Annotated in this window: 65 protein-coding genes and 3 tRNA genes (1 of these 68 cut by a window edge); 7 read left to right on the top strand and 61 right to left on the bottom strand. The window is 68.1% G+C overall.

Annotation, left to right across the window (positions count from 1 at the left end; genetic code table 11):
- The 4 genes in view from AC0680_RS14065 to AC0680_RS14050 are tightly spaced (at most 25 nt apart) and all read right to left on the bottom strand, a layout consistent with a single transcriptional unit that may run on beyond the window.
- On the bottom strand, positions 1-483 hold the start of the coding sequence (locus tag AC0680_RS14065) for an NAD(P)H-hydrate dehydratase (protein WP_478627977.1). Its footprint begins 942 nt before the window's first position; the window shows 483 of its 1,425 coding nt (coding positions 1-483); the start codon lies at positions 481-483; the stop codon falls past the left edge of the window.
- Between the two features lie 10 nt (positions 484-493).
- Positions 494-862 (bottom strand): holo-ACP synthase, encoded by a 369-nt coding sequence (locus tag AC0680_RS14060; protein WP_478627974.1) that lies wholly within the window; start codon positions 860-862, stop codon positions 494-496.
- Positions 859-2,706, bottom strand: coding sequence for a glutamine--fructose-6-phosphate transaminase (isomerizing) (gene glmS / locus AC0680_RS14055; RefSeq protein WP_478627973.1), 1,848 nt, complete (start codon positions 2,704-2,706; stop codon positions 859-861). Before glmS ends, AC0680_RS14060 begins: the two co-directional genes overlap by 4 nt.
- Positions 2,707-2,731: 25 nt before the next feature.
- Positions 2,732-3,010, bottom strand: coding sequence for a hypothetical protein (locus AC0680_RS14050; RefSeq protein WP_478627971.1), 279 nt, complete (start codon positions 3,008-3,010; stop codon positions 2,732-2,734).
- 195 nt (positions 3,011-3,205) lie between these two features.
- On the opposite strand from AC0680_RS14050, the gene coaA reads away from it, so the two are divergent.
- Both coaA and AC0680_RS14040 read left to right on the top strand, forming a co-directional pair.
- Entirely contained in the window at positions 3,206-4,195 is a 990-nt protein-coding gene (coaA, locus tag AC0680_RS14045) for a type I pantothenate kinase (protein WP_478627969.1), read from the top strand.
- 14 nt (positions 4,196-4,209) lie between these two features.
- Entirely contained in the window at positions 4,210-5,148 is a 939-nt protein-coding gene (locus AC0680_RS14040; RefSeq protein ID WP_478627968.1) for a DUF389 domain-containing protein, read from the top strand.
- Between the two features lie 57 nt (positions 5,149-5,205).
- On the opposite strand, the gene glmM is transcribed toward AC0680_RS14040, so the two are convergent.
- The 4 genes from glmM to AC0680_RS14020 all read right to left on the bottom strand — a co-directional run bounded on the left by glmM (position 5,206) and on the right by AC0680_RS14020 (position 9,615).
- The gene (gene glmM / locus AC0680_RS14035) at positions 5,206-6,564 is read right to left on the bottom strand and encodes a phosphoglucosamine mutase (RefSeq protein WP_478627966.1); all 1,359 of its coding nucleotides are present in this window, start codon (positions 6,562-6,564) and stop codon (positions 5,206-5,208) included.
- A gap of 158 nt (positions 6,565-6,722) precedes the next feature.
- Positions 6,723-7,226: a 30S ribosomal protein S9 gene (gene rpsI, locus AC0680_RS14030; protein WP_033269690.1), complete on the bottom strand. Its 504-nt coding sequence runs from the start codon at positions 7,224-7,226 to the stop codon at positions 6,723-6,725.
- A gap of 42 nt (positions 7,227-7,268) precedes the next feature.
- On the bottom strand, positions 7,269-7,712 hold the full coding sequence (gene rplM, locus AC0680_RS14025; RefSeq protein ID WP_042155907.1) for a 50S ribosomal protein L13: 444 nt from the start codon (positions 7,710-7,712) through the stop codon (positions 7,269-7,271).
- Positions 7,713-7,986: 274 nt separating this feature from the next.
- Positions 7,987-9,615 carry an ABC-F family ATP-binding cassette domain-containing protein gene (locus AC0680_RS14020; protein ID WP_478627962.1) on the bottom strand — a complete coding sequence of 543 codons (1,629 nt, stop codon included), beginning with the start codon at positions 9,613-9,615 and terminating at the stop codon, positions 7,987-7,989.
- 56 nt (positions 9,616-9,671) lie between these two features.
- On the opposite strand from AC0680_RS14020, the gene AC0680_RS14015 reads away from it, so the two are divergent.
- Positions 9,672-10,541: a hypothetical protein gene (locus AC0680_RS14015; protein ID WP_478627960.1), complete on the top strand. Its 870-nt coding sequence runs from the start codon at positions 9,672-9,674 to the stop codon at positions 10,539-10,541.
- A gap of 45 nt (positions 10,542-10,586) precedes the next feature.
- Here the strand turns inward: AC0680_RS14015 and truA are convergent, their stop codons facing one another.
- The 47 genes from truA to AC0680_RS13780 all read right to left on the bottom strand — a co-directional run bounded on the left by truA (position 10,587) and on the right by AC0680_RS13780 (position 47,688).
- The gene (gene truA, locus AC0680_RS14010; RefSeq protein WP_478627958.1) at positions 10,587-11,453 is read right to left on the bottom strand and encodes a tRNA pseudouridine(38-40) synthase TruA; all 867 of its coding nucleotides are present in this window, start codon (positions 11,451-11,453) and stop codon (positions 10,587-10,589) included.
- 82 nt (positions 11,454-11,535) lie between these two features.
- Positions 11,536-12,012, bottom strand: coding sequence for a 50S ribosomal protein L17 (rplQ, locus tag AC0680_RS14005; protein WP_478627956.1), 477 nt, complete (start codon positions 12,010-12,012; stop codon positions 11,536-11,538).
- A 127-nt stretch (positions 12,013-12,139) separates the two neighbouring features.
- Entirely contained in the window at positions 12,140-13,162 is a 1,023-nt protein-coding gene (locus AC0680_RS14000) for a DNA-directed RNA polymerase subunit alpha (protein WP_003956430.1), read from the bottom strand.
- Between the two features lie 132 nt (positions 13,163-13,294).
- Positions 13,295-13,921 (bottom strand): 30S ribosomal protein S4, encoded by a 627-nt coding sequence (gene rpsD / locus AC0680_RS13995; protein WP_478627954.1) that lies wholly within the window; start codon positions 13,919-13,921, stop codon positions 13,295-13,297.
- Between the two features lie 26 nt (positions 13,922-13,947).
- Positions 13,948-14,352, bottom strand: a complete 405-nt coding sequence (gene rpsK / locus AC0680_RS13990; protein WP_004571845.1) for a 30S ribosomal protein S11 — start codon at positions 14,350-14,352, stop codon at positions 13,948-13,950.
- A gap of 64 nt (positions 14,353-14,416) precedes the next feature.
- Positions 14,417-14,797 carry a 30S ribosomal protein S13 gene (gene rpsM / locus AC0680_RS13985; protein ID WP_018090888.1) on the bottom strand — a complete coding sequence of 127 codons (381 nt, stop codon included), beginning with the start codon at positions 14,795-14,797 and terminating at the stop codon, positions 14,417-14,419.
- Positions 14,798-14,995: 198 nt separating this feature from the next.
- The gene (rpmJ, locus tag AC0680_RS13980; protein ID WP_003956441.1) at positions 14,996-15,109 is read right to left on the bottom strand and encodes a 50S ribosomal protein L36; all 114 of its coding nucleotides are present in this window, start codon (positions 15,107-15,109) and stop codon (positions 14,996-14,998) included.
- A gap of 60 nt (positions 15,110-15,169) precedes the next feature.
- Positions 15,170-15,391 (bottom strand): translation initiation factor IF-1, encoded by a 222-nt coding sequence (gene infA / locus AC0680_RS13975; protein ID WP_003956442.1) that lies wholly within the window; start codon positions 15,389-15,391, stop codon positions 15,170-15,172.
- 197 nt (positions 15,392-15,588) lie between these two features.
- Positions 15,589-16,425, bottom strand: a complete 837-nt coding sequence (map, locus tag AC0680_RS13970; protein ID WP_478627952.1) for a type I methionyl aminopeptidase — start codon at positions 16,423-16,425, stop codon at positions 15,589-15,591.
- Positions 16,426-16,589: 164 nt separating this feature from the next.
- Positions 16,590-17,246 (bottom strand): adenylate kinase, encoded by a 657-nt coding sequence (locus tag AC0680_RS13965; RefSeq protein ID WP_478627949.1) that lies wholly within the window; start codon positions 17,244-17,246, stop codon positions 16,590-16,592.
- The gene (gene secY / locus AC0680_RS13960; protein WP_384429916.1) at positions 17,246-18,559 is read right to left on the bottom strand and encodes a preprotein translocase subunit SecY; all 1,314 of its coding nucleotides are present in this window, start codon (positions 18,557-18,559) and stop codon (positions 17,246-17,248) included. The genes AC0680_RS13965 and secY overlap by 1 nt, the downstream gene beginning before the upstream one ends.
- Before the next feature lie 227 nt (positions 18,560-18,786).
- Positions 18,787-19,242 (bottom strand): 50S ribosomal protein L15, encoded by a 456-nt coding sequence (gene rplO, locus AC0680_RS13955; RefSeq protein ID WP_393487431.1) that lies wholly within the window; start codon positions 19,240-19,242, stop codon positions 18,787-18,789.
- Position 19,243: 1 nt separating this feature from the next.
- A complete protein-coding gene (gene rpmD / locus AC0680_RS13950) occupies positions 19,244-19,426 on the bottom strand; it encodes a 50S ribosomal protein L30 (protein ID WP_384429910.1) in 183 nt (60 codons plus the stop codon).
- Entirely contained in the window at positions 19,426-20,028 is a 603-nt protein-coding gene (rpsE, locus tag AC0680_RS13945) for a 30S ribosomal protein S5 (RefSeq protein ID WP_042155878.1), read from the bottom strand. Before rpsE ends, rpmD begins: the two co-directional genes overlap by 1 nt.
- Before the next feature lie 46 nt (positions 20,029-20,074).
- The gene (rplR, locus tag AC0680_RS13940) at positions 20,075-20,458 is read right to left on the bottom strand and encodes a 50S ribosomal protein L18 (RefSeq protein WP_384429907.1); all 384 of its coding nucleotides are present in this window, start codon (positions 20,456-20,458) and stop codon (positions 20,075-20,077) included.
- 3 nt (positions 20,459-20,461) lie between these two features.
- Entirely contained in the window at positions 20,462-21,001 is a 540-nt protein-coding gene (gene rplF / locus AC0680_RS13935; protein WP_384429904.1) for a 50S ribosomal protein L6, read from the bottom strand.
- A gap of 22 nt (positions 21,002-21,023) precedes the next feature.
- Complete coding sequence (rpsH, locus tag AC0680_RS13930; protein WP_030413019.1) at positions 21,024-21,422, bottom strand: 30S ribosomal protein S8; 399 nt, start codon at positions 21,420-21,422, stop codon at positions 21,024-21,026.
- 239 nt (positions 21,423-21,661) lie between these two features.
- Complete coding sequence (locus AC0680_RS13925) at positions 21,662-21,847, bottom strand: type Z 30S ribosomal protein S14 (RefSeq protein WP_004571834.1); 186 nt, start codon at positions 21,845-21,847, stop codon at positions 21,662-21,664.
- Positions 21,848-21,849: 2 nt separating this feature from the next.
- Complete coding sequence (rplE, locus tag AC0680_RS13920) at positions 21,850-22,410, bottom strand: 50S ribosomal protein L5 (RefSeq protein WP_030074789.1); 561 nt, start codon at positions 22,408-22,410, stop codon at positions 21,850-21,852.
- Positions 22,410-22,733: a 50S ribosomal protein L24 gene (rplX, locus tag AC0680_RS13915; RefSeq protein WP_030413017.1), complete on the bottom strand. Its 324-nt coding sequence runs from the start codon at positions 22,731-22,733 to the stop codon at positions 22,410-22,412. Before rplX ends, rplE begins: the two co-directional genes overlap by 1 nt.
- 3 nt (positions 22,734-22,736) lie before the next feature.
- Complete coding sequence (rplN, locus tag AC0680_RS13910; RefSeq protein WP_003998823.1) at positions 22,737-23,105, bottom strand: 50S ribosomal protein L14; 369 nt, start codon at positions 23,103-23,105, stop codon at positions 22,737-22,739.
- Positions 23,106-23,209: 104 nt separating this feature from the next.
- A complete protein-coding gene (rpsQ, locus tag AC0680_RS13905) occupies positions 23,210-23,491 on the bottom strand; it encodes a 30S ribosomal protein S17 (protein ID WP_006604882.1) in 282 nt (93 codons plus the stop codon).
- On the bottom strand, positions 23,491-23,715 hold the full coding sequence (gene rpmC, locus AC0680_RS13900; protein ID WP_046927445.1) for a 50S ribosomal protein L29: 225 nt from the start codon (positions 23,713-23,715) through the stop codon (positions 23,491-23,493). Before rpmC ends, rpsQ begins: the two co-directional genes overlap by 1 nt.
- Complete coding sequence (gene rplP, locus AC0680_RS13895; protein ID WP_004571829.1) at positions 23,715-24,134, bottom strand: 50S ribosomal protein L16; 420 nt, start codon at positions 24,132-24,134, stop codon at positions 23,715-23,717. The genes rpmC and rplP overlap by 1 nt, the downstream gene beginning before the upstream one ends.
- 5 nt (positions 24,135-24,139) lie before the next feature.
- Complete coding sequence (gene rpsC / locus AC0680_RS13890; protein ID WP_069567069.1) at positions 24,140-24,967, bottom strand: 30S ribosomal protein S3; 828 nt, start codon at positions 24,965-24,967, stop codon at positions 24,140-24,142.
- Positions 24,967-25,314 carry a 50S ribosomal protein L22 gene (gene rplV / locus AC0680_RS13885; protein ID WP_004571827.1) on the bottom strand — a complete coding sequence of 116 codons (348 nt, stop codon included), beginning with the start codon at positions 25,312-25,314 and terminating at the stop codon, positions 24,967-24,969. The genes rpsC and rplV overlap by 1 nt, the downstream gene beginning before the upstream one ends.
- Before the next feature lie 44 nt (positions 25,315-25,358).
- Positions 25,359-25,640, bottom strand: a complete 282-nt coding sequence (rpsS, locus tag AC0680_RS13880; protein ID WP_016571057.1) for a 30S ribosomal protein S19 — start codon at positions 25,638-25,640, stop codon at positions 25,359-25,361.
- Between the two features lie 12 nt (positions 25,641-25,652).
- Positions 25,653-26,489, bottom strand: coding sequence for a 50S ribosomal protein L2 (gene rplB / locus AC0680_RS13875; protein WP_030413014.1), 837 nt, complete (start codon positions 26,487-26,489; stop codon positions 25,653-25,655).
- Between the two features lie 39 nt (positions 26,490-26,528).
- The gene (rplW, locus tag AC0680_RS13870; protein ID WP_042155860.1) at positions 26,529-26,852 is read right to left on the bottom strand and encodes a 50S ribosomal protein L23; all 324 of its coding nucleotides are present in this window, start codon (positions 26,850-26,852) and stop codon (positions 26,529-26,531) included.
- Positions 26,852-27,502 (bottom strand): 50S ribosomal protein L4, encoded by a 651-nt coding sequence (gene rplD, locus AC0680_RS13865; RefSeq protein ID WP_384429893.1) that lies wholly within the window; start codon positions 27,500-27,502, stop codon positions 26,852-26,854. The genes rplW and rplD overlap by 1 nt, the downstream gene beginning before the upstream one ends.
- Positions 27,503-27,510: 8 nt before the next feature.
- Positions 27,511-28,155 (bottom strand): 50S ribosomal protein L3, encoded by a 645-nt coding sequence (rplC, locus tag AC0680_RS13860; protein WP_006604873.1) that lies wholly within the window; start codon positions 28,153-28,155, stop codon positions 27,511-27,513.
- Between the two features lie 14 nt (positions 28,156-28,169).
- Positions 28,170-28,478 (bottom strand): 30S ribosomal protein S10, encoded by a 309-nt coding sequence (gene rpsJ / locus AC0680_RS13855; protein ID WP_003948644.1) that lies wholly within the window; start codon positions 28,476-28,478, stop codon positions 28,170-28,172.
- 481 nt (positions 28,479-28,959) lie between these two features.
- A complete protein-coding gene (gene tuf / locus AC0680_RS13850) occupies positions 28,960-30,153 on the bottom strand; it encodes an elongation factor Tu (RefSeq protein WP_384429890.1) in 1,194 nt (397 codons plus the stop codon).
- 158 nt (positions 30,154-30,311) lie between these two features.
- Positions 30,312-32,432: an elongation factor G gene (gene fusA / locus AC0680_RS13845; RefSeq protein WP_478627935.1), complete on the bottom strand. Its 2,121-nt coding sequence runs from the start codon at positions 32,430-32,432 to the stop codon at positions 30,312-30,314.
- Positions 32,433-32,471: 39 nt separating this feature from the next.
- The gene (gene rpsG, locus AC0680_RS13840; protein WP_004571813.1) at positions 32,472-32,942 is read right to left on the bottom strand and encodes a 30S ribosomal protein S7; all 471 of its coding nucleotides are present in this window, start codon (positions 32,940-32,942) and stop codon (positions 32,472-32,474) included.
- A 2-nt stretch (positions 32,943-32,944) separates the two neighbouring features.
- Entirely contained in the window at positions 32,945-33,316 is a 372-nt protein-coding gene (rpsL, locus tag AC0680_RS13835; protein ID WP_003948652.1) for a 30S ribosomal protein S12, read from the bottom strand.
- Between the two features lie 389 nt (positions 33,317-33,705).
- Positions 33,706-34,188 (bottom strand): DUF1707 and DUF4190 domain-containing protein, encoded by a 483-nt coding sequence (locus AC0680_RS13830; protein ID WP_384486053.1) that lies wholly within the window; start codon positions 34,186-34,188, stop codon positions 33,706-33,708.
- A gap of 209 nt (positions 34,189-34,397) precedes the next feature.
- A complete protein-coding gene (locus AC0680_RS13825) occupies positions 34,398-38,309 on the bottom strand; it encodes a DNA-directed RNA polymerase subunit beta' (protein ID WP_478627932.1) in 3,912 nt (1,303 codons plus the stop codon).
- 99 nt (positions 38,310-38,408) lie between these two features.
- Positions 38,409-41,891, bottom strand: coding sequence for a DNA-directed RNA polymerase subunit beta (rpoB, locus tag AC0680_RS13820; protein ID WP_478627929.1), 3,483 nt, complete (start codon positions 41,889-41,891; stop codon positions 38,409-38,411).
- A 624-nt stretch (positions 41,892-42,515) separates the two neighbouring features.
- Positions 42,516-42,902 carry a 50S ribosomal protein L7/L12 gene (gene rplL / locus AC0680_RS13815; protein WP_046927437.1) on the bottom strand — a complete coding sequence of 129 codons (387 nt, stop codon included), beginning with the start codon at positions 42,900-42,902 and terminating at the stop codon, positions 42,516-42,518.
- Between the two features lie 111 nt (positions 42,903-43,013).
- Positions 43,014-43,541: a 50S ribosomal protein L10 gene (gene rplJ, locus AC0680_RS13810; protein WP_478627926.1), complete on the bottom strand. Its 528-nt coding sequence runs from the start codon at positions 43,539-43,541 to the stop codon at positions 43,014-43,016.
- 317 nt (positions 43,542-43,858) lie between these two features.
- Positions 43,859-44,713 (bottom strand): SCO4651 family lipoprotein, encoded by an 855-nt coding sequence (locus tag AC0680_RS13805; protein ID WP_478627923.1) that lies wholly within the window; start codon positions 44,711-44,713, stop codon positions 43,859-43,861.
- A gap of 151 nt (positions 44,714-44,864) precedes the next feature.
- Positions 44,865-45,581, bottom strand: a complete 717-nt coding sequence (gene rplA, locus AC0680_RS13800; protein ID WP_384429867.1) for a 50S ribosomal protein L1 — start codon at positions 45,579-45,581, stop codon at positions 44,865-44,867.
- A gap of 82 nt (positions 45,582-45,663) precedes the next feature.
- Entirely contained in the window at positions 45,664-46,098 is a 435-nt protein-coding gene (gene rplK / locus AC0680_RS13795; protein ID WP_016571043.1) for a 50S ribosomal protein L11, read from the bottom strand.
- Positions 46,099-46,274: 176 nt separating this feature from the next.
- Positions 46,275-47,144, bottom strand: a complete 870-nt coding sequence (gene nusG / locus AC0680_RS13790) for a transcription termination/antitermination protein NusG (RefSeq protein ID WP_384429863.1) — start codon at positions 47,142-47,144, stop codon at positions 46,275-46,277.
- Between the two features lie 73 nt (positions 47,145-47,217).
- Positions 47,218-47,514 (bottom strand): preprotein translocase subunit SecE, encoded by a 297-nt coding sequence (secE, locus tag AC0680_RS13785; protein ID WP_384429860.1) that lies wholly within the window; start codon positions 47,512-47,514, stop codon positions 47,218-47,220.
- 101 nt (positions 47,515-47,615) lie between these two features.
- A tRNA-Trp gene (locus AC0680_RS13780) sits at positions 47,616-47,688 on the bottom strand.
- A gap of 183 nt (positions 47,689-47,871) precedes the next feature.
- Here AC0680_RS13780 and AC0680_RS13775 point away from each other — a divergent pair.
- On the top strand, positions 47,872-49,107 hold the full coding sequence (locus AC0680_RS13775; protein WP_478627921.1) for a pyridoxal phosphate-dependent aminotransferase: 1,236 nt from the start codon (positions 47,872-47,874) through the stop codon (positions 49,105-49,107).
- A 134-nt stretch (positions 49,108-49,241) separates the two neighbouring features.
- Positions 49,242-50,318, top strand: coding sequence for an adenosine deaminase (locus AC0680_RS13770; protein WP_478627919.1), 1,077 nt, complete (start codon positions 49,242-49,244; stop codon positions 50,316-50,318).
- 74 nt (positions 50,319-50,392) lie between these two features.
- On the opposite strand, the gene AC0680_RS13765 is transcribed toward AC0680_RS13770, so the two are convergent.
- From AC0680_RS13765 to AC0680_RS13740, 6 genes are all read right to left on the bottom strand, one after another.
- Positions 50,393-51,457, bottom strand: a complete 1,065-nt coding sequence (locus AC0680_RS13765; RefSeq protein WP_478627917.1) for a UDP-N-acetylmuramate dehydrogenase — start codon at positions 51,455-51,457, stop codon at positions 50,393-50,395.
- Between the two features lie 64 nt (positions 51,458-51,521).
- Positions 51,522-51,956, bottom strand: a complete 435-nt coding sequence (locus tag AC0680_RS13760) for a MaoC family dehydratase (RefSeq protein WP_478627914.1) — start codon at positions 51,954-51,956, stop codon at positions 51,522-51,524.
- Position 51,957: 1 nt separating this feature from the next.
- Positions 51,958-52,410 carry an FAS1-like dehydratase domain-containing protein gene (locus tag AC0680_RS13755; protein WP_478627911.1) on the bottom strand — a complete coding sequence of 151 codons (453 nt, stop codon included), beginning with the start codon at positions 52,408-52,410 and terminating at the stop codon, positions 51,958-51,960.
- Positions 52,411-52,494: 84 nt separating this feature from the next.
- Complete coding sequence (gene rpmG, locus AC0680_RS13750) at positions 52,495-52,659, bottom strand: 50S ribosomal protein L33 (protein ID WP_006604855.1); 165 nt, start codon at positions 52,657-52,659, stop codon at positions 52,495-52,497.
- Positions 52,660-52,747: 88 nt separating this feature from the next.
- Positions 52,748-52,820 (bottom strand) — tRNA-Met (locus AC0680_RS13745).
- 47 nt (positions 52,821-52,867) lie between these two features.
- Positions 52,868-52,940, bottom strand: a tRNA-Thr gene (locus AC0680_RS13740).
- Between the two features lie 182 nt (positions 52,941-53,122).
- Here AC0680_RS13740 and AC0680_RS13735 point away from each other — a divergent pair.
- On the top strand, positions 53,123-54,385 hold the full coding sequence (locus AC0680_RS13735) for an amidohydrolase family protein (RefSeq protein ID WP_478627908.1): 1,263 nt from the start codon (positions 53,123-53,125) through the stop codon (positions 54,383-54,385).
- Positions 54,386-54,473: 88 nt separating this feature from the next.
- Complete coding sequence (locus AC0680_RS13730) at positions 54,474-55,136, top strand: NAD(P)H-binding protein (RefSeq protein WP_478627905.1); 663 nt, start codon at positions 54,474-54,476, stop codon at positions 55,134-55,136.
- Positions 55,137-55,161 lie beyond the last annotated feature (25 nt).

Below are 55,161 nucleotides of genomic sequence, written 5' to 3'. Positions count from 1 at the left end.
CTCACCGCTGTCCGCGTCCACCCCGCTGGGCAGATCGACCGCCAGGACCAGGGCCGACTCCCGTGCCGCCCGGGCGAGTTGCGCAGCCTCGGGGCGCAGTCCCCCGCGGCCGCCGATCCCCACGATCCCGTCGACGACCAGATCCGCCCAGGCGATGTCCCGCAGCGCGTCGTCCGAGACCCGTCCCCCGGCCCGGCACAGCGCGGCGAGCCCGCCCCGGTGCGCCCGTTCGGGCGTCAGCAGCACCGCGACCACCCCGGCCCCGCGCCGCGCCAGCCGGGCACCGGCGTACAGCGCGTCCCCGCCGTTGTCGCCGCTGCCCACCAGCAGCACCACCCGGCTGCCGTACACCCGCCCCAGCAAGTCCCCGCAGGCGACGGCCAGTCCGGCCGCCGCCCGCTGCATCAGGGCGCCTTCGGGCAATCGGGCCATCAGCTCCTGCTCGGCGGCCCGCACGGTCTGAACGCTGTAGGCAGTCCTCATGGCGTCAGTGTCACCCCTCGGCGATCACCACGGCGGAAGCAACCCCCGCGTCATGGCTGAGAGAGACATGCCACGAGCGCACCCCCAGCGCCTGCGCGCGCGCCTCGACCGTGCCCCGCACCCGCAGCCGGGGCCGTCCGCTGTCCTCGACGTACACCTCGGCGTCGGTCCAGTGCAGCCCGGCCGGCGCGCCGAGGGCCTTGGCGACCGCCTCCTTGGCGGCGAACCGCGCCGCCAAGGAGGCGATCCCGCGCCGCTCACCGCTCGGCAGCATCAGCTCCGCGTCGATGAACAGCCGGTGCGCCAGCTCCGGCGTACGGTCCAGCGCCGCCCCGAAGCGGTCGATCTCGGCGACGTCGATGCCCACCCCGATGATCACTCCACCGTCACCGACTTGGCGAGGTTGCGCGGCTGGTCGACCTCGTTGCCGCGGGCGGTGGCCAGCTCGCAGGCGAAGACCTGCAGCGGGATCGTGGACACCAGCGGCTGCAGCAGCACCGGCGTACGCGGGATCCGCACGAGGTGGTCCGCGTACGGCACGACCGCCTCGTCGCCCTCCTCCGCGATCACGATCGTGCGCGCCCCCCGGGCCCGGATCTCCTGGATGTTCGACACGATCTTGTCGTGCAGCACCGACCGCCCGCGCGGCGACGGCACCACGACGACGACCGGCAGATCGTCCTCGATCAGCGCGATCGGCCCGTGCTTGAGCTCCCCGGCCGCGAAGCCCTCCGCGTGCATGTACGCCAGCTCCTTGAGCTTCAGCGCGCCCTCCAGCGCCACCGGATAGCCCACGTGCCGGCCCAGGAAGAGCACCGTGTTCTTGTCGGCGAGCCCGCGCGCCAGCTCCCGCACCGGCTCCATCGTGGCGAGCACCTGCTCGACCTGGGTGCCGATGGCGGCCAGTTCGCGCACCACGTCGCGGATCTCGTCGCCCCACTTCGTGCCCCGCACCTGCGCCACGAACAGCGCCACCAGATAGCAGGCCACCAGCTGCGTCAGGAACGCCTTCGTCGACGCCACCGCGACCTCGGGCCCGGCGTGCGTGTAGAGCACCGCGTCCGACTCCCGCGGAATGGTCGACCCGTTGGTGTTGCAGATGGCCAGCACCTTCGCGCCCTGCTCGCGGGCGTGCCGCAGCGCCATCAGGGTGTCCATCGTCTCGCCGGACTGGCTGATCGCGATCACCAGCGTGTGCCGGTCCAGGATCGGGTCGCGATAGCGGAACTCACTGGCCAGCTCCGTCTCGCACGGGATCCGCGTCCAGTGCTCGATCGCGTACTTGGCGATCATCCCCGCGTGGTACGCCGTCCCGCACGCCACGATGACGACCTTGTCGACCTCGCGCAGCACCGCCGGCGGGATCCGCACCTCGTCCAGCGACAGCACGCCCGAGGCGTCGATCCGCCCCAGCAGGGTGTCCGCGACGGCCTTCGGCTGCTCGGCGATCTCCTTGAGCATGAAGTAGTCGTAGCCGCCCTTCTCGGCGGCCGACGCGTCCCAGTCGACGTGGTACTCGCGGACCTCCGCGGGCGCGCCGTCGAAGTCGGTGACCGTCACCGCGTCCCGCCGCAGCTCCACGACCTGGTCCTGCCCCAGCTCGACCGCCTCGCGGGTGTGCGCGATGAACGCCGCGACGTCCGAGGCCAGGAACGCCTCGCCGTCCCCGACGCCCACCACCAGCGGCGAGTTCCGCCGCGCCCCGACCACCACGTCGGGCTCGTCCGCGTGCACCGCGACCAGCGTGAACGCGCCCTCCAGCAGCCGGCACACCTGCCGCATCGCCTCCGCCAGCTCACCGCACGACGAGTAGGCCTCGGCCAGCAGATGGGCGACGACCTCGGTGTCCGTCTCGGACGCCAACTCGTGCCCGCGGTCGGTCAGTTCGGCGCGCAGCCCGGCGAAGTTCTCGATGATGCCGTTGTGCACGACCGAGACCCGCCCCGCGTTGTCCAGATGCGGATGCGCGTTCGCATCGGTGGGCCCGCCGTGGGTCGCCCACCGGGTGTGCCCGATCCCGGTCGACCCGGTCGGCAGCGGACGGTCCGCCAGCTCCTTCTCCAGGTTGGCGAGTTTGCCCGCCTTCTTCGCCGCGGCCAGCCCGCCATCGGCCAGCACGGCGACCCCGGCCGAGTCATAACCGCGGTACTCCAGCCGCTTCAACCCGGCCAGTACGACGTCAAGGGCGCTCTGCCCGCCCACATATCCCACGATTCCGCACATGGAGGCAGCCTACGACGCCCACCGATCAATAGCCGCGCTCTATCCGGTGCTGCGCCTCGCGCACCGTCTCCAGGAACTCCTCGTCGGCCTCCGCGTCCGCACCCGGGCCGCTGGGCGGCTCGTAGCGCTCCAGGAAGTCGCAGAGGTCCTCGCCCAGGTCCTCGTCCGGGAGATCCTCGGCCAACTCGGCGAACACCCGCGCGGCGAAGCCGTCCGAGGCGGTGTCCGCCCCCGCGTCGACGGCCGTCTGCGTGTTCCTCCCCCAGGTCCGCTGTCCCAGCAGACCGGCCTTACGCGCTCGCACCTGCACCCCCTGTCTCGTCCGCGGCCCGCGAGCCGGGCCGCGCCCCGGTGCCGACCGTACCGGGCAAAATCCCTCGGGTACAGACACGCAGGTAGCGAAGCACCCAAGCCCGCCCCGACTGCCACAAGCCCGTCCCGACGCCCCGGGCGGCCACCCCGAGATGAACGGCGTGTGTCGGCTGCGCACAATGGGCGCGTGCCCCTGACGACCGATCCGCAGCAACGACGCCGCGCCGAGCGCTCGCCGTACGTCGATCTGACGCGCGCGCAGTGGAGCGCCCTGAGGGAGAAGACCCCCCTGCCCCTGACGGCCGACGAGGTCGAACGGCTGCGCGGGCTGGGCGACGTCATCGACCTCGACGAGGTGCGCGACGTCTACCTTCCGCTCTCCCGCCTGCTCAACCTCTACGTCGGTGCGACGAGCAATCTGCGCGGCGCGCTGAACACCTTCCTGGGCGACGCGGGAGACGGCCAGGGCGCACAGCCCGGCACCCCGTTCGTCATAGGAGTGGCCGGCAGCGTCGCCGTCGGCAAGTCCACCACCGCCCGGCTCCTGCAGGCGCTGCTGGCCCGTTGGCCCGAGCATCCACGCGTCGAGCTGGTGACCACCGACGGGTTCCTCTTCCCCAACGCCGAGCTGCACCGCCGCGGTCTGATGTCCCGTAAGGGATTCCCCGAGTCCTACGACCGCCGCGCCCTGACCCGCTTCGTGGCGGATGTGAAGTCCGGCAAGGCCGAGGTCAGCGCCCCGGTCTACTCCCACCTGATCTACGACATCGTGCCCGGCGAGCGGCTGACCGTGCACCGCCCCGACATCCTCATCGTCGAGGGCCTGAACGTCCTGCAGCCGGCGCTGCCCGGCAAGGACGGCCGCACCCGCCTCGGCCTCGCCGACTTCTTCGACTTCTCCGTCTACGTCGACGCCCGCACCGAGGACATCGAGCAGTGGTACCTCGGCCGCTTCCGCAAGCTGCGCGCGACCGCCTTCCAGAACCCGTTCTCGTACTTCCGCAAGTACACCCAGGTCTCCGAGGAGGAGGCCCTCGACTACGCCCGCATGATGTGGCGCACCATCAACAAGCCCAACCTGCTGCAGAACGTCGCCCCGACGCGCGGTCGGGCGAACCTGGTGCTGCGCAAGGGACCCGACCACAAGGTGCAGCGGCTGTCGCTGCGCAAGCTCTAGGGAGTGCGAACACCGTGCTGCATCTGCGCCTGATCGTCCCGGCCGACCGTACGGACGAGGTGCTGCGCCTGCTGGAGACGACCGTCGGCACCACCCATCTGGTGGTGCTGAGCGGGGCCGCCCGCGATCCGCAGGGCGATGTGGTGCTGTGCGACGTCGCCCGGGAGGCCGGGGACGGCCTGCTGGCCGAGCTGCGGGCGATGGAGCTGGACAGGACCGGTTCGATCGCGATCGAGAACATCGACCTTTCGCTGTCGCTGCGCGCGGACCGGGCGGAGGACGAGGCGCCCGGCGAGGGCGCCGACGCGGTGCTGTGGGAGTCGCTGACCGACGCCACCCACGAGGAGTCCACCCTCTCGGCCACCTACCTGGCGTTCCTGACGGTCGCCACGATGATCGCGGCCTGCGGTGTGGTCCTCGACAACGCCATCCTGATCGTCGGCGCGATGGCCGTGGGCCCGGAGTTCGGTCCGCTGGCCGGCATCTGCACCGCGCTCGTCCAGCGGGCGCCACGGCTGGCGTGGCGCTCGGCGCAGGCGCTGCTCGTCGGGTTCGCCGTGGCCATGGTGGTGACCGTCGGCTTCAGCCTCTTCATGGACGCGGTCGGACTCTTCGACGTCGGGGCGCTGGAGGCCGAGCGGCCGAACACCAACTTCATCTACCGGCCCGACTGGTTCTCCTTCGTCGTCGCCGTCCTGGCCGGCATCGCCGGAGTGCTCTCGCTGACGTCCGCCAAATCAGGCGCCCTGGTCGGCGTGGCGATCTCCGTGACCACCGTCCCGGCCGCCGCCAACGCCGCGGTCGCCCTGGGCTACCAGGAGTACGGCCAGGCCTGGCACTCCATGGAACAGCTGCTGCTGAACCTGGCGGGCATCATCGTCGCCGGCTCACTGACCCTGACCGTCCAGAAGCTCCTGTGGGCACGGCACGAAACGGGTGCGGCCCGTCGCTAGCAAGGCCGACGACGGGCCGCACCCGAAAGCACCCTCGGGACGTTCCTAGGACACGCCCTAGCCCAGCGCCGACTTCACCGCGTCGGCGAGCCGCTCCGCCACGGCCCGTGCCTGCTCGATGTCGGCCGCCTCCACCATGACGCGGACCAGCGGCTCCGTACCGGACGGCCGCAGCAGCACCCGGCCGGTGGCCCCCAGCTCCCGCTCCGCCTCGGCGACCGCCGCCGTCAGCTCGGGCGAGCTGGCCACCCGCGACTTGTCGACGTCGGGGACGTTGATGAGGATCTGCGGCAGCCGCTCCATGACGCCCGCCAGCTCCCCCAGCGAACGGCCGGTGGCGGCGACCCGGGCCGCCAGCATCAGACCGGTCAGCGTGCCGTCTCCGGTGGTGGCGTGGTCGAGCACGATGACGTGCCCGGACTGCTCGCCGCCCAGCGCGAAGCCGTGCGCCTTCATCTCCTCCAGGACGTACCGGTCACCGACCGCGGTCTGGACGAAGTCGATGCCCTCGCGCTCCATGGCCAGCTTGAAGCCCAGGTTGGACATGACGGTGGCGACGACGGTGTTCTTGCGCAGCGTCCCGGCCTCGCGCATGCCCAGCGCGAGGACGGACAGGATCTGGTCGCCGTCGATCTCGTTGCCCTCGCCGTCCACGGCCAGGCAGCGGTCCGCGTCGCCGTCGTGGGCGACACCCAGGTCGGCGCCGTGCTCGACGACGGCCGCCCGCAGCTGCGCGAGGTGCGTGGAGCCGCAGCCGTCGTTGATGTTCAGGCCGTCGGGGTCGGTGCCGATGGTGACGACCTCGGCGCCGGCCCGGGCGAACGCCTCGGGCGAGACCCGGGCCGCCGCACCGTGCGCGCCGTCGATGACGATCTTCAGCCCGTCCAGGCGGTTGGGCAGCACACCGACCAGATGCGCGACGTAGTTGTCGAAGCCCTCGTCGTAGACGGTGACCCGGCCGACGCCCGCGCCGGTCGGCCGCTCCCACGGCTCGCCGGAGCTGTGCGCGCGGTAGGTCCGCTCGATCCGGTCCTCCAGCTCGTCGGCGAGCTTGTGGCCGCCGCGGGCGAAGAACTTGATGCCGTTGTCGGGCATCGGGTTGTGGCTCGCGGAGAGCATCACGCCGAGGTCCGCGCCCAGCGCCCCGGTCAGATACGCGACCGCCGGGGTCGGCAGGACCCCCACCCGCAGTACGTCCACACCGGCGCTGGCCAGCCCGGCGACCACCGCCGCCTCCAGGAACTCCCCCGACGCTCGCGGATCGCGTCCGACCACCGCCACCGGCCGGTGCCCTTCAAACGTGCCCGCTTCGGCGAGTACATGCGCCGCGGCGACCGACAGGCCGAGCGCCAGCTCCGCCGTCAGGTCCGCGTTCGCGACGCCGCGCACACCGTCCGTGCCGAAGAGTCGTCCCACTGGTGTCCTCCGAGTTGTCGAGCTTGGACCAGAGCTTTACGTCCAGGTATACGCCCCTGGCTTCAGATATACGCTCCAGGTCCCGGATAGCCGAACGCCCCGGCAGCACGGAGGTGCCACCGGGGCGTTCACAAGAGCTGCGTAGTGCAGCGAGCGGGTTAGCGCTTGCTGTACTGCGGCGCCTTACGGGCCTTCTTCAGACCGGCCTTCTTGCGCTCGACCGCACGGTCGTCACGCTTGAGGAATCCGGCCTTCTTCAGCGCGGGGCGGTTGTTGTCGACGTCCGCCTCGTTCAGCGCACGGGCCACGCCCAGGCGCAGCGCACCGGCCTGGCCGGAGATGCCGCCGCCGGAGATGCGGGCGATCACGTCGTAGCGGTTGTCGAGCTCGAGCACCTTGAAGGGCTCGTTGACTTCCTGCTGGTGCACCTTGTTCGGGAAGTAGCCCTCGAGGGTGCGGCCGTTGATCTTCCACTGGCCGGTGCCCGGGACGATCCGGACGCGGGCGATGGCGTTCTTGCGACGGCCCAGGCCGGCGGCCGGCTGCGGGTCGCCGAAGCGGGACGCGAGGGACTCGGAGGTGTACTCCGACTCCACGACCTCGGTCTCGGTGGTGTACTCCTCGACCTCGTCCAGCGGGGTCTCGGGGGTGGTCTCAGCCACGATGCTCCTCAGATTCTCTGTCGTCTTAGGGGGTGGCCGGACTTACTGCGCGACCTGGGTGATCTCGAACGGGACCGGCTGCTGCGCAGCGTGCGGGTGCTCGGCGCCCGCGTAGACCTTCAGCTTCGAGAGCATCTGACGGCCGAGGGTGTTCTTGGGGAGCATGCCCTTGATGGCCTTCTCGACTGCCTTCTCGGGGTTCTTGTCGAGAAGCTCGTCGTAGCGGACGGAGCGCAGACCACCCGGGAAGCCGGAGTGGCGGTAGGCCATCTTCTGCGTCCGCTTGTTGCCGGACAGGTGCACCTTGTCGGCGTTGACGATGATGACGAAGTCACCCATGTCAACGTGAGGGGCGTACACCGGCTTGTGCTTGCCCCGCAGGAGGGACGCGGCCTGGCTGGCCAGACGGCCCAGGACAACGTCCTGCGCGTCAATGATGTGCCACTGGCGCTGGACATCGCCGGGCTTGGGGCTGAACGTACGCACGTCTTAGCCTTCGCTTCTGAGTGAATGGGTCCTGTACTGGCCCCCTGGCTGATCACACAGCAGGGCGGCTCTACGGGTGACGCAACCCGGTCGTCCGCCGCTGGTGATCGGCCCGATGGACCGGCGTAAGGGCCCCTCACGTGAGATAGAGCAAGCCAATACGCATAACGAACCAGCAGAATACCGGGCCGTCCCCGGCGGGGTCAAAACGCCCCCCGCACGGGCACCCGGGTCCGCGGGTGGCCCCCGTTTCCCCCGCCGCCGCCCGGCCGTCCTACCGCTTGCGCTCCACACGGCGCTCGTCCCACACCGGCTCCGCCGACTCCCGCACCACTCCGTCCGCCCCGAACACCAGGAACCGGTCGAAGGACCGCGCGAACCACCGGTCGTGCGTCACCGCCACCACCGTCCCCTCGTACGCCTCCAGCCCCTCCTGCAGCGCCTCGGCCGACTCCAGATCCAGGTTGTCGGTCGGCTCGTCCAAGAGCAGCGCCGTCGTGCCGGAGAGCTCCAGCAGCAGGATCTGGAAGCGGGCCTGCTGGCCGCCGGAGAGCCGCTCGAAGCGCTGCTCGGCCTGCTTCTCCAGCTCGTAGCGGCGCAGCGCGGACATCGCCTGGCCCTTGTCCTTGGCGTGCTCGGTCCACAGGATGTCCAGCAGCGGGCGGCCCATCAGCTCGGGGTGGGCGTGCGTCTGCGCGAAGTGACCGGGGACGACGCGGGCGCCCAGCTTCCAGGTGCCGGTGTGCGGGACGGGACGCTCGGCGTCCTGGGCCAGCAGGCGCAGGAAGTGCGACTTGCCGGAGCCGTTGGAGCCGAGGACCGCGACCCGCTCGCCGTAGAAGATCTCCAGCGAGAAGGGCTTCATCAGCCCCGTCAGCTCCAGGTCCTCGCAGGTCACCGCCCGTACGCCGGTGCGCCCGCCGCGCAGCCGCATGGTGATGTCCTGCTCGCGCGGCGGCTCCGGCGGCGGGCCGGCCTCCTCGAACTTCCGCAGTCGGGTCTGCGCCGCCGAGTAGCGCGAGGCCATCTCATGGCTGACCGAGGCCGCCTGCCGCAGCGAGACCACCAGCTTCTTGAGCTGGGCGTGCTTCTCGTCCCAGCGCCGGCGCAGCTCCTCGAAGCGGGCGAAGCGCTCCTTGCGGGCCTGGTGATAGCTGCCGAAGCCGCCGCCGTGCACCCACACGTCGGAGCCCGCGGGGCCCGGCTCGACGCTGATGATCTTCTCCGCGGCGCGCGCCAGCAGCTCCCGGTCGTGGGAGACGAACAAAACCGTCTTACGGGTCGTGCGCAGCTGCTCCTCCAGCCAGCGCTTGCCCGGCACGTCCAGATAGTTGTCCGGCTCGTCCAGCAGCAGCACCTCGTCCGTGCCGCGCAGCAGCGACTCCAGCACCAGCCGCTTCTGCTCGCCTCCGGACAGCGTGCGCACCTGCCGCCACTGGGCCTTCTCGTACGGCATCCCCAGCGCCGCCGTCGTGCACATGTCCCAGACCGTCTCGGCCTCGTAGCCCCGCGCCTCGGCCCAGTCGCTGAGCGCCTGCGCGTACGCCATCTGCGCGTCCTCGTCGTCGGCGGTCATGATCGCCGTCTCGGCGGCGTCCACCGCCGCCGCGGCCTGCCGTATCCGCGGCTGCGCCACGGAGACCAGCAGGTCACGCACCGTGCGGTCGTCGCGCACGGACCCCACGAACTGCGGCATCACCCCGAGCCCGCCGCTGACCGTCACCGATCCGCCGTGCGGCGCCAGCTCGCCCGCGATCAGTCGCAGCAGCGTCGTCTTGCCGGCGCCGTTGGCCCCCACCAGCGCCACCGAGGTGCCCTCCCCCACGCGGAAGGACACATCCCCCAGCAGGACCCTCCCGTCCGGCAGGTAGTACTCCAGATGGCCGGCCTCTAGATGTCCCATGAGCGGGATTGTGACCGGCCTCCACCCGTTCCACCAACCCCATTAGGATGCGCGGCATGAGTTTCGGGCAAGGCGGGCCCTTCGACGGCCCCGGGGGATCATCGTCCACTCCTGACTGGGGCGCACTCGCCGAGGAGAGTGAGGCCCGCGCCCGCCGCAAGCGCTGGATGTGGATCGGCGGCGGCGTGCTGGCCGCCCTCGCGGTGGCCGGCATCGTCACCGGCGCCGTCCTGGCCGGCGGCGGCGACTCGCCGGGCGGCGGCGCGTCGGCGACACCCGCCGCGTCCGGCCAGGCCGCGGAGCCGGACGACAAGCCGTCCTTCCCCGACGTCTCGGTGCCGCCCCCGCCCAATCCGCAGGACTACATCTCCGACCCCAAGAAGGACACCGCGCCGCTCACGCCGGCCTCCCTCTTCGGGCAGAAGACCATGGTCATCGGCGAGCGCAGCTACCCGCGCACCAACACCGCCACCACCAAGGACTGCACCGCCGCCGCCCAGGGCGCGCTGGTGTCCTCGCTCACCCACAACGGCTGCCGCCAGCTGGTGCGCGCCACGTACTCCAAGGGCGGCGTCGCGGTCACCGTCGGCATCGCGGTCTTCGACTCGCCCACCAAGGCCACCAAGGTCATGAACGAGGCCAGGACCAACCTGATGCCGCTGCCCGGCGGCGGCGTCCCCTCGGACTTCTGCCAGGGCCACAAGTGCCGGATGGCGACCAACGCCACCGGCCGCTACGCCTACTTCATCATCGCCGGCTACCTCAACGGCAAGGACGTCGTCGCGTCCGAGACCAAGGCCCAGCAGATCGCCCGGGACGGCGGCTCCTACGCCTTCACCCGGATCACCCAGCGCGGCAAGGACCAGGCCGCGAAGGCCGCCGAGCGGCAGCTGAAGGAAGCCAAGAAGAAGGCCGGCCAGTCCTGACGCCCCCGGTGGCGCCGCCCCGCGCGGCGCCACCACCGGGCCGGCTCAGCAGCAGCCGGCCCCGGCCGCCCCCGGCAGGCTCCGCTTGTTGCGCGCCTCGAGGTTCCGCGCCGCCAGCAGCTCGTCGGCCGGGTACCCGACCTCTTCGAGCGTCAGTCCGTGCGGCCGTACGACATGCACGGCGGAGTCCCGTACGCCCGCGGCCAGCACCTTCCCCGGCCACTCCGGCGGCCGGTGGCCGTCCCCGACGAACAGCAGCGCGCCGATCAGCGACCGCACCATGTTGTGGCAGAAGGCGTCCGCCCGCACGGTCGCGGTGATGATCCCGTCCGCACCGCGCTCCAGGCTCAGCTCCTGGAGCGTGCGGATGGTCGTGGCGCCCTCACGCCGCTTGCAGTACGCCGCGAAGTCGTGCTCCCCCAGCAGCGGGCGGGCCGCCTCGTTCATGGCGTCCACGTCCAGCGCCCAGTCGTGCCACAGCACATGGCCGCGCAGCAGCGGATCGACGCCCCCGTGGTGGTCGGTGACCCGGTAGGCGTACCGCCGCCAGATCGCCGAGAACCGCGCGTTGAAGCCGGCCGGCGCCTCGCTCAGCGCCCACACCCGGACGTCCTTGGGCAGTCGCCCGGCCAGCCGCTTGAGCAGCTTCTCCCGATGCTCGGCCCAGAGCTCCGCGGGGAGGTCGACGTGCGCCACCTGCCCGCGCGCGTGCACTCCGGCGTCGGTCCGGCCCGCCACGGTCAGCTCGTACGTGGTCTGCCCCGACCGCGTCACCGTCCGCAACGCGTCCTCGATCTCCCCCTGGACCGTCCGCTGCCCCCCGGCCTGCTTGGCCCACCCGGAGAAGTCCTTTCCGTCGTAGGAAAGGTCCAGCCGCACCCGGACGTGCCCGGGCTTCACCTCGTCGCTCACACCCACCATCCTCTCAAGCTCCCGGCACACGGAAGCGGGCCCGCCCCCGAAGGGACGGACCCGCTCAACGCGAGGCGAAGCCTCAGGCGTCCTTCGACTCCTCGGCCGGGGCCTCGGTGGTCTCGGCCGCAGTGGCCTCCGCGTCCTTGGCCGCACGCTTGGTGGCGGCCTCGGCCTCACCAGTGGCCTGCTGCGCCACGGTCAGCGCCTCCACCAGCTCGATGACGGCCATCGGCGCGTTGTCGCCGCGGCGGCTACCGATCTTGGTGATACGGGTGTAGCCACCCGGGCGGTTCTCGAAGCGCGGGGCGATCTCCGTGAAGAGCGTGTGGACGACGCTCTTGTCCGAGATCAGCTGCATGACCTGACGGCGGTTGTGAAGGTCGCCCTTCTTCGCCTTGGTCACCAGACGCTCCGCGTACGGACGCAGACGACGGGCCTTGGCCTCGGTCGTGGTGATGCGACCGTGCTCGAAGAGAGCGGTGGCCAGGTTGCGCAGCATCAGACGCTCGTGTGCGGCGCTGCCGCCCAGACGGGCACCCTTGGCGGGCTTCGGCATGTGTATCTCCTTCATTGCTGCACCGGCCGTATCAGGTACCGGTGTCAGTTCCCACGAGGCGGCCGCCCCGCGGAAGAATCACACGGTTGGGGTCCGAGGCACCGCCCCGGACCCCAACCGGTCGAACTCAGTACTGCTCGGTCTCCACGAACCCGGCGTCCGCGTCGTCGTCCGCGCCGAAGGCGTCGGCGGCGGCGGTCGGGTCGAATCCGGGCGGGCTGTCCTTGAGCGCCAGGCCCATGCCGGCCAGCTTCGCCTTGACCTCGTCGATCGACTTCGCACCGAAGTTGCGGATGTCGAGCAGGTCGGCCTCGGAGCGCGCCACGAGCTCACCCACGGAGTGGATGCCCTCACGCTTGAGGCAGTTGTACGAACGAACGGTGAGCTCGAGCTCCTCGATCGGCAGCGCCAGGTCGGCGGCGAGGGCGGCGTCCGTCGGGGACGGGCCCATGTCGATGCCCTCGGCGTCGATGTTGAGCTCGCGCGCCAGACCGAACAGCTCGACCAGCGTCTTACCGGCGGACGCCATGGCGTCACGCGGCCGCATGGCCTGCTTGGTCTCGACGTCGACGATCAGCTTGTCGAAGTCGGTGCGCTGCTCGACACGGGTCGCCTCGACCTTGTAGGTGACCTTGAGCACCGGCGAGTAGATCGAGTCGACCGGGATACGGCCGATCTCCTGGCCCACCTGCTTGTTCTGCACGGCGGAGACATAGCCGCGACCGCGCTCGACGGTCAGCTCCATCTCCAGCTTGCCCTTGCCGTTGAGCGTGGCGAGCACCAGGTCGGGGTTGTGCACCTCGACACCGGCCGGCGGGGCGATGTCAGCAGCGGTGACCAGGCCGGGGCCCTGCTTGCGCAGGTACATCACGACCGGCTCGTCGTGCTCCGAGGAGACGACCAGCTGCTTGATGTTGAGGATGAGGTCGGTGACGTCCTCCTTGACGCCCGGCACGGTGGTGAACTCGTGCAGGACACCGTCGATGCGGATGGACGTGACCGCCGCACCCGGGATCGAGGAGAGGAGCGTACGACGCAGGGAGTTGCCGAGGGTGTAGCCGAAGCCCGGCTCCAGCGGCTCGATCACGAACCGGGAGCGGTATTCGTCGACGACCTCTTCGGTCAGAGAGGGACGCTGAGCGATCAGCATGTGTGTGGTCCTTCAGTCGTGGGCGCCCGCTATTTGACGCCCGCTGTACTGACAAGGGTACGGGCGGTACGGCGCCAATGGCCCCATACCGCCCACACCGGCCAGCTCTTACCTGAGTAGAGCCGATGAGCCTTACTTCGAGTAAAGCTCGACGATCAGCTGCTCCTGCACCTGGGTGTCGATCACCTGGCGCTCGGGCAGGCTGTGCACCAGGATCCGGAGGTTCGACGGGATCGCTTCCAGCCAGGCCGGAACGGTCTTCTCGCCGGCTTCGGCCTTGGCCACCTCGAAGGGGGTCAGGTTCCGAGAGCTCTCGCGGACCTCGATGATGTCGTTCACCGCCACACGAGCCGACGGGATGTCGGTCTTGCGGCCGTTCACGGTGATGTGTCCGTGACGCACCAGCTGACGGGCGTGGTCCCGGGACTTGGCAAAGCCGGCCCGGTAGACCACGTTGTCGAGACGGGTCTCAAGGATGCGCAGAAGGTTCTCACCGGTCTTGCCGGTCTTCTGGTTCGCTTCCTTGTAGTAGTTCACGAACTGCTTCTCAAGGACACCGTAGATACGGCTGCACTTCTGCTTCTCACGAAGCTGGAGCAGGTACTCGCTGTCCTTGGTGCGCCCGCGACCGTGCTCACCCGGGGGGTAAGGACGGATCTCGATCGGGCACTTCGCGCTCTCGCACTTGCTCCCCTTGAGGAAGAGCTTCTGCTTCTCCCGACGGCAACGCTTGCAGTCGGCCCCGGTGTAACGCGCCATTGTCTAGTTGTCTCCTACTCAGGTGGTCAGACGCGGCGACGCTTCGGCGGGCGGCATCCGTTGTGCGGCGTGGGGGTGACGTCCTGGATGGAGCCGACCTCGAGACCGGTCGCCTGCAGCGAACGGATGGCCGTCTCGCGACCCGAACCCGGGCCCTTGACGAAGACGTCGACCTTGCGCATGCCGTGCTCCTGCGCGCGGCGGGCGGCCGACTCGGCGGCCATCTGCGCGGCGAAGGGGGTGGACTTGCGCGAGCCCTTGAAGCCGACGTGGCCGGCCGAGGCCCAAGAGATCACGTTGCCCGTGGGGTCCGTGATCGAGACGATCGTGTTGTTGAACGTGCTCTTGATGTGAGCGTGCCCGTGGGCGACGTTCTTCTTCTCCTTGCGGCGCACCTTCTTGGCGCCGGCCGTACGGCCCTTCGGAGGCATGAATTTCTCCCGTGGAGGTGGTCGGTCCTACAGCGAAGACCGCTGGTGAGCGTCCTGCTGAGGACTACTTCTTGCCCGGCTTCTTCTTGCCGGCGATCGCGCGACGCGGACCCTTGCGGGTACGGGCGTTCGTGCTGGTGCGCTGACCGTGCACCGGCAGACCGCGACGGTGCCGCAGACCCTGGTAGCAGCCGATCTCGACCTTGCGGCGGATGTCGGCCTGGATCTCGCGACGGAGGTCACCCTCGGTCTTGAGGTTGTTGTCGACGTACTCGCGGATCTTGACGAGGTCTTCCTCGGCCAGGTCGCGGACCCGGGTGTTCGGGTTCACGCCGGTGGCGGCGAGAGTCTGCTGCGAGAGCGTCCGCCCGATACCGAAGACGTAGGTGAGGGCGACCTCCACACGCTTTTCGCGCGGGAGATCAACGCCTGCGAGGCGTGCCATTGATGTGGCTCCTGATGGCTATTCGGAGGTCTTCCGCAGCACCGTTCCCGTAAGACTCTGCAGAATTACGAGCCGGGTCCCCGGCCTCCGAGCCGGGGGTGTCGTCCCCACGCGAGTGGTGCGGGGGGTCGGGTGACTGCGTATGTACGTATGTGCTTGCGTCGCGCGAACTGCGAAATTGCAGGTGGTCGGCGTGCGTCAGCCCTGGCGCTGCTTGTGGCGCAGGTTGTCGCAGATGACCATGACCCGGCCGTGGCGGCGGATCACCTTGCACTTGTCGCAGATCTTCTTGACGCTCGGCTTGACCTTCATGGGATGTGAGGTTCTCCGGGTCAGTGCCGTCACCCCACGGGAGCGGGGCGCCGACAAGATCTACTTGTAGCGGTAGACGATCCGGCCACGCGTCAGGTCGTAAGGAGAAAGCTCCACCACGACCCGGTCATCCGGGAGGATGCGGATGTAGTGCATCCGCATCTTGCCGCTGATGTGCGCGAGGACCTTGTGACCGTTCTGGAGCTCCACCTTGAACATGGCGTTCGGCAGGGACTCGATCACGGTGCCCTCGATTTCGATGGCACCTTGCTTCTTGGCCACGCTTCGCCCTTCGAATCGGCTACCTTGATCGACTCTCTTGCAGTGGATGTCACCTGTAACAGGCATACGGATGCACGAGAGCCGACGCGTCAGTCTACGTCAGTGCCTGGGAAAAGACGAATCCTGGATTATTGCCCACGAGGGGTGATCCTTACGCCCGGGGGCCTCCCCCGGGCCGGCGGATCGGGTCCGCCGGGTCAGGCCAGGGGGTCCGGCGCCGCCGTGATCCCCAGCTCGGCCAGCTTGGCCTTGCCACCGTCCGGCGAGGTCAGCACCAGCGGACCGTCCTCGGTCAGCGCGACCGAGTGCTCCCAGTGCGAGGACCAGCTGCCGTCGTTCGACTTGACCGTCCAGTCGTCGTCGAGGACGTGGGTCTTGGCCGTGCCGAGATTGACCATCGGCTCGATCGCGATGCAGAAGCCGGGCACCAGCTTCGGGCCGCGGCCGCGCTTGCGGTCGACGTAGTTCAGCAGATGCGGGTCCATGTGCATCTGAGAGCCGATGCCGTGGCCGCCGTAGTCCTCGACGATGCCGTACTTACCGCTGGTCGGACGGGGCTGGCGCCGGATGTAGCCCTCGATCGCCTTGGAGATGTCCACCAGGCGGTTGCCCTTGGCGACCGCCGCGATACCGGCCCACATCGACTCCTCGGTGACCCGGCTGAGCTCGATCAGCTCCGCGGAGTGACCCGATCCGACGAAGGCGGTGTACGCGGCGTCGCCGTGCCAGCCGTCGATGATCGCGCCGCAGTCGATGGAGATGATGTCCCCGTCCTGCAGGACCGTCTCGGTGTCGGGGATGCCGTGCACGACGACGTCGTTCACCGAGGTGCAGATGGTCGCGGGGAAGCCGCCGTACCCGAGGAAGTTCGACTTCGCGCCGTGCTCGGCGAGCACCTTGCGCGCCGCGTCGTCCAGGTCCTTGGTCGTGGCGCCCGGCACCGCGACCTCTCGGGTGGCCGCGTGGATGGCGGCGACCACCAGCCCCGCCTCGCGCATCTTCGCGATCTGCTCGGGGGTCTTGATCTCCACCATTGCGGCTGGCTCTCCCTTGCGGCTGGGCCGCCGCCGCTCTCGCGGAGGTGGCTGGTCGCCCTCGTGGTTGCTCGATTGATGATTGCGGCTACCACGGTACCCGTACGCGATACGGCCGCGGTGCCCCGTCGGGGCGCCGCGGCCGTATCGAAGCCGGTGGTGGCTTACGCGTCGCGCGAGGGCAGCGCGGCCATCGCGCGCTGCGTGACCTCTTCGACCTTGCCGAGGGCCGGGATCGTCACGACCAGGTCCTGGGCCTTGTAGTAGTCGATGATCGGCTCGGTCTCCGTGTGGTAGACCTCCAGCCGCTTGCGGACGGTCTCCTCGCGGTCGTCGTCACGCTGGTACAGGTCGCCGCCGCAGACGTCGCAGACGCCCTCGGTCTTCGGCTTGTTGTACTCGGCGTGGAAGACGTGGCTTGAGTCCTTGCGGCAGATCCGCCGGCCGGCGATCCGCTTGACGACCTCGTCCTCCGGGACCTCCAGGTCCAGGACGGCGTCCAGCTTGAGGTTCTTGCCCTTGAGGTACTCGTCCAGCGCCTCGGCCTGGCCGAGGTTGCGCGGGAAGCCGTCGAGGAGGAAGCCCTCGGTGGCGTCGGCCTGCTCCATGCGGTCCTCGGCCATCCCGATGGTGACCGAGTCGGGCACCAGGTTTCCGGCGTCCATGTACGACTTCGCCTCGACACCCAGGGGCGTGCCCTGACTGATGTTGGCGCGGAACAGGTCCCCCGTGGAGATGTGCGGGATCGCGAGGTTCTTGGCAAGGTACGCAGCCTGCGTACCCTTGCCGGCCCCCGGGGGTCCGACGAGGACGATTCGCATCAGCGGAGGAACCCTTCGTAGTTGCGCTGCTGAAGCTGGCTCTCGATCTGCTTCACGGTCTCCAGGCCCACACCCACGATGATGAGGATGCTCGTCCCGCCGAACGGGAAGTTCTGGTTCGCGTTGAAAAGCACCAACGCCACTGTTGGTACGAGCGCGATCAGCCCCAGGTACAGCGAGCCCGGCCACGTGATCCGGTTGAGCACGTAGCTGAGGTACTCGGCCGTCGGGCGACCAGCCCGGATACCCGGGATGAAGCCACCATACTTCTTCATGTTGTCGGCAACTTCTTCGGGGTTGAAGCTGATGGCGACGTAGAAGAACGCGAAGAAGACGATCAGCAGGAAGTACGTAACGATGTAAACCGGGTGATTTCCCTTGGTGAAGTTGGTGGCGATCCAGGTCGCCCATGCCGCCTTCGACCCGCTGAACTGTGCAACGAGGGCTGGAATGTAGAGCAGCGATGACGCGAAGATGACGGGAATCACACCCGCCTGATTCACCTTGAGCGGGATGTAGGTGGACGTACCGCCATAGGACCGGCGGCCGATCATCCGCTTCGCGTACTGCACCGGAATGCGCCGCTGGGCCTGTTCGACGAAGACCACCAGGGCGACCATCGCCAGACCCACCGCGATCACCGCGAAGAACTCGATCCAGCCGTCGGCGAGCTTGCCGGTGAGCTTGATCTGCCACAGGGCGCCCGGGAAGCCGGCGGCGATCGAGATGAACATCAGGATCGACATGCCGTTGCCGATGCCGCGGTCGGTGACGAGCTCACCGAGCCACATGATCAGGGCGGTGCCGGCGGTCATCGTGATGACCATCGTGATGGTGGTGAAGATCGAGTCGCTGGGCACGATCTCGCTGGCGACCGGGCAGTTCTGGAACAGCGCACCGCTGCGGGCGGTGGCCACCAGGCCGGTGCCCTGCAGGATGGCGAGCGCCACGGTCAGGTAGCGGGTGTACTGGGTGATCTTCGCCTGGCCGGACTGCCCCTCTTTCTTGAGGGCCTCCAGCCTGGGGATCACCACGGTCAGCAGCTGGAGGATGATGCTCGCCGTGATGTACGGCATGATCCCCAGCGCGAAGATCGTGATTTGCAGCAGCGCACCGCCGCTGAACATGTTCACCAGGGCGAACAACCCGCTGTTGCCGCCGGCCTGCCGCATGCAGGTCTCGACGTTCGCGTAGTTCACCCCGGGGACCGGGACGTGCGCTCCGATCCGGTAGAGCACGATGATGCCCAATGTGAACAGCAGCTTCTTGCGCAGGTCGGGCGTCTTGAACGCTCGGGCGAACGCGGTGAGCACGGTGCCTCCTGCGCCTCTTCGCCCCATGGGCGAGAGGTGACGGTCTTGAGGATCGACGAATACATAGGCCAAAAACCGCGCGGACACGGCCCGCGCGGCGGGGGCCCGGGGCCGGGGCCCCGGAAAACAGCAGTGCCTGCCACCTTACCGGCGACCGTACCCCCTTGGAACGACCAACCGGGGATGCCCCAAACGATGGGCATCCCCGGTCAGTTGAACCAACGAACTCAGATGAGTTCGGTGACGGTGCCGCCGGCGGCGGCGATCTTCTCCTTGGCGGAGCCGGAAACGGCGTCAACCGAAACCTGCAGCGCCACGGAGATCTCGCCCTGGCCCAGGACCTTGACGAGCTCGTTCTTGCGCACCGCGCCCTTGGCGACCAGGTCGGCCACCGTGACCTCGCCACCCTGCGGGTAGAGCGCGGCCAGCTTGTCCAGGTTCACGACCTGGAACTGCTTGTGAGCGGGGTTCTTGAAACCCTTCAGCTTCGGGAGGCGCATGTGGAGGGGCATCTGCCCACCCTCGAAGCGCTCCGGAACCTGGTAACGGGCCTTCGTACCCTTGGTACCACGACCAGCGGTCTTACCCTTGGACGCCTCGCCACGACCCACGCGGGTCTTGGCGGTCTTGGCGCCCGGGGCAGGACGGAGGTTGTGGACCTTCAGCGGGTTCTGCTCCGCCATGTCAGTCGACCTCCTCAACCGTCACGAGGTGGCGGACGGTGTGCACCATGCCGCGGAACTCGGGGCGGTCCTCCTTGACAACCACGTCGTTGAGCTTCTTCAGGCCCAGCGAACGAAGGGTGTCGCGGTGGTTCTGCTTGCTACCGATGTAGGACTTCGTCTGCGTGATCTTGAGGTGCGCCATTACGCGGTCACCCCTGCACGCGCCCGCAGCAGAGCGGCGGGAGCAACGTCCTCCAGCGGCAGACCACGACGGGCGGCGATCTCCTCGGGACGCTGCAGTCCCTGGAGGGCCTCCACCGTGGCGTGCACGATGTTGATCGGGTTCGACGAACCGAGCGACTTGCTCAGCACGTCGTGGATGCCCGCGCACTCCAGAACGGCACGCACGGGGCCACCGGCGATCACACCGGTACCGGGGGAAGCCGGCTTGAGCAGGACGACGCCCGCAGCCTTCTCGCCCTGGATGGGGTGAGGGATGGTGCCCTGGATACGGGGGACCTTGAAGAAGTTCTTCTTGGCCTCTTCCACGCCCTTGGCGATGGCAGCCGGAACTTCCTTGGCCTTGCCGTAACCGACACCTACGGTGCCGTCACCGTCGCCCACCACGACCAGCGCGGTGAAGCTGAAGCGACGACCACCCTTGACAACCTTGGCGACGCGGTTGATCGCGACAACGCGCTCAACGTACGCGGTCTTCTCGGCGGCAGCGCCACCGTCGCGACCCTTCCGGTCCCGCCGCTCGCCGCCACCGGCACCGCTCCCGCGGCGCTGGGGTCCAGCCATTGGATTTACCTCTCTCTGTTACGTCCGCTAGCTCCGGAACCGGGGCTTAGAACTTCAGCCCGGCTTCGCGGGCGGCGTCGGCCAGAGCGGCAATCCGCCCGGCGTACTGCTTGCCACCACGGTCGAACACGACGGCCTCGACACCGGCGGCCTTGGCACGCTCGGCGACCAGGGAGCCGACCTTCTGGGCCTGGGCGCTCTTGTCGCCCTCGCCACCACGGATCGACGCGTCCAGGCTCGACGCCGAGGCCAGCGTGTGGCCCTTGATGTCGTCGATGACCTGCGCGGTGATGCCGCGGTTGGACCGCGTCACGACCAGACGCGGACGCTCCGCGGTACCCGAAATCCGCTTACGGATGCGGATGTGGCGACGCTTGGCGGCGGCGCGCTTGTAGGCGTCACCCTTCGCGATCTTCACACCGTATGCCATGGCTTACTTACCAGCCTTTCCGACCTTGCGGCGGATGACCTCGCCGGCGTACTTGACGCCCTTGGCCTTGTACGGGTCAGGCTTGCGCAGCTTGCGGATGTTCGCCGCCACCTCGCCGACCTTCTGCTTGTCGATGCCCTCGACGCTGAGCTTGGTCGGGGACTCGACCTTGAAGGAGATCCCCTCGGGGGCCTCGATCACGATCGGGTGGCTGTAGCCCAGGGCGAACTCCAGGTTGGAGCCCTTCGCCTGGACGCGGTAACCGACACCGCTGATCTCGAGCGCCTTGCTGTATCCCTGGGTCACGCCGGTGATCATGTTCGCCACCAGCGTGCGGGACAGGCCGTGCAGGGCCTTGTTCTGACGCTCGTCGTTCGGGCGGGTGACGTTGATGACGCCGTCCTCACCCTTGGCGACCTCGATGGGAGCGGCCACGGTGTGCGAAAGGGAGCCCTTGGGACCCTTCACGTTGACCGTGCGGCCCTCGATGGTGACGTCCACACCAGCGGGAACCTGGATGGGCAGCTTGCCAATGCGCGACATTAGCTATTCCTCCGTTCCCGGGTTACCAGACGTAGGCGAGGACTTCCCCACCCACGCCCTTCTTCTGCGCCTGCTGGCCGGTGAGCAGACCGTGGGACGTGGAGATGATCGCCACGCCCAGGCCGCCGAGCACCTTCGGCAGGTTGGTGGACTTTGCGTAGACCCGCAGGCCCGGCTTCGAGATCCGCTTGATGCCGGCGATCGAGCGCTCGCGGTTCGGGCCGAACTTCAGCTCGAGGACGAGGTTCTTGCCGACCTCGGCGTCCTCGACGCGCCAGCCGGTGATGTAACCCTCCTGCTGGAGGATCTCCGCGATGTGCGACTTGATCTTGCTGTGCGGCATCACGACGGTGTCGTGGTACGCCGAGTTCGCGTTCCGCAGACGGGTCAGCATGTCTGCGATGGGGTCAGTCATGGTCATGAATTGGCCTTCGGCCTCTCTCGCCGGGGTTTCCTATGTGCGCCATCCCTCTCCCCGATCAGAGTCGGGACGGGTGCGGCGCGGGGACCTACGGCGTAGTAAGCGACGTTATGCGGGCTTCGCCCGCGGTCGGTCTCGGGCGGCGGGACGCCCAAACCCTTCTACCCTACGGGAAAAAAGGTGCAGGACTCCCGCCGACCGATTGCTTACCGAGAGCCCCGGTCATCCCAAGTGGGGGATTACCAGGAGCTCTTGGTCACGCCCGGCAGCTCGCCACGGTGAGCCATCTCACGAAGGCACACGCGGCACAGGCCGAACTTGCGGTAGACGGAGTGCGGACGGCCGCAGCGCTGGCAGCGCGTGTACGCGCGGACAGCAAACTTCGGCTTACGAGCCGCCTTAGCGATCAGAGCCTTCTTCGCCACGGTCAGTTCTCCTTGAACGGGAAGCCGAGGTGACGAAGCAGGGCGCGGCCCTCATCGTCGTTGGACGCCGTGGTGACCACGGTGATGTCCATGCCCCGCGTCCGGTCGATCTTGTCCTGGTCGATCTCGTGGAACATGACCTGCTCCGTGAGACCGAAGGTGTAGTTGCCCCGACCGTCGAACTGCTTCGGGGACAGACCACGGAAGTCGCGGATGCGCGGCAGCGCGAGCGACAGCAGGCGGTCCAGGAACTCCCACATGCGGTCACCGCGGAGGGTGACGTGGGCACCGATCGGCTGGCCCTCGCGCAGCTTGAACTGCGCGATGGACTTACGGGCCTTGGTGACGGCCGGCTTCTGGCCGGTGATCGTGGTGAGGTCGCGGATGGCGCCCTCGATCAGCTTGGAGTCGCGGGCGGCGTCGCCCACACCCATGTTGACCACGATCTTGGTCAGACCGGGGATCTGCATGACGTTCTCGTAGGAGAACTCGTCCTTCAGCTTCCCGGCGATCTCTTCGCGGTAGCGCGTCTTCAGACGCGGCGCGTTGGTGGTGGCAGTCATCAGATGTCCTCACCGGTCCGCTTGGCAACGCGGATCTTGTTGCCCTCGTCGTCGAAGCGGTATCCGACGCGGGTGACAACCTTCTGGCCGTCCTTCTCCACAACCAGCTGAACGTTGCTGACGTGGATGGGGGCCTCGGTCGTCACGATGCCGCCGGTCTTCGAACCACGAGCGGTCTGGCCGGCCTTGGTGTGCTTCTTGACCCGGTTGACACCCTCGACCAGGACGCGGTCCTCGCGGGGGAAGGCCTGGATGACCTTGCCCTGCTTGCCCTTGTCCTTACCGGTGATGACCTGGACCAGGTCGCCCTTCTTGATCTTCATCGGTTACAGCACCTCCGGCGCGAGCGAGATGATCTTCATGAACTTCTTCTCGCGCAGCTCACGGCCCACGGGGCCGAAGATACGGGTGCCGCGGGGGTCGCCATCGTTCTTGAGGATGACGGCCGCGTTCTCGTCGAAGCGGATGTACGAGCCGTCGGGACGGCGGCGCTCCTTGACGGTGCGAACGATGACCGCCTTGACGACGTCACCCTTCTTCACGTTGCCACCGGGGATCGCATCCTTGACGGTGGCGACGATGACGTCACCGATGCCCGCGTAGCGGCGACCGGAACCACCGAGAACACGGATGCAAAGGATTTCCTTCGCACCAGTGTTGTCGGCGACACGCAGTCGCGACTCCTGCTGGATCACGTCTATCTCCTGTTTGTCTGCCGGTTCCCGGCGAGAAGCGCGAGTGCTTCGCGCTTCTCACCGAGCCTGGCGGAACTGTTCCTAGGGGGTCCCCCTAGGAGGGATTACTTGGCCTTCTCGAGGATCTCGACGATGCGCCAGCGCTTGGTGGCGGACAGCGGCCGGGTCTCCATCAGGAGGACGCGGTCGCCGACGCCGGCAGCGTTCTGCTCGTCGTGCGCCTTGAGCTTGTTGGTACGGCGGATGACCTTGCCGTACAGCGCGTGCTTGACGCGGTCCTCGACAGCGACGACGACGGTCTTGTCCATCTTGTCGCTGACGACGAGACCCTCACGGGTCTTGCGGAAACCGCGCTCGTTCGTCTCAGTCACATTCTTCTCGCTCATCAGGCGCTCTCCACCGTCTCGATGCCCAGCTCGCGCTCACGCATCAGGGTGTAGATCCGGGCGATGTCCTTGCGGACGGCCTTCAGCCGGCCGTGGTTCTCGAGCTGTCCGGTCGCCGCCTGGAAGCGGAGGTTGAACAGCTCTTCCTTGGCCTCACGGAGCTTGGCAACGAGGTCCTCGTTGTTCAGCTCGCGCAGCTCGGACGCCTTGGTAACGGCCGACATCACGATTCACCTGCCTCGCGCCGAACGATGCGGCACTTCATCGGAAGCTTGTGGGCGGCGCGGGTCAGCGCCTCCTTAGCAACCTTCTCGTTCGGGAAGGACAGCTCGAACATCACCCGACCGGGCTTGACGTTCGCGACCCACCACTCCGGGGAACCCTTACCGGAACCCATGCGGGTCTCGGCAGGCTTCTTCGTCAGCGGGCGGTCCGGGTAGATGTTGATCCAGACCTTGCCACCACGCTTGATGTGACGGGTCATCGCGATACGAGCGGACTCGATCTGACGGTTCGTCACGTAGGCCGGGGTGACGGCCTGGATTCCGTACTCACCGAAGGCCAGCTCGGTGCCACCCTTGGCCATACCGTTGCGCTTCGGGTGGTGCTGCTTGCGGTGCTTGACCCTGCGAGGGATCAGCATGTCGGTCAGGCCTCCGTTCCGGGGGTCTCCGCCGGAGCAGCGGCAGCGGCCTCGGCCTTGGGGGCCTCGGCAGCGGCGCTCTGCTGCTGCGGCTTGCGGCCGCCGCGGCCACCGCGCTCGCCACCGCGACGCGGGCGGTCGTTGCCGCCACCGCGAGCCGGGCGGTTACCCGCACGGGCGGCAGCGTTCTCGGCGCGAACCTCGGCGATGTTCTTGACGTCGCCCTTGTAGATCCAGACCTTCACGCCGATGCGGCCGAAGGTGGTCTTGGCCTCGAAGAAGCCGTAGTCGACGTTCGCACGGAGCGTGTGCAGGGGCACACGGCCCTCGCGGTAGAACTCCGAGCGGGACATCTCGGCGCCGCCGAGACGACCGCCGCACTGGATCTTGATGCCCTTGGCGCCGGCCTTCATCGTCGACTGCATGCTCTTACGCATGGCGCGACGGAAGGAGACGCGGGACGAGAGCTGCTCGGCGACGGCCTGGGCCACCAGCTGCGCATCGGTCTCGGGGTTCTTGACCTCGAGGATGTTCAGCTGGACCTGCTTGCCGGTCAGCTTCTCCAGCTCGCCGCGGATGCGGTCCGCCTCGGCGCCGCGGCGGCCGATGACGATGCCCGGACGAGCGGTGTGGATGTCAACGCGGACGCGCTCACGGGTGCGCTCGATCTCCACCTTGGAGATACCGGCGCGCTCCATGCCCTTCGTCATCATGCGACGAATGGCGACGTCTTCCTTGACGTAGTCCTTGTACAGCTTGTCGGCGTACCAACGGGACTTGAAGTCCGTCGTCACACCGAGCCGGAACCCGTGCGGGTTTACCTTCTGGCCCATTACCGGGTTCCTTCCTTGCTGCTGACGACCACGGTGATGTGGCTGGTCCGCTTGCGGATCCGGTAGGCACGGCCCTGGGCACGCGGACGGAACCGCTTCAGGGTCGGGCCCTCGTCGACGTACGCCTCGCTGATGACCAGCGAAGAGGCGTCGGTGTGGTCGTAGTTGTGCGCGGCGTTGGCAATGGCGCTGTCCAGCACCTTGCCCACCGGCACGCTCGCGGCCTGCGGGGCGAAACGCAGGACCGCCTGAGCCTCCGTGGCATCCATGCCACGGATAAGGTCCACCACGCGGCGGGCCTTCATGGGCGTGACGCGGATGTACCGCGCCTGGGCCCTGGCTTCCATGGTTGTCCCTTCGGTGTCAGTCATAGTCTTCGCACTCCGGTCGATCAGCGACGACGCGACTTGCGGTCGTCCTTCTCGTGGCCGCGGAAGGTGCGGGTCGGCGCAAACTCGCCGAGCTTGTGGCCGACCATCGACTCGGTGACGAACACCGGGACGTGCTTGCGGCCGTCGTGCACCGCGATCGTGTGGCCGAGCATGGCCGGGACGATCATGGAGCGGCGGGACCAGGTCTTGATGACGTTCTTGGTGCCTGCATCGTTCTGTACGTCCACCTTCTTGGCGAGGTGGTCGTCGACGAAGGGCCCCTTCTTGAGACTGCGCGGCATCTAAACCCGCTCCTAGCGCTTCTTGTTCGTCTTGCGGCGGCGGACGATGTACTTGTTGCTTGCCTTCTTCGGCGAGCGAGTACGACCCTCCTTCTGGCCCCAGGGCGAGACCGGGTGGCGACCACCGGAGGTCTTGCCCTCACCACCACCGTGCGGGTGGTCAACCGGGTTCATCACGACACCACGCACGGTCGGGCGGACGCCCTTCCAGCGCATACGGCCGGCCTTGCCCCAGTTGATGTTCGACTGCTCGGCGTTGCCGACCTCGCCGACGGTGGCGCGGCAGCGCACGTCGACCAGGCGGATCTCACCGGAAGGCATACGAAGGTGGGCCATCGCGCCCTCCTTCGCCAGCAGCTGCACGGAGGCACCGGCCGAGCGGGCGAACTTCGCACCGCCGCCCGGACGCAGCTCGATCGCGTGGATCGTCGTACCCACGGGGATGTGACGCAGCGGCAGGTTGTTGCCCGGCTTGATGTCGGCGCCAGGGCCGTTCTCAATCCGAGCACCCTGGACCAGGCCACGGGGCGCGATGATGTAGCGCTTCTCGCCGTCTGCGTAGTGCAGCAGCGCGATGCGCGCGGTGCGGTTCGGGTCGTACTCGATGTGCGCGACCTTGGCCGGCACGCCGTCCTTGTCGTGACGACGGAAGTCGATCACGCGGTAGGCGCGCTTGTGGCCACCACCCTGGTGGCGAACGGTCACACGACCGGCGTTGTTACGGCCGCCCTTGCTGTGCAGCGGGCGGACCAGCGACTTCTCCGGCGTGGACCGCGTGATCTCGACAAAGTCGGCGACGCTGGAGCCACGACGGCCCGGGGTCGTCGGCTTGTACTTGCGGATACCCATTTCTCAGTCCTCGTCCGATTCCGGACGACTCGGACTCCGTTAGGAGACCGGGCCGCCGAAGATGTCGATACGGTCGCCCTCGGCGAGGGTCACGATGGCGCGCTTGGTGTTGGCGCGCTTGCCGTAACCGGTGCGGGTGCGCTTGCGCTTGCCCTGCCGGTTGATCGTGTTGACCCCGGTGACCTTGACCGAGAAGACCGCCTCGACGGCCTGCTTGATCTGGGTCTTGTTCGCGCCGGGCGCGACGATGAACGTGTACTTGTTCTCGTCCAGCAGCGCGTAGCTCTTCTCGGAAACCACCGGCTTGACGAGAACGTCGCGCGGGTCCGTGAAGGTCTTGCTGGTGACGACGGCCTCAGTCATCAGGCGTCGCTCCCTTCGGTCTCAGCGGCCTTGGGGCCAGACACGAAGGACTCGAAAGCGGCCTTGGTGAAGACCACGTCGTCGGAGACGAGCACGTCGTACGTGTTCAGCTGGCCCGGCTCCAGGATGTGAACCTGGGGCAGGTTGCGGGCGGACAGCCACGCGGCCTCGTCGCTGCGCTCGGCGACCAGGAGCACGTTCTTGCGCTCGCTGACCTTGCCGAGAAGAGACTTGGCGGCCTTGGTGGAAACCGCGCCCTCGACCACGCCGGAAACGACGTGGATGCGGCTGTTGCGGGCCCGGTCGGTGAGGGCACCGCGCAGGGCGGCGGCCTTCATCTTCTTCGGGGTCCGCTGGCTGTAGTCACGCGGCACGGGGCCGTGGACGATGCCACCGCCGGCGAACTGCGGCGCACGGGTCGAACCCTGACGCGCCCGGCCGGTGCCCTTCTGGCGGTACGGCTTCTTGCCACCGCCGCGGACCTCGCCGCGAGTCTTGGTCTTGTGCGTGCCCTGACGGGCCGCAGCCAGCTGCGCGACAACGACCTGGTGGATCAGCGGAACGCTGACCTTGGCGTCGAAGATCTCCGCGGGGAGCTCGACGGACCCGGCCTTGTCGCCTGCCGGCGAAAGGATGTCAATGGTGCTCATCGGTTACCTCAGGCCCCCTTGGCCGCGGTACGGACCAGGACGAGGCCGCCGTTCGGACCAGGAACTGCGCCCTTGATGAGCAGCAGACCCTTCTCCGCGTCAACGGCGTGGACGGTCAGGTTCTGGGTGGTGACCCGCTCATTGCCCATACGGCCGGCCATCCGCATGCCCTTGAACACGCGGCCCGGGGTGGCGCAGCCACCGATGGAGCCCGGCTTGCGGTGCACGCGGTGGGCACCGTGCGAGGCCTTGCCGCCGTGGAAGCCGTGACGCTTCATGACACCGGCGAAGCCCTTGCCCTTGCTCTTGCCGGTCACGTCCACCTTGACGCCGGACTCGAAGGTCTCAGCGGTCAGCTCCTGGCCGAGGGTGTACTCGCCGGCATCGGGAGTACGGACCTCGACGAGGTGACGACGGGGGGTGACGTCGGCCTTCGCGAAGTGGCCCTTGAGGGGCTTGTTCACCTTGCGCGGGTCGATCTCGCCGAAGGCGATCTGGACGGAGTCGTAACCGTCCTGGTCATTGGTGCGCACCTGGGTAACGACGCAGGGGCCGGCCTTCACCACGGTCACCGGGACGACACGGTTGTTCTCGTCCCAGACCTGGGTCATGCCGAGCTTCTCGCCCAGGATGCCCTTGATCTGCTTAGCCATCTCTTCCGCGCCTCTCAGAGCTTGATCTCGATGTCAACGCCGGCCGGAAGGTCCAGGCGCATCAGCGAGTCAACGGTCTTGGGCGTCGGGTCGAGGATGTCGATCAGGCGCTTGTGCGTGCGCATCTCGAAGTGCTCGCGCGAGTCCTTGTACTTGTGCGGCGACTTGATGACGCAGTACACGTTCTTTTCAGTGGGCAGCGGCACCGGGCCCGCGACCGACGCACCAGTGCGAGTCACCGTCTCGACGATCTTCTTCGCCGAGGAGTCGATGACCTCGTGGTCGTAGGCCTTGAGCCGGATGCGGATCTTCTGTCCCGCCATGGCTACTTCGTAGTCCTGTCTCTCGTAACGCTCTGGGACCCGGCAGGCTGCACCTCATCGAGAAGCACTGTTCTTCTCCGACCCACGCGGTCGGGCGTGTCGCACCCCTTCTCGTAAATCTCCGCACGAGAGATCCCTGAAGAAGGAGTAGGCAGGGGAAGAACACCCACCGGGCGCCTGGCCGAGGCACCCCGCTGACGCTTCCCGGAAGATTCCCGTATTTCCGGCCCTGAGAAGGGACGACGAATACCTGGGACTCGCTTCCAGTCCTCCCGGCGGGAGGCGCGCAGCATCGGCACTCAACCGAGCAACCTGGACAGTGTGCCATACGCGGGATGGGTAAGGCCAATCGGACCCCAACTGTCAAGGAGCCCCGCCCACCTGATGGTGGACGGGGCTCCCTGTGGCTGTGCTATCCCGGGGGCAACCCCCGGACCCCCGGCCCGAAGACCGGGAGCTACCGGATCAACCGGATCAACAATTACTTGTTGATCTTGGTGACCTGGCCGGCGCCGACGGTCCGGCCACCCTCACGGATGGCGAACTTCAGGCCCTCCTCCATGGCGACCGGCTGGATCAGCTCGACCGACATCTCGGTGTTGTCGCCCGGCATGACCATCTCGGTGCCCTCGGGGAGGGTCACGACGCCGGTCACGTCCGTGGTACGGAAGTAGAACTGCGGGCGGTAGTTGTTGAAGAACGGGGTGTGACGGCCACCCTCGTCCTTCGACAGGATGTACGCCTGAGCCTCGAACGAGGTGTGCGGCGTGACCGAGCCCGGCTTGATGATGACCTGGCCGCGCTCGACGTCCTCGCGCTTGATGCCACGGAGGAGCAGACCGACGTTCTCACCGGCCTGGCCCTCGTCGAGGAGCTTGCGGAACATCTCGATGCCGGTGACCGTGGTGGTGGTCTTCTCGGTCTTGATGCCGATGATGTCGACGGTCTCGTTGACCTTGAGGACACCACGCTCGATACGACCGGTGACGACGGTGCCACGACCGGTGATCGTGAAGACGTCCTCGATCGGCATCAGGAACGGCTTGTCGACGTCACGCTCGGGCTGCGGGATGGACTCGTCGACGGCCTTCATCAGGTCGAGGACGGACTTGCCCCACTCGGCGTCGCCCTCGAGCGCCTTGAGCGCCGAGACCTTGACGACCGGGACGTCGTCGCCCGGGAACTCGTACTCGGAGAGGAGCTCACGGACCTCGAGCTCGACGAGCTCCAGGATCTCCTCGTCGTCCACCATGTCGGCCTTGTTCAGGGCGACGACGATGTAGGGAACGCCGACCTGGCGGGCCAGGAGCACGTGCTCCTTGGTCTGCGGCATCGGGCCGTCGGTGGCGGCGACCACGAGGATGGCGCCGTCCATCTGCGCCGCACCCGTGATCATGTTCTTGATGTAGTCCGCGTGACCGGGGCAGTCGACGTGGGCGTAGTGACGCGACTCGGTCTGGTACTCGACGTGCGCGATGGAGATGGTGATACCGCGCTGGCGCTCCTCAGGAGCCTTGTCGATCTGGTCGAAGGCCGAGGCCTCGTTCAGGTCCGGGTACGCGTCGTGCAGCACCTTGGTAATGGCGGCCGTGAGGGTCGTCTTACCGTGGTCAATGTGACCGATGGTGCCGATGTTGACGTGCGGCTTAGTCCGCTCGAACTTCGCCTTCGCCACTGGGGTCCTCCTGTGGAGTGGTTCTGTACGCCTTACTCATCGGCGCCAGGTGATCTTTGCTGGGGTGCCGGCTGCCGGGGCATTCCTCACGGATTGCGGGGATTACCCCGGCAGACGGTGTCAAGCCTAAAGCGTGTTCCGACTCGCGGGAGACGGAGCTACTCGCCCTTGGCCTTCGCGATGATCTCCTCGGCGACGTTCCGCGGAACCTCGGCGTAGGAGTCAAACTGCATCGAGTAGCTTGCGCGACCCGACGTCTTGCTGCGGAGGTCTCCGACGTAGCCGAACATCTCCGAGAGCGGAACCAGGCCCGTGACGAGCTTGGCGCCGGCGCGCTCCTCCATGGACTGAATCTGACCACGGCGGGAGTTGATGTCGCCGATCACATCGCCCATGTAGTCCTCGGGCGTGGTGACCTCGACCTTCATCATCGGCTCCAGCAGGGCCGGGCTGGCCTTGCGGGCGGCCTCCTTGAAGGCCATCGAACCGGCGATCTTGAAGGCCATCTCGGAAGAGTCGACCTCGTGGAACGCACCGTCGAGGAGCGTGACCTTGACACCGGTCAGCGGGTAGCCGGCGAGAACACCGAACTCCATGGCCTCCTGGCAGCCCGCGTCCACGGACGGGATGTACTCCCGCGGGATACGGCCACCGGTGACCTTGTTCTCGAACTCGTACCCGTCGCCCTCGAGCGGCTCGATCGCGATCTGCACCTTCGCGAACTGGCCGGAACCACCAGTCTGCTTCTTGTGCGTGTAGTCGAGACGCTCGACGGCCTTGCGCAGGGTCTCACGGTAGGCGACCTGCGGCTTGCCGACGTTGGCCTCGACCTTGAACTCACGCTTCATACGGTCGACCAGCACGTCGAGGTGCAGCTCGCCCATACCCGCGATGATGGTCTGGCCGGTCTCCTCGTCGGTGTGCACCTGGAACGAGGGGTCCTCTTCGGCGAGGCGCTGGATGGCGACACCCAGCTTCTCCTGGTCGCCCTTGGACTTGGGCTCGATGGCGACCTGGATGACCGGCGCCGGGAAGTCCATGGACTCCAGGATCACCGGGTGGCTCGCGTCGCAGAGGGTCTCACCGGTGGTGGTCTGCTTCAGACCCATGACGGCGACGATGTCACCGGCACCCACCGACTCGATCTCCTCACGCTTGTTCGCGTGCATCCGGTAGATCTTGCCGATGCGCTCCTTCTTGCCCTTCACCGAGTTCTGCACCTGCGAGCCGGCCTCGAGGCGGCCCGAGTACACCCGGATGAAGGTGAGCTTGCCCAGGTGGGGGTCGCTCGCAATCTTGAACGCGAGGGCGGCCAGCGGCTCGCTCTCGGACGGCTTGCGCGCGACGACCTGCTCCGGGTCGTTGACCGCGTGGCCCTCGATGGCCTCGACGTCCAACGGGGAGGGCAGGTAGCGCACGACCGCGTCGAGCAGCGGCTGCACACCCTTGTTCTTGAAGGCGGTACCGCAGAACACCGGGGTGACGGTGGTGACGTCGGCCTTGCCGGAAGCGATCGTGATGCGACGGATCGCCGCGTACAGCTGCTCCTCGGTGGGCTCCTGGCCCTCCAGGTACAGCTCCATGATCTCTTCGTCGTTCTCGGCGACGGCCTCGAGCAGCTTGCCGCGCCACTCGTCGGCGGCCTCGGCGTGCGTGGCCGGGATGTCGACGGTGTCGTACATCTCGCCCTTGGCGGCCTCGGCGGACCACACGAGCGCCTTCATGCGGACGAGGTCGACCACGCCCTTGAAGTCGGCCTCGGTGCCGATCGGCAGCTGCATCACGATCGGGGTCGCGCCGAGGCGGTCCGTGATCATGTCGACGCAGCGGTGGAACTCGGCACCGGTACGGTCCAGCTTGTTGACGAAGCAGATACGCGGCACGCCGTAGCGGTCCGCCTGACGCCAAACGGTCTCGGACTGCGGCTCGACACCGGCGACGCCGTCGAACACCGTCACGGCACCGTCGAGCACGCGCAGCGAGCGCTCCACCTCGACGGTGAAGTCGACGTGGCCGGGCGTGTCGATGATGTTGATGGTGTGATCGACGTCCTCGAGCGGCCAGTGACAGGTCGTCGCGGCGGACGTAATCGTGATGCCGCGCTCCTGCTCCTGCTCCATCCAGTCCATCGTGGCAGCGCCGTCGTGGACCTCACCGATCTTGTACGAAACGCCGGTGTAGAACAGGATCCGCTCGGTGGTGGTCGTCTTGCCCGCGTCGATGTGGGCCATGATCCCGATGTTGCGGACCTTGGCCAGGTCAAGCGAAGTGGTGGCCATAGTGGCTCAATCTTCTCTCGGTCTCGATGTGGGTTGCGACTACCAGCGGTAGTGCGCGAAGGCCTTGTTGGACTCGGCCATCTTGTGCGTGTCCTCGCGCTTCTTGACCGAAGCGCCGAGGCCGTTGGAGGCGTCGAGCAGTTCGTTCATGAGGCGCTCGGTCATGGTCTTCTCGCGGCGGGCGCGGGAGTAGCCCACGAGCCAGCGGAGCGAGAGGGTGGCCGCACGGCCGGGCTTGACCTCGACCGGGACCTGGTAGGTCGCGCCACCGACGCGGCGGGACTTGACCTCAAGGGTCGGCTTGATGTTCTCGAGCGCGCGCTTGAGCGTGATGACCGGGTCGTTGCCGGTCTTCTCGCGCAGACCCTCCATGGCGCCGTAAACGATGCGCTCGGCGGTGGAGCGCTTGCCGTTCAGCAGAACCTTGTTGATGAGGGAGGTCACCAGAGGAGAGCCGTAGACCGGGTCGATGATGACCGGGCGCTTCGGGGCGGGGCCCTTACGAGGCATTCTTACTTCTCCTTCTTGGCGCCGTAGCGGCTGCGAGCCTGCTTGCGGTTCTTGACGCCCTGCGTGTCGAGGGAGCCGCGGATGATCTTGTACCGAACACCCGGCAGGTCCTTCACACGGCCGCCACGCACGAGCACGATCGAGTGCTCCTGGAGGTTGTGGCCCTCACCCGGAATGTAAGCGGTGACCTCGATCCCGCTGGTCAGACGCACACGCGCGACCTTACGCAGGGCCGAGTTCGGCTTCTTCGGGGTGGTGGTGAAAACACGCGTGCAGACGCCACGGCGCTGGGGAGAACCCTCGAGCGCGGGCGTCTTGTTCTTCTCGACCTTGTCCTGCCGGCCCTTGCGGACCAGCTGCTGGATCGTAGGCACCGTTTCTCCGGTTTCTGTGTGCCAGTCTCGGTAAAGCTAACCTGGAACGTCCCCGACCCACGCGGTCGGGTGTGTCGAATACTGCAGTCCGGTCCTCGCTGGAACGAGTGAGGCGGCAGATTGCGGTGTCAAAAACCTGGCTCCCGTGTGGACGCCGCTCCCGACCCAGAGGCTCGGGGAGATTGCGCGCACGGCAGCCCAGGGACACCCCAGGCACAAGGTCAGAGCGTACCTACCGCATTGGCTGCGGTCAAAACAAATGCACACGCGAAGGACACGCCGGACTCGTCACGGCGTTGCGGCCACCGTAGTGCGATCCACGGCCGTACGGAAGAAGGCGCCACACCCCTGCAACACGCCCCGGCCGCCCCTCGGATCCCCCGGAACCGTCAGAGGCCGACCGCCGCCGACAGGATGAAGATCAACAGAAACAGCGCCCAGCCCCCGATCGCCAGCCAGCCCAGGATCAGGCCCGTGATGGCCTGGCCGTCCCCGCCCTGGCCGGTCCGGCGGATCTCGGCGCGCGCCTTGTGCCCCAGGATGACCGCCGGGATCGCCGTCAGGCCCCAGGTCACCGGCGTCATGATCCCGCAGACCAGCGCGCCGGTCGCCGAGCTGTTCGTCGTCACCGGCATCGGCATCTGCATCGGCATGAACGTCGCCGGCACCATCGGCCGCTGCGGCATGAACTGCGCCTGCGGCACCGGCCCCATCGGCAGGTCCGCGACCAGCATCTGCAGCTCGGAATGCGTCTGCGCCTCGTAGGCCCGGGCGATCCGCTGCTCGTACTCCGGCTGCAGCAGCCGCCCCTCGGCGAATCCCGCCTTGAGCACATCGACCGCCCGCTCACGATCGGCGTGCGAAGCCCGCATGGCCGGCACCTGATTCGGCGGCTGAGCGGGCTGCCCACCCTGCCAAGGCTGGAATGCCACTTCGCGAACCTCCCCCCGCTCGACAGTTCTCCCCATCTTCTCATCACAGACGCAGCAATGGGGAGACAAGTTCCCCCGCACGGCCCCCAATGCCGCAGGGCGGCCACCCCCGAGGGGTGACCGCCCTGTTGCTGTCGTACGGACCAGGATTACTGGTTGTACGGACCGTAGTCGTAGTCCTCCAGCGGGACCGCCTGGCCGGAGCCGGTGCCGAAGGGCGAGTAGTCGATGTCGTCGTAACCGACGGCCGAGTACATCGCGGCCTTGGCCTCCTCGGTGGGCTCGACCCGGATGTTGCGGTAGCGGGACAGGCCCGTACCGGCCGGGATGAGCTTACCGATGATGACGTTCTCCTTGAGGCCGATCAGGGAGTCCGACTTGGCGTTGATCGCCGCGTCGGTCAGAACCCGGGTCGTCTCCTGGAAGGACGCCGCCGACAGCCAGGACTCGGTGGCCAGCGAAGCCTTGGTGATACCCATCAGCTGCGGACGGCCGGAGGCCGGGTGGCCGCCTTCCGCCACGACGCGACGGTTCTCGCCCTCGAACTTCGTGCGCTCCACCAGCTCGCCCGGCAGCAGCTCCGCGTCGCCGGACTCGATGATCGTCACACGGCGCAGCATCTGCCGGATGATGATCTCGATGTGCTTGTCGTGGATCGCCACGCCCTGGCTGTTGTAGACCTTCTGGACCTCGCCGACCAGGTGGACCTGGACGGCGCGCTGGCCGAGGATCCGCAGCACGTCGTGCGGGTTGACGGCACCCACGGTCAGCGGCTGGCCGACCGTGACGTGGTCGCCCTCTGCCACCAGGAGGCGGGCACGCTTGGAGACGCCGTACGCCGTCTCGTCGCTGCCGTCGTCCGGGGTGACGATGACCTTCTTGGTCTTCTCGGTCTCCTCGATCCGGACGCGGCCGGCCGCCTCCGAGATCGGGGCGACGCCCTTGGGCGTACGGGCCTCGAAGAGCTCGACGACACGCGGCAGACCCAGGGTGATGTCGTCACCGGCCACACCACCGGTGTGGAAGGTACGCATCGTCAGCTGGGTGCCGGGCTCACCGATGGACTGGGCGGCGATGATGCCGACCGCCTCACCGATGTCGACCAGCTTGCCGGTGGCCAGCGAACGGCCGTAGCAGTAGGCGCAGGTGCCGACCGCGGACTCACAGGTCAGGACCGAGCGGGTCTTGACCTCCTCCACGCCCGCGTTGACCAGCGCGTCGATGAGCACGTCACCGAGGTCGACGTTGGCCGGCGCGACGACCTTGCCGTCCACCACGACGTCCTCGGCGAGCATGCGGGCGTAGACGCTGGACTCGACGTCGTCCGCCTTGCGCAGGACACCGTCGGGGCCCTTCGAGGCGATCCGCAGCTTGAGGCCGCGCTCCGTACCGCAGTCCTCCTCGCGAATGATGACGTCCTGGGAGACGTCGACCAGACGACGGGTGAGGTAGCCGGAGTCGGCGGTACGCAGAGCGGTGTCCGCCAGACCCTTACGGGCACCGTGCGTGGAGATGAAGTACTCCAGCACGGACAGACCCTCGCGGAACGACGCCTTGATCGGACGCGGGATGGTCTCGTTCTTCGCGTTCGACACCAGACCACGCATACCGGCGATCTGCCGCATCTGCATCATGTTTCCTCGGGCACCCGAGTCAACCATCATGAAGATGGGGTTGGTCTTGGGGAAGTTCTCGTTCATCGCCTCGGCGACCTCGTTGGTCGCCTTGGTCCAGATGTTGATCAGTTCCTGAGTGCGCTCGTCCTTGGTGATCAGACCGCGCTCGTACTGCTTCTGGACCTTCTCGTCCTGGGCCTCGTAGCCCGCGACGATGGCCTTCTTGGCCTCCGGCACGACGATGTCGGAGACGGCGACGGTGACACCCGAGCGGGTGGCCCAGTGGAAACCGGCCGCCTTCAGGTTGTCCAGGGTCGCCGCGACGATGACCTTCGGGTAGCGCTCGGCCAGGTCGTTGACGATCGCGGAGAGCTGCTTCTTGCCCACCGAGTAGTCGACGAACGGGTAGTCCTCGGGCAGCAGCTCGTTGAAGAGCGCACGGCCCAGGGTCGTCCGCAGGCGGAAGCTGTCACCCTGCTGCCACTCGGTCGCGCCGAAGCCGTCGGCCTCGTCCACGGCCGGCGGGGTCCAGCCACGCGGCGGGACGGTGCCGATCGGGAAGCGGATGTCGACCTTGGCCTGGAGCGACAGCTCGCGGGCGTCGAAGGCCATGATCGCCTCGGCGACCGAGCCGAAGGACCGGCCCTCGCCCTTGACCTCGCGCTCCTCCTCGTCCGTGGTGAGGAAGAAGAGGCCCAGCACCATGTCCTGGGTCGGCATGGTGACCGGACGGCCGTCGGCCGGCTTGAGGATGTTGTTCGAGGACAGCATCAGGATGCGGGCCTCGGCCTGCGCCTCCGCGGAGAGCGGCAGGTGGACGGCCATCTGGTCACCGTCGAAGTCCGCGTTGAACGCGGTGCACACGAGCGGGTGGATCTGGATGGCCTTGCCCTCGACCAGCTGCGGCTCGAAGGCCTGGATGCCGAGGCGGTGCAGGGTGGGCGCACGGTTCAGCAGAACCGGGTGCTCGGCGATGACCTCTTCGAGGACGTCGTACACGACCGTGCGGCCGCGCTCCACCATGCGCTTGGCGCTCTTGATGTTCTGCGCGTGGTTGAGGTCCACCAGACGCTTCATCACGAACGGCTTGAACAGCTCCAGCGCCATGGCCTTGGGCAGACCGCACTGGTGCAGCTTGAGCTGCGGGCCGACGACGATGACGGAACGCGCCGAGTAGTCGACTCGCTTACCGAGCAGGTTCTGACGGAAGCGGCCCTGCTTGCCCTTGAGCATGTCGGACAGCGACTTCAGCGGGCGGTTACCGGGACCGGTCACCGGGCGACCGCGGCGGCCGTTGTCGAACAGCGCGTCGACGGCCTCCTGCAGCATCCGCTTCTCGTTGTTCACGATGATCTCGGGGGCACCGAGGTCAAGGAGACGCTTGAGGCGGTTGTTGCGGTTGATCACACGGCGGTACAGGTCGTTCAGGTCGGAGGTCGCGAAGCGGCCACCGTCCAGCTGCACCATCGGACGCAGGTCCGGCGGGATCACCGGGATGCAGTCCAGCACCATGCCCTTGGGGCTGTTGCGAGTCTGCAGGAAGGCGGAGACGACCTTGAGGCGCTTGAGCGCACGGGTCTTCTTCTGGCCCTTGCCGGTCCGGATGATCTCGCGGAGGCGCTCGGCCTCCTCGTCCAGGTCGAAGGTCTCCAGGCGCTTCTGCAGGGCAGCGGCACCCATGGAACCGTCGAAGTACGTGCCGAAGCGGTCACGCAGCTCGCGGTAGAGCAGCTCGTCGCCCTCCAGGTCCTGGACCTTGAGGTTCTTGAAGCGGTTCCAGACCTCGTCGAGACGGTCGATCTCGCGCTGCGCACGGTCGCGCAGCTGCTTCATCTCACGCTCGGCGCCCTCGCGCACCTTGCGGCGCACGTCGGCCTTGGCGCCCTCGGCCTCCAGCTCGGCCAGGTCGGTCTCGAGCTTCTTGGCGCGGGCCTCCAGGTCGGAGTCGCGGCGCTGCTCGATCTGCTGGCGCTCGACGGAGACGTGGGCCTCCAGCGAGGGCAGATCGCGCGTACGGCGCTCCTCGTCCACGTACGTGATCATGTACGCGGCGAAGTAGATGACCTTCTCGAGGTCCTTGGGCGCGAGGTCCAGCAGGTAGCCCAGCCGGCTCGGCACGCCCTTGAAGTACCAGATGTGGGTAACAGGAGCGGCCAGCTCGATGTGGCCCATCCGCTCACGGCGCACCTTGGCGCGAGTGACCTCGACGCCGCAGCGCTCGCAGATGATGCCCTTGAAGCGGACGCGCTTGTACTTACCGCAGTAGCACTCCCAGTCCCGGGTCGGACCGAAGATCTTCTCGCAGAAGAGTCCGTCCTTTTCGGGCTTGAGGGTGCGGTAGTTGATGGTCTCCGGCTTCTTGACCTCACCGTGGGACCACTGACGGATGTCGTCAGCGGTGGCGAGGCCGATCCGCAGCTCGTCGAAGAAGTTGACGTCGAGCACTATGCGTCAATCCCTCTCAGGGTCGTGTCTAGATGGTCTGTACGGGGTCCGGGGCGGGGCCGGGACCTCCTTGGAGCAAGGGGGTCCCGGCCAGACCCGTCAGACCTCTTCGACGCTGCTCGGCTCGCGCCGGGACAGGTCGATGCCGAGCTCCTCCGCAGCGCGGAAGACGTCCTCGTCGGTGTCGCGCATCTCGATGGACATGCCGTCCGAGGACAGCACCTCCACGTTGAGGCACAGGGACTGCATCTCCTTGATGAGCACCTTGAAGGACTCGGGGATGCCGGGCTCGGGGATGTTCTCGCCCTTGACGATGGCCTCGTAGACCTTCACGCGGCCGGTCACGTCGTCGGACTTGATCGTCAGCAGCTCCTGGAGGGCGTACGCGGCGCCGTAAGCCTCCAGCGCCCACACCTCCATCTCACCGAAGCGCTGGCCACCGAACTGAGCCTTACCACCCAGCGGCTGCTGGGTGATCATCGAGTACGGACCGGTCGAACGCGCGTGAAGCTTGTCGTCGACCAGGTGGTGCAGCTTGAGGATGTACATGTACCCGACCGAGATCGGGTCCGGGAACGGCTCACCGGAGCGGCCGTCGAACAGCTGCGCCTTGCCGGAGCCCTTGACCATCCGCTCGCCGTCGCGGTTGGGGAGCGTGGAGTCGAACAGACCCGCCAGCTCGTCCTCGCGCGCACCGTCGAAGACCGGGGTCGCGACGTTGGTGCGCGGCGCGACGTCGTCGGCGCCGATCGCCTGCAGACGCTGCTGCCACTCCTCGGAGCCCTCGACCTTCCAGCCCTGGCTGGCGAGCCAGCCGAGGTGGATCTCCAGGACCTGTCCCGGGTTCATTCGGGACGGGACACCCAGCGGGTTGAGGATGATGTCGACCGGCGTGCCGTCCTCCAGGAACGGCATGTCCTCGACCGGCAGGATCTTCGAGATGACGCCCTTGTTGCCGTGGCGGCCGGCGAGCTTGTCACCGTCGGTGATCTTGCGCTTCTGGGCGACGTAGACGCGGACCAGCTGGTTCACGCCCGGGGGCAGCTCGTCGCCCTCCTCGCGGTCGAAGACGCGGACGCCGATGACCTTGCCGATCTCACCGTGCGGCACCTTCAGCGAGGTGTCGCGCACCTCGCGCGCCTTCTCACCGAAGATCGCGCGGAGCAGGCGCTCCTCGGGGGTCAGCTCGGTCTCACCCTTGGGCGTGACCTTGCCGACGAGGATGTCGCCGGCGACGACCTCGGCACCGATCCGGATGATGCCGCGCTCGTCGAGGTCGGAGAGGACCTCCTCGGAGACGTTCGGGATGTCCCGGGTGATCTCCTCGGGGCCGAGCTTGGTGTCTCGGGCGTCGACCTCGTGCTCCTCGATGTGGATCGAGGAGAGGACGTCGTCCTGCACGAGGCGCTGCGACAGGATGATCGCGTCCTCGTAGTTGTGGCCCTCCCACGGCATGAACGCGACGAGCAGGTTCTTGCCGAGCGCCATCTCGCCCTGGTCCGTGGACGGACCGTCGGCGAGGACCTGGCCCTCGATGACCCGCGCGCCCTCGTCCACGACGACCTTCTGGTTGAAGGAGGTGCCCTGGTTGGAGCGGGTGAACTTGGCGACGCGGTACGTGGTGTACGTGCCGTCGTCGTTGGCGACGGTGATGTAGTCCGCGGAGACCTCCTGGACCACACCGTCCTTCTCGGCCTTGATGACGTCGCCGGCGTCGACCGCGCAGCGGTACTCCATGCCGGTGCCGACCAGCGGCGACTCCGCCTTGATCAGCGGAACGGCCTGGCGCATCATGTTCGATCCCATGAGCGCGCGGTTGGCGTCGTCGTGCTCGAGGAACGGGATCATGGCGGTCGCGGCCGACACCATCTGGCGCGGCGAGACGTCCATGAAGTCCACCTCGTCGGCGGGGACGAGGTCGACCTCGCCGCCACGGCGGCGGACCAGCACACGCTGCTCGGCGAACCGCATGTCGTCGGTCAGCTTGGCGTTGGCCTGCGCGATCAGGAAGCGGTCCTCCTCATCGGCGGTGAGGTAGTCCACCTCCTCGGTGACCTGGCCGTCGACGACCTTGCGGTACGGCGTCTCGATGAAGCCGAAGACGTTGACCCGGCCGTAGGAGGCCAGCGAGCCGATCAGACCGATGTTGGGACCTTCAGGGGTCTCGATCGGGCACATGCGGCCGTAGTGCGACGGGTGCACGTCACGGACGTCCAGGCCGGCCCGCTCACGGGAGAGACCACCCGGGCCCAGCGCCGACAGGCGGCGCTTGTGGGTCAGACCCGACAGCGGGTTGGTCTGGTCCATGAACTGGGACAGCTGGCTGGTGCCGAAGAACTCCTTGATGGAGGCGACGACCGGCCGGATGTTGATCAGGGTCTGCGGCGTGATCGCCTCGACGTCCTGGGTGGTCATGCGCTCGCGCACGACGCGCTCCATACGAGCCAGACCCGTGCGGACCTGGTTCTGGATGAGCTCGCCGACGTTGCGCAGACGACGGTTGCCGAAGTGGTCGATGTCGTCGGTCTCGACGACGATCTCCCGGCCGCTCTCGCCGATCGTCTCGGTCTCGCCGGCGTGCAGCTTGACCAGGTACTTGATGGTGGCGATGACGTCGTCGGTGGTCAGCACGCCCGCGTCGAGCGGCTCCTCGCCGCCGAGCTTCTTGTTGACCTTGTAGCGGCCGACCTTGGCGAGGTCGTAGCGCTTGGGGTTGAAGTACAGGTTCTCCAGCAGCGTCTGCGCGGCCTCACGGGTCGGCGGCTCGCCCGGACGCAGCTTGCGGTAGATGTCCAGCAGCGCGTCGTCCTGACCCTGGGTGTGGTCCTTCTCCAGGGTGGCGCGCATGGACTCGTACTCGCCGAACTCCTCGAGGATCTGCTCGGTGGTCCACCCGAGCGCCTTGAGCAGGACGGTCACGGACTGCTTGCGCTTGCGGTCGATGCGCACACCGACCATGTCACGCTTGTCGATCTCCATCTCCAGCCAGGCACCCCGGGACGGGATGATCTTGGCGGAGAAGATGTCCTTGTCGGACGTCTTGTCGATGGAGCTGTCGAAGTAGACGCCCGGCGAGCGGACCAGCTGCGAGACGACGACACGCTCGGTGCCGTTGATGCAGAAGGTTCCCTTGTTGGTCATGAGCGGGAAGTCGCCCATGAAGACCGTCTGGGACTTGATCTCGCCGGTCTCGTTGTTGGTGAACTCGGCGGTGACGAACAGCGGAGCCGCGTACGTGAAGTCGCGCTCCTTGCACTCGTCGATGGAGTTCTTCGGGGGCTCGAAGCGGTGGTCGCGGAACGTCAGCGACATCGACCCGGAGAAGTCTTCGATCGGGGAGATCTCTTCGAAGATCTCTTCGAGACCGGACTTGGTGGGAACTTCCTGCCCACTCTCCAGCGCAGCCTCGACGCGACCCTTCCATGCGGCATTGCCGAGCAGCCAGTCGAAGCTTTCGGTCTGCAGCGCAAGGAGGTTCGGAACCCCGAGGGGCTCCTTGATCTTCGCAAAAGAGATGCGCAGCGGGGCGGTGCTGTCGCCGTTGTTCGTATTGGCAGTCGAGGCGTTGCGCGAGGCGGCCAAGAGGGGGTCCTTCCGAGGGCTCGGACTCACTACGCGCGTACCGGTTCCGAATCGAGCAGACTGAGAGAAAGCCCAGGTCAGGGCGGATCATCCAGCTTTGCTCGGGCTCGGATATGCCCCTGGTGACGGGCAGGGAGCAGCTAACAGGCAGCGCAAAGGGTCAGTGTAGCCACTTGGCACACTGATGTCCAGAGCGAGTTTCCGGAGACCGGTTCAGCACTGTGATACCGATCTTCTCCCTCCGGGAGGTCACGTCCTCCCCGACGGAGGATCCCCTCGTTGTCTGCTCTTCTCAATGCCCTGCGCCTGCCGAAAGCCCTGCGCCAGTGGCGCACACCGATGCTTCCCTCTTCGTCGGCGATCCATGCCTCGAACCCTGGATCGCTTCTGCGTCGCGTCCCGAGAATTGCGCGCCGCGTGCGGTTCGTCAAGGCCCCCCACCTCTGCGAGATCGTCACATGGGGGCACGTCCGGGCAACGATGATCACCATACTCGCACTCCGGCCCGGGGCAATGCAGCCGTGGCGAGCACGCCGAAGGGCGACCACCCGCATGGGTGATCGCCCTTCGCTGTCGTCCGTTACGCCTCAGGCGCTCAGGACCCGAGTCAGAGACTCAGTGGGGTCACTTGACCTCGACGGAGGCGCCGGCGCCCTTGAGGGCCTCGGCGGCCTTCTCCGCGGCGTCCTTGGCGACCTTCTCGAGGACCGGCTTCGGGGTGCCGTCGACGAGGTCCTTGGCCTCCTTCAGACCCAGGGAGGTCAGCTCACGCACGACCTTGATGACCTGGATCTTCTTGTCACCGGCGCCGGTGAGGATGACGTCGAACTCGTCCTTCTCCTCGACGGCCTCGGCGGCGCCACCAGCGGCACCACCGGCGACGACGACCGGCGCGGCGGCGGCGGCGGTGACGTCGAACTTCTCCTCGAACGCCTTCACGAACTCGGAGAGCTCGATGAGGGTCATCTCCTCGAACTGCGCGAGCAGGTCTTCCTGGCTGAGCTTCGCCATGGTGGCGGTCCTTCCACTAATTCGGCTGGTGCCGGATGTACATAAAAGGCGGGCGTACTGGGCCCGCTACGACCGTCGCCTCACGCGGCGACGATCAATGCGCGAGCCGAATTACTCGGCACCGCCCTGCTCGGCCTGCTTGGCGCGAAGCGCGTCCACGGTGCGGACGAGCTTCGACGGGAGCGCCTGGAAGACCGAAGCAGCCTGGGACTGCTTGGCCTTGAAGGCACCCGCCAGCTTGCTGAGCAGAACCTCGCGGGACTCGAGGTCCGCAAGCTTCTTGATCTCGTCGGCGGACAGCGCCTTGCCGTCAAGGACACCGCCCTTGATGACGAGAGCGGGGTTCTCCTTGGCGAAGTCACGAAGACCCTTCGCCGCCGTGACCGGGTCACCGGTCACGAAGGCGACAGCGGTCGAGCCCTTGAGGTGCTCGTCCAGCTGAATCCCGGCCTCCTTGGCCGCGATCTTGGTCAGCGTGTTCTTCACCACACGGTACTGAGCGTTCTCGCCGAGAGAACGACGCAGCTCCTTGAGCTGCGCCACAGTCAGTCCGGTGTAAGAAGTCACAACAGCTGCGTTGGATTCACGGAGCTTCGTCGTGATCTCCGCAACGGCTGCGTTCTTGTCAGACGTCGCCATGAGCCTCGGCCTCCTTCCGGGTGATGAGGACCGCGCAGAAGGGGCTGGGCAAAACAAACGCCCCGGCGCAGGCGCACGGGGCGAGACTCGACCAGGCATACACCCGGGAGTTCTTCCACATTCACACCTGCGCAGGCCGTCCGCAGCTAGCGGATCCTTCGGCCACCGCACATCCGTGATCGGACGCGCAGAGACAACCAGCGGTCTTTGGCTTCGCGGATACGTTACGGGAGCGGCCTGCGTCAGGCAAATCGGCCGGGAAGGGGCGGTGGGCGCCACCTCCCGGCCGACGGGCCGAACGTGCGCATGGGCGCGCGTTACGGCTGGGAGACCTTGTCGAAGTCCACGGTGTCACCGGCCGGCGGCTCGGTCACCGTGACCTTGGTGCCGTAGTCCGAGTAGTAGACCGTCGAGTCGAACGTGGTGGCGCCACCGGTCATCTGCTCGCGCTTCTTGACCAGCAGGTTGTCCGAGCTGATCCACAGATCGATGGTCTCGTTCTTCGTGCCGGCCGCCTTCAGCTGCGCCTCCAGCGCCTTCAGGTCCTGCTCGCTGATGCTCTTGGACTGCATGCGCGTCAGCTCGGACACCGAGAGCGTGCCGGTGTAGTGGGTCGCCTGGACGCCGCGGACGTCCTCCTTGCCGGCTTCCTTGACCTTGCCCGAGGCGATCAGCAGCTGCATCGCACGGTTCGGGTTGTTGTTGTTCATCTGGTCCTTGAGCAGCGCGCCGGCCGGACCCATCTTCTTCGCGAGGGCGTCGTAGTCGTACTTCACCCAGTTCTTGCCGGCAACCGGCATCCCGGCGGCGCCCATGTTCATGAACATCGCCTGCGGCGTGTACAGCGCCTTCATGGGCTTGCCGGCCACCGGGGACTGACCGCCGGACTGCGTGATGTCGACGTCCATCCGCATGCCGGCGGACCAGTCCATCGCACCCTTCATCGTCTGGGTGGACGGGCCGTTCTTGATCTCGCCGTCGACCTTGGCGGACTTCTTGCCGTCGGTCTGCTCCGAGGCGGTCTTCAGCGAGGCGAGCGCCACCTCCAGCGGCGACTTGCCCTCCCCGCCGCCGCTTCCGCCGGCGTTGTCACTCTTGTTGCCGTTACAGCCGGTCAGACCGGCCACCATGACAACTCCCGCCACAACGGCGGCCATACGCGTGCTGCGCACTCGGGCTCCCCCTTTGAATCTGCCTTACGGAACTCGGGACGACCTTAGACCAGAGGGGTGACACCGCATGCGTCAGGCCCCGCTCTCCGGCGAGGAGAGCGGGGCCTGAGTGCGATGTGCGCGCGCTACGAGGCGTCGTCGATCAGGGAGATCAGACGGCCTCGTCCTCGACGAGGAGGTTGCGGGTGCGGTTGGCGTCCAGCGGGATGCCGGGGCCCATCGTGGTGGTGATGGTGGCCTTCTTGATGTAGCGGCCCTTGGCGGCGGACGGCTTGAGGCGGGTGATCTCCTCGAGCGCCGCGGCGTAGTTCTCCACCAGCTTGGTCTCGTCGAAGGAGACCTTGCCGATGATGAAGTGGAGGTTCGCGTGCTTGTCCACGCGGAACTCGATCTTGCCGCCCTTGATGTCGGTGACAGCCTTGGCGACATCCGGGGTGACGGTGCCGGTCTTCGGGTTCGGCATCAGACCACGGGGACCGAGCACGCGGCCGAGGCGGCCGACCTTGCCCATGAGGTCCGGGGTGGCGACGACGGCGTCGAAGTCCAGGCGGCCCTTGGAGACCTCGTCGATGAGCTCGTCCGAGCCGACGATGTCGGCGCCGGCGGCTTCCGCGGCCGCAGCACGGTCACCGGTCGCGAAGACCAGGACCCGGGCGGTCTTACCGGTGCCGTGCGGGAGGTTCACGGTGCCACGGACCATCTGGTCGGCCTTGCGCGGGTCGACGCCCAGACGCATGGCGACCTCGACGGTCGCGTCGAACTTGGTCGAGGAGGTGTCCTTGGCGAGACGGACGGCCTCGAGCGGGGCGTACAGACGCTCCCGGTCGATCTTCGCGTCCGCGTTGCGAAGAGTCTTGCTGCGCTTCACTTCTGCTCCTGGTGCAGTGGGTGGAGTCGTGGTGCGGACCAGCGCCTGGTCCTGCCACGGGGGTGCCAAAAGGGGGCTGGGATCAGCCCTCGACCGTGATGCCCATGGAGCGGGCGGTGCCGGCGATGATCTTCGACGCGGCGTCCAGGTCGTTGGCGTTCAGGTCGGGCATCTTGGTGGTGGCGATCTCGCGGACCTGCGCCTCGGTGATCTTGGCGACCTTGGTCTTGTGCGGCTCGCCGGAGCCCTTCTCCACGCCCGCGGCCTTCAGGATGAGCTTCGCGGCCGGCGGAGTCTTGGTGACGAAGGTGAAGGAGCGGTCCTCGTAGACCGTGATCTCCACCGGCACGACCATGCCACGCTGCGACTCGGTCGCGGCGTTGTAGGCCTTGCAGAACTCCATGATGTTGACGCCGTGCTGACCCAGCGCGGGGCCGACCGGCGGAGCCGGGTTTGCGGCACCGGCCTGGATCTGGAGCTTGATAAGCCCCGTGACCTTCTTCTTCTTGGGAGGCATGCTCTCTCCGGGTCCTAGTGAGAGGTGTTTCGCCATTCCACCCGGTCATCCGGATGGAGGCATACCGCACAACGATAACGGGTATAGCGGTGCGGCCAAAAACCGAGCAGGTCAGACAGGCCGCGAAGGGCCCGCCCGACCTGTTCGGAAGACTGGGAACTGAGGACCGAGTGGGGTCAGTTCTTCTGGATCTGGTCGAAGGAGAGCTCGACCGGGGTCTCCCGACCGAAGATCTCCACCAGGCCCTTGACCTTCTTCGAGTCGGCGTTGATCTCGTTGATCGTGGCCTGCAGCGTCGCGAACGGACCGTCGGTGACGGTGACGGAGTCGCCCACCTCGAAGTCCAGGACCTGGACCTCGACCTTGCGGGACGGCGCCGGCTTGCCCTCGGCCGCGGCGGCCTCCTTGGCGGCCTTCTCCTCGGCCTCCGGGGCGAGCATCTTGACGATCTCGTCCAGCGTCAGCGGGTAGGGGTCGTAGGCGTTGCCGACGAAGCCGGTGACACCGGGGGTGTTGCGGACGACGCCCCAGGACTCGTTCGTCAGGTCCATGCGCACCAGCACATAGCCCGGGAGCTTGTTCTGGCGGACGGTGCGGCGGTCGCCGTTCTTGATCTGGACGACCTCTTCCTGCGGCACCTCGGCCTGGAAGATGTAGTCCTCGACGTTCAGCGAGACGGCGCGCTGCTCGAGGTTGGTCTTCACGCGGTTCTCGTAGCCCGCGTAGGTGTGGATGACGTACCACTCGCCGGGCAGGCCGCGCAGTTCGTCGCGGAGGGCGGCCACCGGGTCGACCGGCTCCTGCTCCTCGGCGGTCTCGTCCTCGGCGGTCTCGGCGGCGGCCTCGTCCTCGACGTGCACCGCGGCTTCTTCGGCGGGCTCGCCGGCTTCGGCGTCCTCGGCGTCGAGCTCGTCGGCGACGTCGGCGCCCTCGACGATCTCACGCTCGGTGTCGTCGCCCTCGACCTCGGCCGAGGCAGCCGCGTCAACGTCGGCCGCTGCCGTCTCGGCGGATTCGGCGGCGTCGTTCAGGTTCGGGTCAGACACGGTGGCTGCTTCTTCCTGGCTTCAAGGGGTTGAACATGCGAAATGGGCGCCCGCGCAGGCGCCCTCCGCGGGATCAGCCGAAGACGTACCCGACGACTCGGTTGATTCCCAAGTCAATCACGGTTACGAGACCGATGATGATGACAACGAAGACGATCACCACACTGGTGTACGTCGACAGCTGGCTACGCGTGGGCCAGACGACCTTACGGAGCTCCGCGACGATCTGGCGGTAAAAGAGCGCGAGACGCGCGAAGGGGCCCTTCTTGCCGCGCTTGCCGCCACGACGGGGCTTCTTCTGGGACTCCGAGGCATCGTCCTCGGAACGGCCACGCTCAGGCATGTCGATGGAGCCCAGGGCGTCCGTCACTCGTCCTCACCTGAATCCGGGTCGTGGCCGTGCCGCGCCCGGTGGAGCCGCACGGCGGTGCATACGTACGCGTGCACGCACTGCGGTGAGAGTGCGTGTAGCAGGGCCGGAGGGACTTGAACCCCCAACCGCTGGTTTTGGAGACCAGTGCTCTACCAATTGAGCTACGACCCTTTGTGGTTCCCCCAACCTACCGCATGCGGCCGACTGCACTAGGTGCATGCGCCGCGGCGACCCGTTGGGAGCCAACGATCAGCGAGTGTACGTGCTTCCGGGCCGGGCGTCGAACACGATTGTCCCGGTGGTGCCCCGCAAACCCGTGTGCCCGGCTCGTCAGGGGTCTGCAACGATGCATATATGAGCGCTGCAACCCCTTCCGCATCGTCCCCCACCGACCGCCGGGTATCGGCCCGCGTCGGTTCGATCTCCGAGTCCGCGACCCTGGCCGTCGACGCCAAGGCCAAGGCCCTCAAGGCCGCCGGACGCCCGGTGATCGGCTTCGGCGCCGGTGAGCCCGACTTCCCCACGCCCGACTACATCGTCGAGGCGGCAATCGAGGCCTGCCGCAACCCGAAGTACCACCGCTACACCCCGGCCGGCGGCCTCCCCGAGCTGAAGACCGCGATCGCCGCGAAGACGCTGCGCGACTCCGGCTACGAGATCGAGGCCGCGAACGTCCTGGTGACGAACGGCGGCAAGCAGGCCATCTACGAGGCGTTCGCGGCGATCCTCGACCCGGGTGACGAGGTCATCGTCCCGGCGCCGTACTGGACCACCTACCCCGAGTCGATCCGCCTCGCGGGCGGCGTGCCGGTCGACGTGGTCGCCGACGAGACCACCGGCTACCGGGTGACCGTGGAGCAGCTGGAGGCGGCCCGTACGGAGCGCACCAAGGTGCTGCTGTTCGTCTCGCCGTCGAACCCGACCGGCGCGGTGTACACCCGCGAGCAGGTCGAGGCGGTCGGCCGCTGGGCCGCCGAGCACGGTCTGTGGGTGCTGACCGACGAGATCTACGAGCACCTGGTCTACGGCGAGGCCGAGTTCTCGTCGCTGCCGGTGGTCGTGCCCGAGCTGCGCGACAAGTGCATCATCGTCAACGGTGTGGCGAAGACGTACGCGATGACCGGCTGGCGGGTGGGCTGGGCGATCGGCCCCAAGGACGTCATCAAGGCCGCCGCGAACCTCCAGTCGCACGCCACCTCCAACGTCTCCAACGTCGCGCAGGCCGCGGCCATCGCGGCGGTCTCCGGCGACCTCACGGCCGTCGAGGAGATGAAGGTCGCCTTCGACCGGCGCCGCAAGACCATCGTGCGGATGCTCAACGAGATCGACGGTGTGCTGTGCCCGGAGCCGGAGGGCGCCTTCTACGCGTACCCGTCGGTCAAGGAGCTCCTGGGCAGGGAGATCCGCGGCAAGCGCCCGCAGACCAGCGTCGAGCTGGCCGAACTGATCCTGGAGGAGGCGGAGGTCGCCGTCGTTCCGGGCGAGGCCTTCGGCACCCCCGGCTACCTGCGGCTCTCGTACGCGCTGGGCGACGAGGACCTGGTCGAGGGCGTGTCCCGGATCCAGAAGCTGCTGGCGGAGGCCAAGTAGCCGCACAGGCCCGTGCGTAGGTGCCCCGAGCGGGCGGCCGGAAGGTGTTCCGGCCGCCCGCTCGCGCGTTCTCCCGGACACCCCTTCGGGAAAGGCCCTACCGGCGTGCCGCCCGGATGCGGCAAGATCGGCTGATGGAGCCCTTGTCAGGGGGACGTCCCCCGAACCCCACGAGCACTCGTAACCGCGGCCGGGCCGCCGTACGAGACCTGCGCCGGCTGCCGAAGGCCCATCTGCATCTGCACTTCACCGGTTCGATGCGGCCGGCGACCCTGCTGGACCTCGCCGACAAGTACGGCGTCCATCTGCCGGAGGCCCTGCGGGGCGGTGAGCCGCCCAGGCTGCGGGCCACCGACGAGCGCGGCTGGTTCCGCTTCCAGCGGCTGTACGACATCGCACGCTCGTGTCTGCGCGCGCCCGAGGACATCCAGCGGCTGGTGCGCGAGGCCGCCGAGGAGGACGTCCGCGACGGGTCGCGCTGGCTGGAGATCCAGGTCGACCCGACCTCGTACGCTCCGCGGCTGGGCGGCCTGATCCCGGCGCTGGAGATCATCCTGGACGCGGTGCACAGCGCCTCCCGCGACACCGGGCTCGGCATGCGCGTCCTGGTCGCGGCGAACCGCATGAAGCACCCGCTGGACGCCCGTACGCTGGCGCGGCTGGCGGTGCGCTACACCGATCAGGGCGTGGTCGGCTTCGGGCTCTCCAACGACGAACGCCGGGGTTTCGCCCGGGACTTCGACCGCGCCTTCGCCATCGCCCGGGAGGGCGGCCTGCTGGCGGCGCCGCACGGCGGTGAGCTGTCCGGCCCGGCCAGCGTCCGGGACTGCCTGGACGATCTGCACGCCGGCCGGGTGGGGCACGGCGTCCGGGCCGCGGAGGACCCCGCGCTGCTGCGCCGGCTGGCGTCGCGGGGGGTGACCTGCGAGGTGTGCCCAGCGTCGAATGTGGCGCTGGGCGTCTACGAGAAGCCGGAGGACGTGCCGCTGCGGACGCTCTTCGACGCCGGGGTGCCGATGGCGCTGGGCGCGGACGACCCGCTGCTCTTCGGCGCGAGGCTGGCCGCGCAGTACGAGATCGCCCGCACCGCGCACGGCTTCACCGACCTCGAACTCGCCGAACTGGCCCGGCAGTCGGTACGCGGCTCGCGCGCCCCGCAGGACGAGCAGCAGCGGCTGCTGACGGGGATCGACGCCTGGCTGGCCGAGTAGGGGCGGCCGGCCCCGTGCGGGGCCTTCCGGGCCGCTCGGGCCTCGGGCCCCCTGTCGGGGGCCTTGAAGCCCGGCTAGAGGCTGACGCCGACCGTCACCGGTTCGTTGACGAGCGTGACGCCGAAGGCGGCGTGGACGCCGTCGCGGACCTCGCGGGCCAGCGCGAGCAGGTCCTCGGTGGTGGCGGCGCCGCGGTTCGTGAGCGCGAGGGTGTGCTTGGTGGAGATACGGGCCGGGCCGCTGCCGTAGCCCTTGGTGAAGCCGGCGCGGTCGATGAGCCAGGCCGCCGAGGTCTTCACCAGGCCGTCGCCGGCGGGGAAGGCCGGCGGGGCGACATCGGGGCCGAGGCGGTCCTGGACGCGCTGCAGGAAGGTGGCGTGCTCGGTCTCGGTGAGGATCGGGTTGGTGAAGAAGGAGCCGGCCGACCAGGTGTCGTGGTCCGCCGCGTCCAGCACCATGCCCTTGCCCGCGCGCAGCGCCAGGACGGTCTCCCGGGCGATGGCGGCCGGGACCCGGTCGCCGGCCTCCACGCCGAGGGCGCGGGCGGTCTCGGGGTACTTCAGGGGCGCGGAGAGGCCTCCGGCGTCCTCCAGGGCGAAGCGCACCCGCAGCACCACGAACCGGTCGGGATCCGCCTTGAAACGGCTGTGGCGGTAGGAGAAGCCGCACTCCTCGCCCGGGATCGTGACGGTCTCGCCGGCGCGGCGGTCGTAGGCGACGACCTCGGTGATCGTCGTGGCGACCTCCTGGCCGTACGCGCCCACGTTCTGGATCGGCGTGGCGCCCGCCGAGCCGGGGATGCCGGCCAGGCACTCGACGCCGGCCAGCCCGGCCTGGACCGTACGGGCGACGGCGTCGGACCAGTTCTCGCCCGCGGCGAGCTCCAGGGCCGTGCCGTCCAGCGAGAAGCCGCTGGTGGCGATGCGCAGGGCGGTGCCCTCGAAACCCTTGTCGCCGATGACGAGGTTGCTGCCGCCGCCGATGATCAGCAGCGGGGTGCCGGCGTCGTCGGCAGCGCGGACGGCGGCGATCACCTCCTCGTCGGTGGTGGCCGTGACGAGGCGGGTCGCCGGGCCGCCCAGCCGGAAGGTGGTCAGCCGGGCGAGGGGGACGTTGTGTTCTACGTGGCGTTCCTGCACGCGCCCAAGGGTACGGGGGCGGTCCGACAGTGCCGTCCGGCCGCCCCCGTCGTCCGCCGCCCGCTCAGGCGAGGCGGACCACCGCACGGGCCATGCCCAGCACCTTCTTGCCGGCGCTTATCGCGGTGAGGTCGACCCGGACCGTACGGGCGTCGTCGTCGAGCTTGGCCGCCACCTTGGCGCTGACCTCGATCAGCGCGCCGTCGTCGTCGTTGGGGACGACGACGGGCTTGGTGAAGCGCACGCTGTACTCGGCGACCGCGCCGGGGTCGCCGGTCCAGTCGGTGACCACCCGGATCGCCTCGGCCATGGTGAACATGCCGTGGGCGATGACGTCCGGCAGCCCGACCTCCTTGGCGAACTTCTCGTTCCAGTGGATCGGGTTGAAGTCGCCGGAGGCGCCCGCGTAGCGCACGAGTGTGGCGCGACTCACGGGAAAGGCCTGCGCCGGGATTTCGGTGCCGACCTCGACGTCGTCGTAAGAGATCTTCGCGGTCATCTCAGGCCTCCTCGGCGCGACGGGACACCAGCTTGGTGATGGCGGTCACGACGTGTTCGCCCGCCTGGTCGTGCACCTCGCCGCGGATGTCGATGATGTCGTTGCCCGCCATGGTCTTGACGGCCTCGATGGTGGAGGTGACGGCCAGTCGGTCACCGCTGCGCACCGGCCGGGTGTAGGCGAACTTCTGGTCGCCGTGCACCACGCGGCTGTAGTCCAGGCCCAGTTGCGGATCGTCGATGACCTGTCCCGCCGCCTTGAAAGTGATCGCGAACACAAAAGTCGGCGGCGCGATCACATCGGGGTGACCGAGGGCCTTGGCCGCTTCGGTGTCGGTGTAGGCGGGGTTGGTGTCACCGATCGCCTCGGCGAATTCGCGGATCTTTTCCCGGCCGACCTCATAGGGGTCGGTGGGCGGGTACGTGCGTCCGACAAAAGACTGGTCGAGCGCCATGGGCTCGCAACCTCCGTGTACTGATGGTGATAACGCCGTGAGGCCGCCCCCAGAATGGGGACGGCCTCACGAACGAGCCTGGTGTTATCGCGTCTCGCGGTGCGCGGTGTGCGAGTTGCAGCGCGGGCAGTGCTTCTTCATCTCAAGTCGGTCCGGGTCGTTACGCCGGTTCTTCTTGGTGATGTAGTTCCGCTCCTTGCACTCCACGCAGGCCAGCGTGATCTTCGGGCGGACGTCGGTGGCAGCCACGTGAGTGCTCCTTGACGGACGGATGGACGGATGAACGCAGAAAAGAGTAGCCGATCGAAGGACCGACCCCACAATCGGCTACTGTCAGTAGCGGTGACCGGACTTGAACCGGTGACACAGCGATTATGAGCCGCTTGCTCTACCGACTGAGCTACACCGCTGCGATGCGGGAGTCCCTCGCCCGAAGGCGAGGTGCCTCTCACATCAGAGCCCCAATACGGAATCGAACCGTAGACCTTCTCCTTACCATGGAGACGCTCTGCCGACTGAGCTATTGGGGCGAGCGATGAAGACATTACACGGCCCGCCGCCAAACGTGAAATCCGTATCCGGGCCGCGCCCCAACGGCCCCGCGCACCACACCGGTACGACTATTTCGCGCCTGCGCGAAGCTCCCCCGGCGGCGCCCTAGTCTCGAAGGCACGCTGCGTGATCTTGCACGCCCGGGCCTTCGAGGAGCGCGATGTCCGACAGCAGTCCGCCGCAGCCCCAACCGGGAAGACCGGGCGGCCCCGGCCGGCACACCAGGTCGGACGGCGGTTCGCTGGTCCTGTGCGGTGCCCGGCTCGCCGACGGCCGCACAGTGGACGTACGGCTCGGTGACGGACGCATCGAGGCCGTGGGGACGGCCGGCAGCCTCGCCCCGCAGGGCGCCCGCGTCGACCTCTCCGGCTACCTGCTGCTCCCCGCCCCCGCCGAGCCGCACGCGCACTGCGACACCGCCCTGACCGCGGACACCGACGGCCCCGCATCCGGCTCCCCCGAGGACGTCCAGCGGCGGACGACCGAGGCCGCGCTGCTGCAGCTGGGGCACGGCGCCACCGCCTCCCGCAGCCACGTCAGGATCGGCGACGTACAGGGCCTGCGCTCCCTCCAGGCGGTGCTGCAGGCCCGCAGGTCGCTGCGCGGGATGGCCGATCTGGCGGCGGTCGCGGTACCGCGGGTGCTGACCGGGGTGGCCGGCGCGGACGGCCTGTCGATGCTGCGGGACGCGGTGAAGATGGGCGCCTCGGTCATCGGCGGCTGCCCGGACCTGGACCCCGACCCGGCCGGCTACGTCGAGGCGGTGCTGGAACTGGCCGACGAGCACGGCTGCCCGGTGGATCTGCACACCGACGGCGACGATCCGGCGCGGCTGGCCCGCTTCGCGGCGATGTCCGGCGGCCTTCGGCCGAGTGTCGCCCTCGGGCCGTGCGCCGGGATGACGCGGATGCCGCGCAGCGTGGCGGCCCGGGTCGCCGAGCAGCTGGCGGCCGCGGACGTCGCCGTGGTCTGCCTGCCGCAGGGCGACTGCGCGGGCCTGGAGCGGTACGGCTCGCGGGTGTCGCGGCCGGCTCCCGTGCGGCTGCTGCGGGCGGCCGGGGTGCGGGTGGCGGCCGGCAGCGGGGCGCTGCGGGACGTGGCGAACCCGGTGGGGCGCGGCGACCCGTTGGAGGCCGCGTACCTCCTGGCGTCCCTGGGCGAGGCCACGCCGGAGGCGGCGTACGAGTCGGTGAGCGCGGCGGCGCGGGCGACGCTGGGCCTGCCGGAGGTGCGCGTCGAGGCGGGCTTCCCCGCGGAGCTGCTGGCGGTGCGCGGCGAGCGGATCGCCGGGGTGCTCTCGCTGGCGTACAGCCGGATCGTGATCCACCGGGGGCGGGTGGTCGCCCGCACCAGCGCGGTGCGCGAGTACTGCGACGCGACGGGAGAGGTGGCGCTGGAGCTGCCTCGGCAGTCGCAGCGCTGAGCCTCCGCGCACCCGGGGCGGCGAGAAGGCGCCCCTCGTGCGGCCGGTCCCGCGCTCGGCGGCGGCCCTTCGGCGTACGGTCGGGATCATGCGCATTGTCATCGCAGGTGGACATGGTCAGATCGCGCTGCGGCTGGAGCGGTTGCTCGCCAAGCGCGGGGACGAGGTCGCGGGCATCATCCGCCGGCCGGAGCAGGCCGGCGACGTACTGGCCGCCGGGGCCGAGCCGGTGGTCTGCGACCTGGAGTCGGCGTCGGTGGAGGACCTCGCCCGGCACCTGGAGGGCGCCGACGCGGCCGTCTTCGCGGCGGGCGCCGGGCCGGGCAGCGGCATCGCACGCAAGGACACGGTGGACCGCGGCGCGGCGGCGCTCTTCGCGGACGCGGCCGAGGCGGCGGGCGTACGGCGCTTTCTCGTGATCTCCGCCATGGGTGCGGACCGCGAGCCCCCCGAGGGCACCGACCCGGTCTTCGCGGCCTATCTGAAGGCCAAGGGCGCCGCGGACGCCGACGTACGGGCCCGCGCCGGACTGGACTGGACGATCCTGCGGCCGGGCCTGCTGACGGACGAGCCGGGAACGTCACTGGTGACGCTGGCCGACGCCACCGGACGCGGCGCGGTGCCCCGCGACGACGTGGCGGCCGCTCTCGTGGAGCTGCTCGACGAGCCGGGCACCATCGGCCGGACGCTGGAGCTGATCGGCGGCGAGGTGCCCGTGGCGGAGGCGGTACGGGCGGCGGCGCAGCGCTGAGGCCCGCGGCTGCGGGGCCTCGGCG

Source organism: Streptomyces sp. NPDC043738 (assembly GCF_056436545.1).
This window is presented reverse-complemented; position numbering and strand designations above follow the sequence as displayed.

Bases quoted from the DNA above. Each gene is read 5' to 3' on its own strand.
- AC0680_RS13775 (WP_478627921.1), top strand. From the start codon at position 47,872: ATGAGCGCTGCAACCCCTTCCGCATCGTCCCCCACCGACCGCCGGGTA.
- rpmD (WP_384429910.1), bottom strand. From the start codon at position 19,426: ATGGCGCACCTCAAGATCACGCAGACGAAGTCCTACATCGGTAGCAAG.
- map (WP_478627952.1), bottom strand. From the start codon at position 16,425: ATGGTGGAGATCAAGACCCCCGAGCAGATCGCGAAGATGCGCGAGGCG.
- AC0680_RS13965 (WP_478627949.1), bottom strand. From the start codon at position 17,246: ATGCGAATCGTCCTCGTCGGACCCCCGGGGGCCGGCAAGGGTACGCAG.
- glmS (WP_478627973.1), bottom strand. From the start codon at position 2,706: ATGTGCGGAATCGTGGGATATGTGGGCGGGCAGAGCGCCCTTGACGTC.
- rplJ (WP_478627926.1), bottom strand. From the start codon at position 43,541: ATGGCGACGTCTGACAAGAACGCAGCCGTTGCGGAGATCACGACGAAG.
- rpsC (WP_069567069.1), bottom strand. From the start codon at position 24,967: ATGGGCCAGAAGGTAAACCCGCACGGGTTCCGGCTCGGTGTGACGACG.
- rplO (WP_393487431.1), bottom strand. From the start codon at position 19,242: ATGGCGGAGCAGAACCCGCTGAAGGTCCACAACCTCCGTCCTGCCCCG.
- rplE (WP_030074789.1), bottom strand. From the start codon at position 22,410: ATGACTGCCACCACCAACGCGCCGCGTCTGAAGACGCGCTACCGCGAA.
- AC0680_RS14015 (WP_478627960.1), top strand. From the start codon at position 9,672: ATGAGTTTCGGGCAAGGCGGGCCCTTCGACGGCCCCGGGGGATCATCG.
- AC0680_RS13770 (WP_478627919.1), top strand. From the start codon at position 49,242: ATGGAGCCCTTGTCAGGGGGACGTCCCCCGAACCCCACGAGCACTCGT.
- rplL (WP_046927437.1), bottom strand. From the start codon at position 42,902: ATGGCGAAGCTCAGCCAGGAAGACCTGCTCGCGCAGTTCGAGGAGATG.
- rplP (WP_004571829.1), bottom strand. From the start codon at position 24,134: ATGCTGATCCCTCGCAGGGTCAAGCACCGCAAGCAGCACCACCCGAAG.
- AC0680_RS14000 (WP_003956430.1), bottom strand. From the start codon at position 13,162: ATGCTGATCGCTCAGCGTCCCTCTCTGACCGAAGAGGTCGTCGACGAA.
- rpsQ (WP_006604882.1), bottom strand. From the start codon at position 23,491: ATGAGCGAGAAGAATGTGACTGAGACGAACGAGCGCGGTTTCCGCAAG.
- rplX (WP_030413017.1), bottom strand. From the start codon at position 22,733: ATGAAGATCAAGAAGGGCGACCTGGTCCAGGTCATCACCGGTAAGGAC.
- AC0680_RS14020 (WP_478627962.1), bottom strand. From the start codon at position 9,615: ATGGGACATCTAGAGGCCGGCCATCTGGAGTACTACCTGCCGGACGGG.
- rpmJ (WP_003956441.1), bottom strand. From the start codon at position 15,109: ATGAAGGTCAAGCCGAGCGTCAAGAAGATCTGCGACAAGTGCAAGGTG.
- rpsH (WP_030413019.1), bottom strand. From the start codon at position 21,422: ATGACCATGACTGACCCCATCGCAGACATGCTGACCCGTCTGCGGAAC.
- rplB (WP_030413014.1), bottom strand. From the start codon at position 26,489: ATGGGTATCCGCAAGTACAAGCCGACGACCCCGGGCCGTCGTGGCTCC.
- rpsM (WP_018090888.1), bottom strand. From the start codon at position 14,797: ATGGCACGCCTCGCAGGCGTTGATCTCCCGCGCGAAAAGCGTGTGGAG.
- rplW (WP_042155860.1), bottom strand. From the start codon at position 26,852: ATGACTGAGGCCGTCGTCACCAGCAAGACCTTCACGGACCCGCGCGAC.
- fusA (WP_478627935.1), bottom strand. From the start codon at position 32,432: ATGGCCACCACTTCGCTTGACCTGGCCAAGGTCCGCAACATCGGGATC.
- AC0680_RS13735 (WP_478627908.1), top strand. From the start codon at position 53,123: ATGTCCGACAGCAGTCCGCCGCAGCCCCAACCGGGAAGACCGGGCGGC.
- rplC (WP_006604873.1), bottom strand. From the start codon at position 28,155: ATGGCTAAGCAGATCAAGGGCATCCTGGGCGAGAAGCTCGGCATGACC.
- rplF (WP_384429904.1), bottom strand. From the start codon at position 21,001: ATGTCGCGCATTGGCAAGCTGCCCATCCAGGTTCCCGCTGGTGTGGAC.
- rpsK (WP_004571845.1), bottom strand. From the start codon at position 14,352: ATGCCTCCGAAGGGCCGTACGGCCGGCGCCAAGAAGGTGCGCCGCAAG.
- rpsS (WP_016571057.1), bottom strand. From the start codon at position 25,640: ATGCCGCGCAGTCTCAAGAAGGGGCCCTTCGTCGACGACCACCTCGCC.
- rplR (WP_384429907.1), bottom strand. From the start codon at position 20,458: ATGGCATACGGTGTGAAGATCGCGAAGGGTGACGCCTACAAGCGCGCC.
- rplV (WP_004571827.1), bottom strand. From the start codon at position 25,314: ATGGAAGCCAGGGCCCAGGCGCGGTACATCCGCGTCACGCCCATGAAG.
- rpsD (WP_478627954.1), bottom strand. From the start codon at position 13,921: ATGGCGCGTTACACCGGGGCCGACTGCAAGCGTTGCCGTCGGGAGAAG.
- AC0680_RS13830 (WP_384486053.1), bottom strand. From the start codon at position 34,188: ATGCGGGCTTCGCACGCCGATCGTGAGCGGGCGGTCGATGTGCTCAAG.
- rpsJ (WP_003948644.1), bottom strand. From the start codon at position 28,478: ATGGCGGGACAGAAGATCCGCATCCGGCTCAAGGCCTACGACCACGAG.
- rplQ (WP_478627956.1), bottom strand. From the start codon at position 12,012: ATGCCGAAGCCCGCCAAGGGTGCCCGTCTGGGCGGCAGCGCCGCACAC.
- AC0680_RS13755 (WP_478627911.1), bottom strand. From the start codon at position 52,410: ATGGCGCTCGACCAGTCTTTTGTCGGACGCACGTACCCGCCCACCGAC.
- AC0680_RS13730 (WP_478627905.1), top strand. From the start codon at position 54,474: ATGCGCATTGTCATCGCAGGTGGACATGGTCAGATCGCGCTGCGGCTG.
- rplD (WP_384429893.1), bottom strand. From the start codon at position 27,502: ATGAGCACCATTGACATCCTTTCGCCGGCAGGCGACAAGGCCGGGTCC.
- rpsE (WP_042155878.1), bottom strand. From the start codon at position 20,028: ATGGCTGGACCCCAGCGCCGCGGGAGCGGTGCCGGTGGCGGCGAGCGG.
- rpmC (WP_046927445.1), bottom strand. From the start codon at position 23,715: ATGTCGGCCGTTACCAAGGCGTCCGAGCTGCGCGAGCTGAACAACGAG.
- AC0680_RS13760 (WP_478627914.1), bottom strand. From the start codon at position 51,956: ATGACCGCGAAGATCTCTTACGACGACGTCGAGGTCGGCACCGAAATC.
- rplK (WP_016571043.1), bottom strand. From the start codon at position 46,098: ATGCCTCCCAAGAAGAAGAAGGTCACGGGGCTTATCAAGCTCCAGATC.
- rpsG (WP_004571813.1), bottom strand. From the start codon at position 32,942: ATGCCTCGTAAGGGCCCCGCCCCGAAGCGCCCGGTCATCATCGACCCG.